The sequence below is a fragment of the Chryseobacterium sp. RLHN22 genome (genome assembly GCF_051011795.1).
Taxonomy (GTDB): Bacteria; Bacteroidota; Bacteroidia; order Flavobacteriales; family Weeksellaceae; genus Chryseobacterium; species Chryseobacterium zhengzhouense.
In genome coordinates this window covers 1-57671 of the sequence record NZ_JBPCHW010000009.1, presented here as the reverse complement: position 1 = coordinate 57671, position 57671 = coordinate 1, and the positions used below count along the sequence as shown (strand labels likewise).

Below are 57671 nucleotides of genomic sequence, written 5' to 3'. Positions count from 1 at the left end.
TTCCAGCCTTTCAAACTATATAAGTGTAAATGAAAAGAGAATGTCTAAATAATTTCTTCGGTCTTCTTAGTTCTATTAAAAATCCAGAAGATAATCGGGAAGATCAACAAGGTAAGAACAGTTGCCGTAATAAGTCCTCCGATAATTACGATTGCCAAAGGTTTTTGAGATTCGGAACCGATACCTGTAGAAAGTGCTGCAGGTAACAATCCGATGGATGCCATTAAAGCAGTCATGATGACAGGTCTTGTTCGGGATTTCACTCCGTTCAGAACAGCTTCATCCAGCGGCAATCCGTCTTTTGCGTTTTGATGAAATTCGGTAATCAAAATAACTCCGTTTTGAATACAGATTCCTAATAAGGCAATCATTCCGACTCCCGCAGAAATTCCAAAATTCATTCCTGTTAAGTGAAGCGCAATGATTCCTCCGATTAAAGCAAAAGGTACATTGGCTAAAACTAAGAATGAATCTTTCATGTTTCCAAAAAGGATAAATAACAGGAAAAATATCCCTAAAATGCTGATTGGTACTACTTCTGTTAATCTTTTGGTTGCTCTTTGCTGATTTTCAAACTGACCAGTCCATCCTACTTTATATCCTTCAGGAAGATCAATTTTTGCGACTTCTTTCTGCGCGTCGGAAATCGTTCCTCCTAAATCACGGTCACGAATGGAGAATTTAATTCCGATATAACGTTTGATGTCGTCACGATAAATAAATGCAGCTCCGTTATTTTTCTCAATTTTTCCTACTTCTTTCAAAGGAATCATTGTTCCATCCTGGGTTGGAATCATTAACGAGGCAATGTCATTTTCATCTTTTCTATACTCATGAGAATAGCGCAGACGAATCGGGAACTTTCTCTCACCGTCATACATTTCGGAAGCAGTTTTCCCACCAAAAGCCATTTCCAAGACAGTCTGTGCATCTTCAGGCATCACACCGTAAGCCGCCATTTTATTTCTGTCCCAAACCACATTTACTTCCGGCTGACCAATATTTTTTATAATTCCGGCATCTCGAACTCCATCCACATCTTTTATTGATTTTAAAACTTTTTCTGCCAGTTCATCCAAAGTCTGAAGATTGTCACCGTAAATTTTAATTCCATTTTCAGCTTTAAAACCGGCAACAGCTTCAGCAACGTTATCAGAAATCGGCTGCGAATAATTGAAGGTAATTCCCTGATAATTGCTCAGTTTTTTATCGATATCTTCAATTAATTGATCGTACGTAATTTTACGAGTCCATTCATCTTTAGGTTTAAGATTGACCGCAAACTGCACAAATCCGAATCCGTTCGGGTCTGTTCCATCGTTGCTTCTTCCGGTTTGAGCCAAAACATCGGTCACTTCAGGAACACTCATGATGTCTTTCTTTAAAATATCTGCAGTTTTTAAAGATTCTTTTAATGATGAACTCATCGGCATTTCTGCGGTAATCCAGAGAGAACCTTCATTTAATTGTGGTAAAAATTCTGTTCCTAAAAATTTTCCTGAAAACAAAGTCACCGCAACAATCGAAATGGAAACCAGTAAGCTTATTTTTTTATTTTTAAAGGTAAATCTGAAACCTTTCAAAACAATTCTGTCCCAGAAATTCACAAACGGATTATTTTTTTCTCTTACATTCTTATTTAAGAGCAAATGCGTTAGGACGGGAACCAAAGTCAACGTAAAAATCAAGGCTCCCATTAATGCAAAACCAAGTGTAAATGCCAAAGGTGAGAACATCTTTCCTTCGACTTTCTGAAAGGCAAAAATCGGAATCAAAGAAGTGATAATAATTAATTTTGAGAAGAAAATTGCTTTTCCTAAGCCTGTTCCTGTATGTTTTATCCAACCAGCTTTTGCCATTTTGTTGAATCTTTCATCACCGTATTTCTTGGCTTTATGGTCAAGCATTACGAAAATACCTTCCACCATAACGACGGCTCCGTCAATAATGATTCCGAAATCGACCGCTCCAAGAGACAATAAATTGGCACTCATTCCGCAAAGTTTTAGACATAAAAATGCAAAAAGCAATGACAGCGGAATAATAATGGAAACTGTAAGCGTTGTTCGCCAGTCTGCCATAAAAATCAAAACGATTACTGTTACAAGAATAATTCCTTCCAGCAAATTGTGCATTACTGTCTCAGTCGTGAAATCCATCAGATGATCACGGTCGTAAAAAGTAACCATCTTGACATCTTTTGGAAGTATTTTCTCGTTCAGTTCTGCAATTTTAGCTTTTACACCCACCAAAACCTCACGCGGATTTTCTCCTTTTCGCATCACGACAATCCCTTCCACAGTATCATCTTGGTTGTTTAATCCTGCCTGTCCTACTCTTGGTCTTGAACTTTCGTGAACCTCAGCAACATTCTTTACCAAAACCGGGTTTCCGTTATCATTGTGAATGGTAATATTGGCAATATCATCCGTAGATTGTACCAAACCGATTCCTCGAACAACGTAAGCTTGTCCGTTTTTTTCGATAACGTCTCCACCGACATTCAAATTACTTTTCGTCACTGCTTCGTAAACCTGAAGCGGCGTCAAATTGTATTTATCTAAAGCTCTTGGATCGATACTCAGTTCAAAAACTTTATCCTGACCGCCGAAAACATTGATATCTGCAACTCCGGGAACACCACGAAGCGCCCTGTCAATAACCCAGTTCTGAATTGTCAACAATTCACGGGAATCTTTTTTCTTGCTTTCTAAAGTATATCTGAAAATTTCTCCGGTTGGTCCGTAAGGTGGTTGAACTTCGGGATCAATTCCTTCGGGAAGGCTTACATTTCGAAGCTGATTGTTAACCATGTTTCTTGCAAACATATCATCGACTCCGTCATCAAAGAGAATTTTAACGATGGAAAGCCCGAACATCGTTGTACTTCTCACACTCGTTTTCTTCTGAACGGGGCTCATTGCCAACTCAATCGGCGTAGTAACAAAACGTTCAACTTCCTCGGCACTTCTACCGTCCCACTGCGTAATGATCACGATTTGCGTATTCGTAACATCGGGAAATGCCTCAATCGGCATATTTTTAAAACTGATAAATCCCGCCACTGCTAAAACAGCCACCCAAATAAAGGTAAACGCTTTGTTTTTCAGTGAAAATGAGATGATATTTTTTATGAATTTATTCATTTGAATAGATGTTAGATATTAGGTTTTAGATTTTAGTCTAATTACTAATGTTTAATTGTATCTAAAAGGTTTAAAACCATTAAGAAAATAATAACAGGTTGGTCTTAGTTGCTTATTTATTTCAAATCTTAATGGTTGAAATAAATTAATTGTTTAGCGAACGGTAAATCAACAATTGATTGTTGGTAATTACTTCTTCACCCTCTTTAAGACCTTCTGAAATGTAAGTGATTTCTCCAAGCTGTTTTAAAACCTGAATTTCTTTAACCTTTACATCTGTTCTTGATTTAAAAACCACTACATAACTTCTGTCATCATCAAAAATGACTGCTTTTGAAGGAATTGAAAGTGCCGTTTTGTCCTCAGATTTTGAAACTTTTATCGTCGCTTTACTATCCGGAATCAATAATCCGTTTGCATTATCCAAAACCACTCTTGCCTGCATTGCGTTGGTTTGCGGATCGATGATTTTAAATATTTTATCAATTTTTCCGTCAAAAACCTTATCGGGATAAGACAATGTGGAAACCTGAGCCGGCATTCCAAGACTTATTTTATCAATATCAGATTCGTTGATGTTCATAATTGCCCAAACATTGGTCGTATTGGCAACATCGAAAATATTTTCACTGCGGTCGCTTCGCAGCTGCATATCTTTATTGATGTCTTTATGTACAATATACCCGCTGATTGGGGCTAAAACACTATAGATATTTCCATTTTTCACATTATAAACCGTACTTACCGCACTCGCTCTGTGAAGCTGATCTTCTGCTTTCTGTAATTGACTTTTCGCTTCAAGAACATCTCTTTCAGTATTCAGTTTTCCTTCATACATCTCTCTGGCTACACGAAGATTATTTTTGGCAACCAGCAAATCTGTTTTCGCATCGCTTACATCTTTCTGAATTTCCGCTAATTCAGTACTTCTGATGGTAGCTAAAACCTGTCCTTTTTTCACGTAATCTCCAAGTTCTACATTTACACTCATCACATTTCCGCCGACCAAAGGATAGACATCAATATATGAATTGGCATCTGCAGCAATTTTACCGTAAAAACTGTAAGAATCTTCTATCAGTCTGTTTTCAACTTTTGCTGTGGAAATCGATTCAAGCATTGTATTGCTCAGTTCAAACCCTTTTGGCTCGGGTGATTTTGCAATTTCTGGTTTTGAGCACGACCATAAAAGGAAAGCTGAAAATAGAGGTATAATTATTTTTTTCATTTTAGAATTTTTTAAACGCAAAGCGCGCAAAGTTTTTTACTTTAATAGAAGATTTTAGTTTGTACCAATTGATTAAGCTGTTCGGCAGACTGCATCAGTTCGTTTTTCATATCATAAATCTGAAGCGCCGTTTGACGGTAACTTTCCATGAAATCGGTGAACTCAATTAAACTGATGTTTCCGTTTCTGAAGTTTTTCAGCATTCCGTTATAAACCAAATCGAGATTGTCTAAATCGGTAGATTTTATTTCAGCTAACTGTTCGTACTGACTTTTCCAGATTTGAAAAGCAGATTCTACTTTTGTTTCTAAATCGAGTTTCTGGAATTCTGCATTTTTCTGGTTTTGTTTGATGGCATGATTGGCTCTTTCAACATTTCCCTTATTGCTTTTCCACAGAGGAATCGGGATTCCGACTTTCAAATTGATTTCGTTATTAAAAGTTCCCGAAGCCTGATCGTATTCCATTCCGACATTCAAATCAGGAACGTTCAATGATTTTTGCCATTGCGCATATAATTTGGAATTTTCAATCAGTTTTAGAATGAATAAATAATCGGCATTGTTTTCAAGCGCTTTTCTTTTCAATTCGGCTTCATCTCCGAAAGGTTGCGCAGCCAAAATGTCTTTCGCTTCTTCCTCTGAAATCTGAGGTTCCACTCCTTCTGAAATTCCTGTCAAAACTTTTAAAGCCTGTTTAAATTCTAAGAGGTTCTTGTTGATCTGTACCTTATCATTATTCAACTGAATAACGATACTTTGAAGTCTCACTTCATCTTTCAATGAGACATTTCCTTTTGCAGACTGTACTTTATACGCCTTCAAAAGGTCATTCATATAACCTAACTGTTTATTAACATTTTCAAGCTTAAGCTTTTCGTAATAAAGATTGTAATAATTGTTGTGAAGTTGGGTTCTCAACTCAACGAGAAGCTGTGAAAACTGAAGTTGTGCCAGTTCTTTATTAGATTTTGCAAAAGCGATTTCGTTTTTCTTTTTACCACCCATGTAAATCAATTGGGTTACTTCGATTCCTTTTGCTCTTCCTGCATCCAAAAATCTTTTATCTTCGGGATTGTAACCGTTGATATAACCGCTCATCTGCGGAAGTTCCCAGATTTTGGCCTGTAAAATATCTGCATCTGCCATACTGATGTTGTATTGCTCGGCAAGAAGCTGAAGATTGTTTTGCTGAAAGGCATTTTCGCATTCCAAAAGCGACATTTGCTGCTGCGCTGAAATTACCGAAGAAATTACAACGAACAGTCCTGCAATTTTGTTCATTCTCTCAAATTTTGATGACAAAAATGCTGTTGTTCGATTAAAACGAACTTAAATGAGGCTTAAAAAAAAATTAAATTGTAAATTTTATCAATTAAAACTATGGAAATATCTGTAGAAAGGCTCTCGCTGATTTAGAAGATTACGCTGATTTTTTAATATCTGCAAAATCAGCTTAATCAGCGAGAAGTTGAATTAAAAATTCACTTATTAAAAATAATACTGAATTTATTTTGATTCTCAGCCGGCGAAGCGTAAGAAATTTCTGCACCGTGATATTCTAAGATTCTTTTGACGATTCTCAATCCCAAACCGGAGCCGGAAATATTCTGAGAATTGTTTCCGCGCATAAAAGCTTCGAAAAGCTTGGGCTGCTCTTCTTCAGAAATCGTTTTACCTTCAGAAAGTATATCAACAGAAAGATGATTTTCAGTTTCGGTGATTAAAATTTTTGCATTGGCATTGTCTGAATAAACCGCTGCATTTTTAAGTAAATTAATAAATACAATATCTAAAAGTGACTGAACTCCATTAATGGTAAGAAATGCATTTTCCTGAGTTTCCTCTGAAATACCAAAATCCATTTTCAGATAAGGATAACTTTTCTGTACTCTGTCGAAAGATTCAAAAATTACTTCATCGATTCGTACTTCTTCGTAAATAGTCTGAATATTTTCCTTGTCGAATTTTGTGAGAAGTAGAAGTGAATTTGTAAGATCAGATAACTGATAAACATCTTTCAACATCTGTTGCAATGCCGAAAGCGTATCAGGAGAGTGCTGCTCGAGTTTAATTAAGTTTTCAAGCTGAAAAGCCATCCTTGTAATCGGAGTTCTGATTTCGTGGGATGCACTGGCTGTAAAATCTTTTTGTGACTGGAAAACATCATTTAATCTTGAAATCATCGTATTGAATGAACTGGCTAAAATACTGATTTCGTCATTCGATTGCTCAACAGGAATCTGTGTTGTCAGTTTATGAGCAGTGACCTCGGAAATTTCTTTATTCAGATCTTCCAAAGGACGTAGAAATTTACCCATAAAATAATACGAAAAAAAACCAATCAATAAAGTACAGGTAATAAAAGCGGTAATTAAAAGATACTTCAGATAGGCTAACTTCGATTTTCCATTCGTATCGTAAGCACTTGTGAGAATATAATAGTTTTCTCCATTAATCGTTTTTAGCGAAGCATAAACTTCTGGAATTGACTTTTCCTTATAAATATCTTTTTCCTTATCTAATTCAATAAGAATATTTTTATCCCAGGTTACTTTTTGATCTTTTAAAGTGCTATAAATAAGCTCTTTTTGACCATTAAAAATTAAAATGGTTTCGTTTAAAAGAAAATTATCTGAGTTTTCATTAAAAAAGATAGGCGCTTCTTCCTCAAAATTTTTTGACTTTGAAATAAAATTAGTGGTAAATCCTAATCGTCTTATAAACCGGTCTTTGAATTCTTCACGTCGGAAATCATCAAACGAAATATAAATAATAATTAAAACAATCCCAAAAAGCAACGAAAATGAAACGCTCAAAGTCAGCGCAATTTTTCTTTTTAACGACATTCAAATAGTTTTTAGTTGTCCGTTATCAGTTGTTGGTTACTTTATAAAGGATTCAGATAATAACCAAAACCCGATCTTGTATGAATCAGTTTCACTTTATATTCTTTATCAATCTTTTTTCTTAGGAAATTGATGTACACTTCTACCGTATTGGTATTGGTATTAAAATTATGTTCCCAAACGTTTTCGGTAATCTGTTGTTTGGAAACCGTTCTTCCCTGCGCTTCTGCCAAATAAACCAAAAGCTGAAATTCCTTTAGCGTCAGAGCTATTTCATTTCCTGCACGGAAAACTTTTTGTTCGGTTTTATTGATAATTAAATCATCGATTCTGATAATATCTAAATCAACGCTTTCGGAAGGTGCTTTTCTTCTTAAAAGAGAATTCATTCTCAGCAATAATTCTTCAAACTGGAAAGGTTTTACCAGATAATCATCCGCCAATCTCGTAAATGCATCTTTTTTATCAGAAATATCGCCGTACGCCGAAATGATAATAATTGGTGTATTTTTATCAAACGAGCGAATGGTCTGGCAAACATCGAGGCCGCTAATCTTCGGCACGTTGATATCTAAGAGATACAAATCGTAAACATTATTCTTAATCTGACGGAGAAAAGTTTCGCCGTCATAGATTTTATCACAATTAAATTGATTTGACTCTAAGAATTTACTCAGTTCAGCAGACAGAATAAGGTCATCTTCCAATAAAAGAATATTCATACGGGAAATATTTATTACGAATTTAATGAAAATTCTAAAATTCTCTACTGCAATTATTCTAAGGAAGGTTTTGCTTTTTTTCTCCGGAACTTCTAAAGACTTATTATTAAAGTATTTTGAAGCGGATATTATGATTGATTAAAATAATATTAAACTTTAAGACGGTTTAGGTTGAGATTAAGTTTAAACCATGAAGTAAATTTGATTTTAAAAATATGACGTATTAATCTTTTATAAGGATTGTGTAAGTTTGCTAAGCTTTCAGAAATAAAAAAACTTACTGAAATCAGTAAGTTTATATAATAGATTTTGAGCCAACTACGGGACTTGAACCCGTGACCTCTTCCTTACCAAGGAAGCACTCTACCGCTGAGCTAAGTCGGCGTAAACAAGAAAATCACACTAAAGAGCGTGATTTCTGTTGAGCGGAAGACGGGGGTCGAACCCGCGACATTCAGCTTGGAAGGCTGACGCTCTACCAACTGAGCTACTTCCGCAATTTTGTTTCCAAAATTATTGGTAAACGCTGTGCAAACTTAAAGAAAATCCTTTATTTATGCAACTTTTTATTAATATAAAATGTGGGGAGAGCAGGATTCGAACCTACGAAGCCGAAGCAACTGAGTTACAGTCAGTCCCATTTAGCCACTCTGGAATCTCCCCAGACATAATATATTAAATTGAGCTTCCAGAGGGATTCGAACCCACGACCCCGAGATTACAAATCACGTGCTCTGGCCAACTGAGCTATGGAAGCAATTTAAATTTCTGAACTGAGGCTGAAAGAGAAAAGCTACTCTACGCTACATCAGTAATAAATAATATTGAGCGGAAGACGGGGGTCGAACCCGCGACATTCAGCTTGGAAGGCTGACGCTCTACCAACTGAGCTACTTCCGCAATTTTGTTTCCAAAATTATTGGTAAACGCTGTGCAAACTTAAAGAAAATCCTTTATTTATGCAACTTTTTATTAATATAAAATGTGGGGAGAGCAGGATTCGAACCTACGAAGCCGAAGCAACTGAGTTACAGTCAGTCCCATTTAGCCACTCTGGAATCTCCCCAGACATAATATATTAAATTGAGCTTCCAGAGGGATTCGAACCCACGACCCCGAGATTACAAATCACGTGCTCTGGCCAACTGAGCTATGGAAGCAATTTAAACAAAAAGAATTCAAAAGATCGCTGTTCCTTTTTTGCGTGTGCAAATATAGAACGGATTTTTTGAATTCTCAAACTTTTTAGAAAGTTTTTTTTGTTTTTTTATGAAGCTAATTCTTTTTTCTTGATTAACAGTTTCTTAGCAGTATCGACGCATTGGTCTAAACTTTCTTCAAAACTTGTGGTTGTTTTTTTCACTACGATATCGTCTCCCGGAACAACCAAAATAAGCTCGGTCGTTTTATTAGCTTTATCCGAATTGTTTTCTACTTTCAAAAAAACTTTGCACTCTTGAATTTTGTCATAAAACGTATCCAGCTTGTTTACTTTTTTGTCTACATGAGACTCTAATGGTTCGTGTGGAGTTAAGCCGATTGCTTGTACTGAAATCTTCATAATTCTTCTTTTTTAATTGCTCTTGGATGAGCCTGATTAAACACTTTTTTCAACTGTTCAATATTGGCATTGGTGTACACCTGTGTGCTTGCAAGACTTGAATGACCCAATATTTTTTTTACTTTCGATATCTCTGCCCCATTGTCTAAAACATGCGTCGCGAAGCTGTGTCTTAGAATATGAGGACTTCTTTTTTGTTTAGAAGTTACAAGACTAAGGTACTTATTAACTACTACATAGACAAATTTTTCTGTGAGTTTTTTTCCCTTTTTATTGACAAAAAAATACGCTTTAAAATCGTCTTGTGGTTTTCTTACCTTTATATAGTCTTTGAGCAGATTGCTCAGACTTTCGGAAATAGGAATATATCGTTCTTTATTGCCTTTACCTAAAATCTTCAGCTCATTTCCTTCTAAGTTTACACTTTCAAATATTAAGCCACAAAGCTCGGCTTTTCGGATTCCGGTTTGATACAGAGTTTCTACAATCGATTTTTCTAAAACATCTTCTACCCCATCAAAAACTTCAGTTTGCAAAACTCCCATCTCATCCTGAGAGATGGGAGTCTGCTTTTCAGGATAGAATTTTAATGAGGATATACTTTCCACAGGAGAAACTTTAATTTCACCCAGTTTTAAAAGAAACAGATAAAAACTGCGAAGCGTGGAGAGCTTCCGGTTGACGGTACGTTTTGAAATTCCGTTCTCGCTGAGTTCAATCACAAAGTTGCGGACTACTTTTTTATTGGCTTTAAACAAGTCTTCCGAACCTTCTGTCTTCCTATAGAAAGAATGAAAATCTTCCAAATCCCGGCGATAACTGGTAATTGTATGAGGCGAATATCTCTTTTCGAATTGTAAATAGTCTAAAAACTTGTCAACCATACTGTAAATATAAAACAAAAAACCACTTCTTAAATATAACTATTCAAGAAGTGGTTTAGTATGTGTTTAAGAAAATTTCTTAAGCTTGTTCTTCCTTGCTTAATCCTCTTTGCTTATAAGCCGCTTTCAATCTAGCTTGTCTAAGCGTTACAGAAGGCTTGATAAACTGCTGTCTAGCTCTAAGCTGACGAACTGTACCAGTTTTGTCAAATTTTCTTTTATATTTTTTTAATGCTCTGTCGATAGACTCTCCGTCTTTTACTGGAATTATTAACATATATTACATCTCATTTTGGATTGCAAAAGTAAATGTTTTTTATTAAACCACAAAAATATTTGCAATTAAATTTCAACATTTTACAATTTATGATTAGAATATTAATTTACTTTAAACAAAAAATTTTATCTTTGTATCACTATTCATGGGGTTGACTGGTTTCGACAGCAAGACCAATGGATAAGTAAGCATGCAGAGAACCGTAGCGCGATCTCTTAAATCCCTTGCTACAAAATTTTAACTGGCAACGAAGAGTTCGCTCTTGCAGCTTAATATCGAAGTATAGTAGATCAAGCGTTTCCCCGAAGACTTTAGTAAGGGAGCAAGATATCTCACAAATGCTCTGTTCTGCAGCGTTTGATCCTGGGATATAGGAATGCAGAAATAAGTCTCGTTTCTCTTCGCAACGAGATCGAAAACCTCAGAAGATAAGCTGGAAGTTGGGCGTCTGCTCTCTGCTTTCAGTCGAAAACCAATAGCAGAATAAGCATGTAGAAAGCTTATGTATTGCTTGTTTGGACGAGGGTTCGAATCCCTCCAACTCCACTTTTTAAGCTAAAGAGAATTTGTAAATTATTGAATTATAAATATTTACATTTTCTCTTTTTTGTTTTATCTACGAGATTGTTCCAAAATATTTTATAAAACAATTTTAATGTAGCGGTACGCCAACTACATTTCACAATATTAATTTATTTTAAACTCTACAATATTAGACCTTTAATCCAATTTTCTTCAGAGCAATTTTGGTCAAAAATATCTCATCAAAATGGATAAGAGATTCCACATTATTAAAACCCTGAAAAGCATTTTCCGTTTTATTGAAAGACAATTCCACACTATGATTATAGAAGGCAACAATCCTTATCACAGAGAAACCATTGTATGCAACATGAAAATCACCAAACAAACACTTCCCTTTTGCCTTTTGATAAATTTTATATTCATTTTGCTCTGCGTAATCAGCATCTTCATCAATAACCTGATTATGAGCAAGAGATTTCCAGCTTTCAAAGTTTTTAGGCTCTTTTAAAACATTCCCTGATCGGTCTACAGGAACAAACATATCTAAAGAAAGTGGCATCCTGAGAAATTTTGCATAATTATTCATGAGATTAAGTGTATGAAGATCTGCATATCCTTCATTTGAATAATATTCAATCACAAAATCTATCATGGGAACGAGCTTAAGAGCAGTGGTCGACATTATTTTAACCAATAAAAAATTTAATGCACAAATATATAAGTTTACTATTTTGCTTTCAGTAATGAATGCTATTTTAAAATCAATCAAAATAACCACAATACTCATTGGAGGCAATCATTTTATTCCTTTTTAATGTCACTTAAATTAGGAAAAAACAACAAACAAGGAAGCAAAAAAATATACAGATTATAAATCACTGATAACGAAATAAGTATCACAAAATACATCAAATAATAAATCCTCAGTCGACAAAAAAGAGTAAAAAAATGTTTTATCGTAAAGAATTTTATATATTTGCACCATCTAACAATTAAAAAAAATAATTTACTATGTCAGACATTGCATCAAGAGTAAAAGCTATCATCGCTGATAAGCTTGACGTTGAAGAAACAGAAGTAACTCCTGAGGCTAGCTTCACAAATGATTTAGGAGCAGACTCACTAGATACAGTTGAGTTAATCATGGAATTCGAAAAAGAATTTAACATTCAGATCCCTGATGACCAAGCTGAAAAAATTACTACTGTAGGACACGCTATCGCTTATATAGAAGAAGTAGTAAATAAATAATATTCTTCAACAAAGAAAATTTTAAAAGTTTATGGAATTAAAAAGAGTAGTTGTAACCGGGTTTGGCGCAATAACACCTGTCGGTAATAATGCGAATGAATACTGGGAAAGTCTTGTAAAAGGCAAGAGCGGAGCCGCTCCTATTACTCTTTTTGATGCCACAAACTTCAAGACCAAGTTTGCTTGCGAGGTGAAAAACTTCAATCCATTAGACCATTTCGATAAGAAGGAAGCTAAAAAAATGGATAGAAACACTCAATTAGGCTTGGTTGCTGCGAGAGAAGCAGTAAGTCATTCAAAAATCATGGAAGACAATGTTGACAAAAACAGAGTCGGAGTGATTTGGGGATCAGGAATTGGTGGTTTGGAGACTTTCGAAACCGAGGTTTTGGGCTGGGCAAATACAGACATCCCAAGATTTAATCCTTTCTTTATTCCTAAAATGATTGCGGACATTACACCAGGTCACATTTCTATCGAATATGGCTTCCACGGTCCCAATTATACTACAGTTTCTGCTTGTGCTTCATCAGCAAATGCCTTAATTGATTCCAAAATGCTCATTCAGCTTGGCAAAGCAGACGTAATCGTTTGTGGCGGGTCTGAAGCTGCCGTTACGGCAAGTGGTGTTGGAGGATTCAATGCAATGATGGCCCTTTCAACAAGAAATGATGATCCTACAACCGCATCAAGGCCTTTCGACAAAGACAGAGACGGATTTGTTTTAGGTGAAGGAGCAGGTTGTATCATCCTTGAAGAGTACGAACATGCTGTGAAGCGTGGTGCAACAATCTATGCAGAATTATTGGGCGGCGGTATGAGTGCAGATGCACATCACATGACAGCGCCACATCCTGAAGGTTTAGGAGCTTATCTGGTAATGAAAAATTGTTTGGAAGATGCAGGATTAACTACTGATGAAGTAGATCATATCAATATGCATGGTACTTCTACTCCATTAGGAGACATTGCAGAATCCAGCGCAATTTCAAAATTATTAGGCGAACACGCTTATGACATTCAGATTAATTCTACAAAATCAATGACGGGTCACCTTTTGGGAGCAGCCGGAGTTATTGAAGCTATTGCTGCTTTAGGAACTATTATTCATGGTATTGTTCCTCCTACCATCAACCATTTTACTGATGATGAGAACATCGACAGCAGACTGAATTTCACGTTCAATGAAGCTGTAAAAAAAGATGTGAAAGTAGCCATGAGTAATACCTTTGGATTTGGTGGGCACAATGCCTGCGTTCTGTTTAAGAAAATCTAATTATTACTGAATGGAGTTACAGAAATACTTTTCTAAATTCCTTCTCAAAAAAAGAAAAAGACAACTTACGGAAAGAGACTATTTTCTGACCACAGAACTAAATAAAATTTTAGGCACTGATGTTCAGAATATAAACTTTTACCGGGAAGCTTTTTCAATTAAAAATTCTTCTAAAAATCAGGAAAGTAATTACGAAAGGCTTGAATTTTTAGGAGATTCTGTTTTGGGTACAATTATTTCGTGCCATTTGTTTCAAACCTATCCTAAAGCGAATGAAGGATATATGACGCAGATGAAATCAAAGATTGTAAATAGGAAAAATCTTAATAAATTAGGAGAAGATTTAAAGCTTACCGATCTTTTACAAAAAAACAATCATGCTGTTGCCTTAGGCGAAAACATTTCAGGGAATCTCTTTGAAGCGTTAATTGGTGCAGTCTATTTAGATTTCCAATATGATACCTGCAAAAGAATTGTTTTGGAAAGATTGCTTACGCCGACAGAAATCAATAAGCTTGAAAACAAAATTGTAAGCTATAAAGGTCTTTTACTGGAATGGAGCCAGAAAAAGAAACTGAATATAAAATACGAAACCTGCGAAGAAATTCAGGTAAACAAATCAATCGTATTCCGCTGTCATGTATGGCTTGGGAATGAAAAGATTTCAAATGCCACAGAAACTTCGAAGAAAAAAGCTGAAGAAAAAGCCGCTCAAAGAGCATTTTATATTTTAAATAAAAAAGAAAATATACTTGGAAATCCAAAAACTTTATGATCTTGACGATATAGAATTTGATGATATTACCATCGCATTGGTAAGATTGGCAAAACATATTCCTGATCATGAGTTTTTTTTCAAAATCAATCAGCATAACGATCTCAAATTTTCAAGAATAAAAGATCTGGTTTTTCACGGGATTTACTACGATTTTTATTTCCCAAGGTTTGAAGCTTATCACAAGCATACCAAGACATGTTTTACTTTTATCTCCAACAAATCTTCAGAAAGTAATCAAAAAAAATTACAAACTGAACTCTTCGCAGAAGAAGAAAACATTAAATTTTTATTAAATAATCATCCAGAAGTAGAATATATTCTGCATAGTTCGGAACAGTTTCCTGATTTTTCCGTAATTTTGCTGGCTGAAAATCTTGCATTTCCAATTCAGGATTACACATTGAGTTCCGAAGAAGAACTTTATCAAATAATACAGTATTATGAATAAGTATTTAAAGAAGACAAAAATTATCGCAACACTTGGGCCTGCTTCATCTTCGAAGGAGGTTATGTTAGGATTGATGAGAGCGGGTGTTGACGTTTTTAGAATCAATTTTTCCCACGCAGATTACGACTTAGTTCGTTCAAATATCGAAATCATCAGAGACCTGAATAAGGAATATGGTTATTCAGTAAGTATTTTAGGAGATTTACAGGGTCCGAAATTAAGAGTTGGCGTTGTAAAAGAAGGTTCTTACCTTAATCCCGGAGATATTCTTACGTTTACTAATGAAAAAATCGAAGGAGATTCTACGAAAGTTTATATGACGTATCAGCAGTTTCCTCAGGATGTGAAAGTTGGGGAAAGAATCCTTATTGATGATGGTAAGCTTGTTCTTGAAGTTCTGGAAACAAACAATATAGATACCGTAAAAGCTAAAACGATTCAGGGTGGACCGCTGAGTTCTAAAAAAGGGGTAAACCTTCCGAACACAAACGTTTCTCTTCCTGCTTTAACGGAAAAAGATATTCAGGACGCTAACTTCATGATGGATATGGAAGTGGATTGGATTGCCCTTTCATTCGTACGTCACGCACAGGATATTATTGATTTGAAAGAATTAATTGCTAAACATCCAAACGGTAAGTTTAAAACTCCGATTATCGCTAAAATCGAAAAACCTGAAGGGGTAAAAAATATCGACGAAATCTTATTGGAATGTGATGGATTGATGGTTGCTCGTGGTGACCTTGGTGTAGAAGTTCCAATGGAGGAAGTTCCTGCGATTCAGAAAAATCTGGTGGAAAGAGCAAGATTCTTCTCAAAACCTGTTATCATTGCTACTCAGATGATGGAAACAATGATCAGCAGCTTAACGCCAACAAGAGCGGAAGTAAATGACGTTGCCAACTCTGTATTGGACGGAGCTGATGCGGTAATGCTTTCAGGAGAAACTTCAGTAGGTAGATATCCGGTTCAGGTGGTTGAAAATATGGCGAAAATTGTGAAGAATATTGAAATGACCAATTTCTATCAGCACAAAAACGAACCTATCGAAAAAGATTATAACTGTATTGACGAGCGTTTCATTACAAACAGAGTTTGTCTTGCAGCGGTAAGAATTGCAAAAAGTACAAATGTTGCTGCCATCGTTACGTTGACGAGCTCTGGGTACACTGCATTCCAGTTATCGGCTCACAGACCGAATTCTCACATCATTGTTTTCAGTGGAAATAAGAGAGTAATTACGATGCTGAATTTACTTTGGGGAGTTCGTGCTTATTATTATGACATGAATAAACCAACTGATGAAACGATCATTCAGGTAAATATGTTGACGCACAATCACGGTTATATCGAGACAGGTGATTTCGTTATCAACATTAATGCAACACCGTCTTACGAAGGTGGAAAAACAAATACATTGAGATTAACGACGATTTAATAGTTGTCTTTGATATAAATGAAAACTCCCGATTGAGTCGGGAGTTTTTTATGTTACTTTCCTAAAACCGTTTTAGCTGTCACAAACTCTTTTAAAGCCAATAAAGAAAGCTCAGTTCCATAACCGGAAGATTTTGTACCTCCAAATGGAAAACGTGGATCAGAACTCGTCATTCTGTTAATGTTTACCGTTCCGGATTCTAAATTATCAATAAAAAACTGCTGACGTTCTTTATTTTTAGTCCAGACTGAATTGGATAAACCAAAAGGAATATTGTTCGCAATTTCCAAAGCATCATCATCGTTTTCAGCAATCATAATCATCCCTAAAGGTCCAAATAACTCTTCCTGCAAAATAGGATTTTCTTCTTCCACTCTAATTAATCCTGGATTAAATTCATTAGCTGAAATTCTTTCCAATGGAATAATCGCTTCGGCTCCATGATCTAAAGCTTTCTGATATTGTTTCTCCAAATCATCCGCCAAATCAGGTCTTGCCATTCCGCCCAGTTTAGTCTCTTTTAGTTTAGGATTACCTGGAACATATTTTTTGTATTCTTCAATAAATTTCGGAAGAAAATCAAACTCAACATCTCTTTGGATAATAAATCTTTTAGCAGCCACACAGGTTTGTCCGCAATTTTGTAGTCTTGCTAAAGCTCCCACTTTTGCAGCTTCATTCAAATCGGCATCATCCAGAACGATGAAAGCATCGCTTCCCCCTAATTCAAGCAAAGATTTTTTAATATTTTTTCCGGCGGTTGCAGCAACTTCAGCTCCTGCTTTTTCGCTTCCGGTAAGACTTACTCCCTTGATGATTGTATGTTCTAATATTTCCTGAACTTCTTTATGTCCGATTTCAAGATTCTGAAAAACACCTTCAGGAAAACCTGCTTCAACGAAAACTTTTTCAATCGCATTTCCGCTTCCGAAACAAATGGAAGCATGTTTTAAAACAACTGTATTTCCAGCCAGAATTGCAGGAGTTGCAAATCTTAAAACCTGCCAAAAAGGAAAATTCCAAGGCATTACCCCAAGAATTACGCCTTTCGGAACATAATGAATTTCTGAAATTTGATATTCTGATTCTATTTTTTCGGGACTTAAAATATTTTCTGCTTCGGCATAATAATTCATCATTAAAGCACATTTCTCAACTTCAGAAACAGCCTGAGAAATGGGTTTATTCATTTCATCGGTAATGATTTCGCCAAAGGTTTCAGATTGAGATTTAAAAATTTCTGCAGCTTTTGCAATGAGTTTCTGCTTTTCTTCAAACGGAACTTTCTTCCATTCCTGAAAAGCCTGGTCAGCTTTTAACAGCTTGTTTTCTATTAAATTTTCCATGTTAAATTTTCCATTTTTAAAGATTCAGAACAAATCTTCTGCTTTTGGATAAAGCATTTTTAAGGCAACAAATACTGTTCCTTATACCGTATATGATTACTGATAAATTCTATGAATTTTATTTATTATAGCTAAAAGAAGTTTACATTTATTGGAAAAACGCAAAGGCGCAATATTTGATAAAATTCTCTGTTTTTAAGACGCAAGGAGAAAATCAAAGATTTTCTTTTATAATGCTGATGATTAATTTTATCGAAGATAAAATCCTTGCGCCTTAAAACCTACTATAATTAAATAATTTTGCGCCTTTGCGAAAAACTAATCATAAAATTCATACTTATTAATTTTTAAACAGGTTCTTAATCAAAAAAATATTTCTCGGAGATTAAGCTGATTGAGCAGATTTTCAATTCAATAAATCTGCATAATCTGTTCAATCAGCGAGAGACAAATTCTTACTAAATCATAAACCATTCATTCGCCAAACTCGCCGCCAATCTCGCCGTATGATCCTGAATATCAAAATGCGGATTGACTTCTGCTATATCTAAAGCAACCAGTTTTTCGTTTTTAAGAATATGTCTGTATAAATGCATAAAAGCAGCGTCCGCAAAAATCCCGTTATAAGCTGAAGCCGAAACTCCAGGAGCAATCGAAGCATTGAAAACATCCATACAAATTGTCATATAAAGAACGTCAACCGAATCTGCCAATTCGTTTACTCGCTCATAAACCGACGGAAGGTTTTCAAAAAACAATTCATCGGCAAGAATATATTTCATTCCAAACTGATGTGCGGTATCAAAAAGTTTCAACGTATTAGAGTTTCTCTGAATTCCGATATGCAACGAATTGATTTCTCCTTCCTGAGCAATCTGCCAAAAACCTGTCCCAGAGCTTGCTCCTACTCCATTTTCGGGCTGTCTGTTATCAAAATGAGCATCAAAATTAATAATTCCAATTTTCAGTTCAGGAAAAGCTGTTCTTACTCCACGGTAATGACCAAATGTGACTTCATGGCCACCGCCAAGAACCAAAGACTTTCCGCCTTTCAATAAAACTTTGGAAACATTTTTTGCCAATTCATTCTGCGTATTTTCAAGATTTGCATCTTCACAAATAATATTTCCAAAATCAAGAAGAGAAAAATCGGGACGAATTACAGGGAAATTCGACATATTTTTTCGGATCATATCCGGAGCATCTTTTGCACCTTGTCTTCCTTTATTTCTGCGAACCCCTTCATCAACGGCAAATCCGTGTAAAACGAAATCGTTCGTTGAAATCGCATCGTAATTTTTTTCTTCTTTTACCCTCTGAAATATTCTGTGATAAAGTAATTCTTCACCATCCAATCTTCCTTGCCAAATCATTTTAATTAATTTTGGTTTACATTATAGCGTTCAAAACTTTGCCAATATTTATCTTTATAAATCTCAAGAGACATTTTATATTCCGGATAATCTTTAATTATTTTCTGTAAAACTTTTGAAGGTTTTCTAAAGTCCTTGCTTGCAAAATAGATTTCTCTGATGTTATCTGCGCTTTCTCTTCCAATGTAGACACTTCCGCCTTCATTTTTAAGATTTTCATAGGCTTTATCTTCTATCTTAGCTAATTTTTCGTAGTCTTTATTCTCTGGAAGTCCGTTGTTTTCGTTTCCGTCATATTCAATCTTTAGTACTGAAATCCAGGGATAAGAAGCTTTAGCATCAAAATTTAGTGCCGTGGTATTGACCGTGGCAATTAAAGGCAATCCATTATTTAGAACGGCTTCCAAAACCGTATAAGCATCCTCATCACCAAATTCCTTTACATTTTTATATTTCTCAATAAATTCTCTTTCTCTCCATGACAGAAAATCTTTCAGCTTAGAAATGGGAACAAGCTCTTTTTCAGCATCATCTTTACCAATTACGTTAAAAGTATCGATTTGCGTAGCAAAATTAAGTTCGCCTAAAAAATTATCAAGGAAAACACAAACGCCGGTCACACAATTACTTTTATTTTCCTCATTTAAGCCATCATAAACGAAAGTAATATCAATTTCATCGGGATAACCGTCAATTTCATTCGAATAAAAAGAAATATTGTTCTTCGAAAAATCTCGGTCATCCATTTTTATTCCATGGTCGATATTCATTTCCGGCTTTAGCGCAGTAAACTTCCATCGGTCAAGCTTCGGAGCTTCTGCGATAAGTTCTTCTGCAAAAACAATATTTTTAATATCCCCATCTGCTGTAATAATCAATTCAGCAACTGAATCAGTACTCATTCCGCAAAGAAAATAATATCCATCATTCAGCTGTTTAAGTTTCGGAGCTAATACATCAAAGAAATCAGTTTCGATAGTATCGTGGCTTTTTATTACATTAAAAAAGTCTTTCTCCTTCGTTAAAAACCAATCCCAAAAATCATTGTAGGTTTTGATTTCTGTTTCCTTGCTTTCTTCTTTCTTGCCAAAAACTTTATCGAAAATTCCCATATTATTTTATTTTGTTTCCATCAATATACACATTTTCGGCTTTCATACTACCCTGATTATAAAGAACATTCTGGAAATTATTCGTTTTAAAGCTAACAAAATCTGCTTTTAATCCTTCAGCTAGTCTTCCTCTGTCTTCCAAACCAAGTGCAAAGGCTGAACGGAAAGTCATTCCCGCTAAAACTTCTGCTGTTGTCAGTTTTTCAAATGTTGCTAAAATTGAAGCTTGTGTGATTAAATTTCCCATCGGTGCAGATCCCGGATTCCAATCGCTTGCAATGGCTACAATAGCTCCTGCGTCTAATAATTTTCTTGCCGGAGTAAATTTTTCACCCAATCCTAAGCTTGCGCCTGGTAAAGCCGTTGCTACTGTATCCGATTTTGCTAGAAACTCAATATCTTCATCAATCGTAGCTTCTAAATGGTCAGCAGATTTTGCGCCCACCTCAACGGCAATTCTTGAACTTCCCGGTGTAAATTGATCTGCATGAACCGTAATTTCAAAACCTAAATCTTTAGTTTTAAGTAAAAATTTTTTACTTTCTTCAGGCTGAAATGCGGATTTTTCAATGAAAATATCAACTCGATTTGCCAGGCTTTCTTCCTTTACTTTTGGTAAAATTTCAGTTAAAATATATTGTAAATATTCTTCATTGCTTCCTTCAAAATCTCTAGGCTTCAAATGCGCAGAAAGACAGGTCGGAACCAAAGTCGCTTTTGTCTGTTCCTGAGCTTTTTTGATGATTCGAAGCATTTTCAATTCATTTTCCACATCTAATCCGTAGCCGCTTTTTACTTCAATTGTTGTAATTCCTAAAGAAATTAAAAAATCAATTCTTTCTAATAAAGTTTTCAACAATTCATCCTCCGAAGCATTTCTTGTATGCTGAACCGTACTCCAAATCCCTCCTCCACTTTCTGCAATTTCAAGATAAGTTTTTCCTGCATTACGCATCGCAAAATCATTCGCACGGTTTCCACCAAAACAAATATGCGTGTGAGAATCCACGAAAGCAGGGAGAACAATTTGTTCGCCTTCAACAGCTTCGATTTCTATATTTTGATTTTCGGATTTTAATGTTTCATAGTTTCCGACTTTTTGAATTTTATTATCATTGATTAAAATTCCGCCGTCAACAATAATTTCAAGTTGCTCATCAGAAAGCTTTCCTCTTAACGGAAGATTGGCAAGGGTTACGACCTGCTTGAAAGGACCTATAAGTTTCATTTATTTAGTTTGAAGCTGAAGTTTAGATATAAATAATATTATAGCTTTTTTAAAATTTCACTTTGCCCAGATTCCTGCGGAATGACAAACTACAAATTCTTTTTGTTATTCCGTAGGAATCTCTACATCGTTATAAGCTGAACAATTTTTATCTTTAAAATTTTCTCTCTCAAAAATACTTAAAATATCCGTTGTTCTCAAATCTTAATTTTTCATCAAATCAACCTTACTCTTAACCTCAATTTTCCTATCTTTACCGTAAATGAAATTGAATTAATGCCCGATTTTTTACATCCAGACAAAGACAATTATTCCCGTGAAGAGCTTGCGCAGGAAGAACAAATTCGTCCGCAGAGCTTTAAAGATTTTGCGGGACAAAGGAAAACGTTGGAAAATCTTGAGGTTTTTGTAACGGCTGCCAAAAGACGTGGCGGCGCTCTTGATCATGTTCTTTTACACGGTCCTCCGGGTCTTGGAAAAACAACTTTAGCCAATATCATTGCGAATGAATTAGGGGTTAACTGCAAAATTACTTCAGGTCCTGTATTGGACAAACCCGGAAGTTTAGCTGGTTTATTAACCAATCTTGAGGAAAACGACGTTCTTTTCATTGATGAAATTCACAGACTTTCGCCTGTTGTGGAAGAATATCTGTATTCTGCAATGGAAGATTATAAAATCGATATCATGCTGGAAACCGGTCCGAATGCAAGAAGTGTTCAGATTGGTTTGAATCCATTTACATTAGTTGGCGCAACCACAAGAAGCGGAATGTTAACCAAACCGATGCTGGCAAGATTCGGAATTCAGAGCAGATTGGAATATTATACGATTGAATTGTTGTCGATGATTATTATCCGAAGCGCAAGAGTTTTGGGTGTGAAAATCTATGAAGACGCAGCGATTGAAATTGCAAGAAGAAGCCGTGGAACGCCAAGAATTGCGAATGCGCTTTTGAGAAGAGTTCGTGATTTTGCTGAGATCAAAGGAAATGGCGAAATTGAAATCAACATTACAAAATACGCACTTGATTCATTAAATGTAGACGAATTTGGTTTGGACGAAATGGACAACAAGATCATGCGAGTAATGATTGAAAACTTTAAAGGAAAACCAGTCGGAATTTCTGCTTTGGCAACATCGATTGCAGAAAATCCTGAAACATTGGAAGAAGTGTATGAACCGTTTTTGATTCAGGAAGGGTTTATCATCAGAACACCTAGAGGACGTGAAGTAACAGAAAAAGCGTATAAACATTTGAATATTGCTATTCCTAGAAATCCGGGAGAACTATTTTAGTTTAGGGTTTTTATGTTGATGTTTAAAGTTTTTTAACCGCAAAAGTCACAAAAGATTTTAACACTTTATAGTTCTTTAAGTTTAAATAAAAGTGAATAAAAGAACACACAAGTTTTGAAAATCTTTGATTTTCGTTTTTGTGAACTTTCTATTTTAAGATTTTAAGCTAAATTGATCTTTTGTGACTTTTGTGGTAAAATAAAACGTAAAAAATTTATGTTTATACCTAAATTATATAAAAGTGAAGATTATCATCTGATGAAAGAAATCATCCGGGAGAATTCTTTTGCTTTATTAATTTCTTCTGTGGATAAAATTCGGGCGACGCATTCTATGATGATGCTGAATGAAGATGATCCGGAAAATGTTTATATTGAAACTCATATTTCAAGAGCCAATCCGCAAGCGAATATCTTGAAATATGGGGATGAAGTTCTTTGTGATTTTTTAGGAGCGCACACCTATATTTCCAGCAGTTGGTACGATCACATCAATGTTTCAACATGGAATTATGAAGCTGTTCAGATCTACGGAAAAGTTGAGTTGATGAATGATGATGAATTGTACAATCATTTAGATAAATTAACTTCGAAATACGAAAACTTTCAACAATGTCCGATGATGGTGAAAGATATGGGAAAGGAATTTGTGGAAAAAGAAATGAAAGGTGCTTTTGGACTGAAAATTATTCCGACTGAGATTTTTATTAAACAGAAATTATCTCAAAACAGAAAGGAGAATGATTTTCAAAACATTATTTCAAATCTTGAAAATGGCGATGAAAACGGAAAACGAATTGCTGAAAAAATGAAACTATTGAAAAAATAGTATTATTTTTTACCACAAAAGTTACAAAAGATGTTAGTTTTGAAAAACCAGTTCTTCAAAAAGTCATAAAAGCAAATTTTATTTTAAAATTCTCTTGCCTCGTGTCTTTTAACATTAAGAAATTAAGATTTAAAGTTCTATACTTAAAAAAACTTATTAAAATCAATTTATTGATTCTTAAATTCAAACAATAAAAAAATCTTAAATCCTTAATGTTTAAAATAAAGAATAAACTTTGTTTATTTAGATTAAGAAAATTAATAACAAATAAATACATTATAAAAACTTACTATTATATGAAATTATATCCAATACAATGTGGAAAATTTAAACTGGATGGCGGCGCCATGTTCGGAGTCGTCCCAAAGAGTCTGTGGGAAAAAACCAATCCTGCAGACGAAAAAAATCTAATTGAACTGGGAACACGCTCCCTTCTTGTGGAGGACGGAAAAAAATTAATCCTGATTGATTGCGGTCTTGGAAACAAACAGGATGATAAATTTTTCGGTCACTACTCGCTTTGGGGAGACGATAATTTAGACAAAAACTTAAAAAAATACGGTTTTGTAAGAGAAGATATCACTGATGTTTTCTTAACGCACCTTCACTTCGATCACTGCGGTGGCGCAATTGAATGGAATGATGACAAAACAGGTTACAGACCGGCATTCAAAAATGCACAGTTCTGGACAAATGAAAACCACTGGCAATGGGCAACAGAGCCAAACGCAAGAGAAAAAGCAAGTTTCTTAAAGGAAAATATTTTTCCTATTGAGGAAAGCGGACAATTAAACTTTTTGCCACTCCCGACAACTGGAAATTATGGTTTTGCTCCGGATCTGAAAATGGATGTCATTTTCGTTGACGGGCACACCGAAAAACAGATGCTTCCGGTCATTCAATATCAGGAAAAAACAATTGTTTTTGCAGCCGATTTGATTCCGACAGTCGGACATATTCCTCAGGTTTATGTAATGGGGTATGATACCCGACCGCTTTTAACGCTGGAAGAAAAAGGAAAATTTTTGAAGCAATGTGTGGATAACGAATATTTACTGTTCTTTGAGCATGATGCTCACAACGAACTGGCAAGTCTTAAAATGACCGAAAAAGGAGTGAGACTGGATGAGACGTTTAGCTTTAATGATGTTTTTGGATATTAATTTTTAACTATGGAAGAATTACATTCAGAAACTCAGAAATTAGAACCTGACCCATTATCTGGTCCTAAAATTATTGGTTTAACAGGCGGAATCGGTTCCGGAAAAAGTACTGTTGCTAAATTTATCGAAGAATTCGGATTTCCGGTTTATTATTCGGATGACAGAGCAAAGGATATTGTAAATGACAACGATGATTTAAAGCTAAAAATCAAAGAACTTTTAGGCGACGAGGCTTATGATGAAAATGGACTTTACAACAGAAAATTCGTAGCTGAAAAGGTTTTTAACAACAAAGATCTATTGCAAAGCCTAAATGAAATTATTCATCCTGCTGTCCGGATTGATTTTGAAGATTGGGTGAAAAGACAAACAAAGTATCTCGTTTTTAAAGAAACGGCTTTGTTGTTTGAATTAAAACTAAATCTCCAATGTTATCGTTCAGTTTTGGTTACTGCAGAAGATAATTTCAGAATTAAAAGAGTAATGGATCGCGACGGGAAAACTTACAGAGAAGTACAGGCCGTTATGGCAAAGCAAATGCCGGAAAAAGAAAAAATAAAACTTGCAGACTGCGTCATCTATAACAATACTAATTTTGAAGACCTAAAAGAGCAGACCGAAAAAATCATCTTTGATATAGAATAGTAAAAACTCCCGTTGAATAAATCAACGGGAGTTTTTGATGGCATTCTAAAAATAACCTAAAAAAATAAGCTCTCATTTCTGAGAGCTTATCTTATTATCTGATTATTCTTTGATGAATTTCTTTTGGGCAGCACCCTGAACATCATCAATATCTATTACATATACTCCATTGATTAATCTACTAACGTCAATCTTATTATTCAAGATCACTCCGCTTGAGATCAATTGCCCTGCAGCACTGTAAATTTTATAATTCGCTTTCTTGCTAATATTCTTAACATTCAGCACTGATTTAACCGGGTTAGGATAAATCAGAATTTCATCCTGATTAACCGCATTTGCTGCTGGCAGTTTAGAGATTCTTACCGTATAATCTTCAACTTCACCATTATCAAAATTGGTACAGTTTACAGGAATACCATCTTTTGCCATTGCTACTCTCATCACGATATATTTGTCTGTAGAGCCTACATAAGCATTAGCAGGAACCTCAAATGTAGCACTTGCAGTTGTATTCGTATTTGGACCATCAGCTAAGATTCTTTCATTAAGATCAAAAGTTCCGCTTCTGTCGAAATCAATCCATACCGCAACTCCTGCTTTGCCCCCTGAAGACATATTCTTATCAACAATAATCTGGTTACCTACAGAACCCTGAATCATATCAATGAATTTCAATGGATTTGCGGTAAAATCAGAATAAGGATTTCCTGTAGATTCGTTTACCATCTGTGGTTTACCTGTTGGCTTAGCTGTAACTTTTGAAATGTATTCAGTAGCCGAACTTGTTGACTGCATCTGACAGTATACAACTGTAGGTGTAGTGAAGTAATACAATGGTGTGAAGTTACCAGGAGTTCCACTACATAGGTTTGCAACCTGCATTTCATATTTAGTTAATTCTAATAATCCTATCAAAGTATGGGTATTAGTGTTAACATTCACTGTAGTCCAGCTTGGAATTCCTACTTTTCTGTATCTTAATATATACGTATTTGTGGCTCCCGGACCAGTATAAGCATCCCAAACAACTTCAGCCGTTGTAGGAGTCAACTGAGTAATCGTTAATCCTGGAGGCGGAATTTCACAAACTCTCACTGTAGTAAATACCTGAGAAGTAGACCATGGATTAGGAGTACCAGATCCAATACATGTATTTCTCACTTGTACCTCATACGTTTTGTAAGAAGTTAGACCCGGGATAACAACGCTATTTGCTGGTGGTGCCGGAACTGTTACAGGAATCCATACTCCTGATCCAACTTCTCTATATTGCAATTCATATGTAGCACCAGCAGCCAGTGGATTCCACGTAACTAAAGCTGATGTAGGAGTAATGTTACTAATCGTGATATTTGGAGGAGTAGGATCACATTTTGTTGTAAACTCATTATGCGAGTAAGCTCCAACATTTGTAGTGTTACAAACTGCAGCAACCTCCACTTCGTAAAGTGTATAAGATAACAATCCTTGCAATGTGTAAGGACCATTTGCGACAGCAATTGGACCTGTCGTAGGTAACCATTGAGTAGAACCTACCGGTCTGTATCTGATTCGGTAAGAAGCACCTCCCGGATCCTGTGGCCAAGTAATTGTTGCAGAGTTGTGTGTAATAGATGCCGGTGTTACTGTAACAACAGGGGTATCTGTACTACAAACTCTTAATACAATGTTATCCACCGCTGCAGGTGGTTGTGTACCTGCACTACTATCATTTCTCCATTCAAATACCAAACGCATTACACTTCCTGCAAAACCAGTAATATTCAAACTTGTAGTAGAGAAATTCTGCCAAGTACCCTGAAGGTTAAATTGACCAACTTGGACTCTACCTGTTCCAGCTGCAATCTGAGTTCCTGGAGATGGTAAAAAGTCAGAAGGTACTAACCACACTCTAAGATAATCATACGGAGTACTACTTCCTTCACCCTCAGCCTTCCAATCGAAAGAGAAGTTTGCGAGGGTTGTTCCTGCTGGAATGAAAATATCTCTATACGCCTGTGTTACTGATGTAGTACCTGTTGTATATGTGTTTGCTGTTCCGTTGTTGTTGGAAATATAAATTGAATTACCCGTATTACCCGTGGCAGAACCATAAGCCCATTTATTTACCTGAGCTCCATTAAGGAAACCAAAATCGTTCCCTCCAGTAAATGGCTGAATATATGGTAAAGTTGCCGGAATCTGTGTTGTCATAAAGTTAGGCCCTTGTGACAAGTAGCTATTATCTGTTGGAGAACATATTGCTCTCAACCACCAGTAATAAACAGTACTCGGAGCAAGGGTTGCCGGTAAAGTAAACGTTGTTGCAGTACTCGGAATCGTTCCGTTTGCTGGACCTGTTGGTGTAGCTGGAGATGTTGAAACCCAATATTCATAACCTCCGGCTGGTGCTGTTGCAGGAGCATTCCAGTTTAAAGTGGCAGAGTTTCCTGTAATTCCAGTAACTGTTAATCCTGTTGGAGGTAAACATGTAGGAGGAGCAACTACTGCCAAAGTAAAGTCAACATAATTTCCATAAGCTGCTGGCCCACAAGAAGTATTGGCACCGCTCCAAGATGAAGATGTACGCACTCTATAATTTCCTAATGCCTGACCTGCAGGAACATTGATTGTTGCCGTTCCCGTAGCAGAATAAGATGTCGTTGCTAAAATAGTTTCTCCAGGATCATTAAAATCAGCATCACTATTCCAGTCAATCCAAACATAATAGTAATATGTAGAAGTACCTGTTGTAGCTAAGTTGATACCAACACTATTTCCCGGAGAAGTTAATACAGACATATTGGTGTTAACATATCCAGTAAAAGAGTTGGCTGTATAGTTAAGGTTCGTCCATCCCCCTGTTGTCGTAATATTGTTAAGATAGTAAGTCGTCCCACTCGTTCCTCCGGTAGGAGTACAATAACATTGTGAAACAGGATTTTGCCCTACAGATACAATATTTGAAGTCGCAGACTGTGAACTGTTTGTACACGCTACAACACATCGGTAATCTGTAGGTACAGCCTGACCGTTCACGGTATAAGTAGGAGATGTAGCACCAGCAATTGCAGTAAAAGTACCCGCACCAGCCGGACTGCTGTACCATTGGTAAGTAATACCTCCACCATATGTATAACCTGTAAGTGTTAAATTAAATGATGAGCTGATACACGCATTTGTCACTGTCGCTGCAGCAGTACCTGAAACAGGTGTACCTGTACAAGGAGCTAATGGCAATACATTAACATAATAATCATGTGCTTCGCCATATCCCGCTGAACCACAAGCGTCAAAATTAGAACCGTTATATACCACACGCACACGCATTCTGTGAATACCAGCAGGTGCAGTAAGCGGTATTGCAATATTAGCCGTCGCAAATGCCGGGCTTTGATCCAATGTAAGATCTGTTAATAACTTTTCAGATGCATCAAATGTACCATTGTCATTAAAATCAATCCAGATACTCGCTTTTTCATAAGCTGGTGAAGTATATGTCGTATTAATCTTCACAGGATAAGATTGACCAGGCAAAAGATCAACAGGAGCAAATGCAGCTGTTCTGTCATAATATCCTGCTCCATTACATCCAGTATTCAAATCACTGATTACTGAGGTACCAGCACCTGTGATCACAAAGCTATTCAAGTCATCATTATCACTACAACCAGTAGTATAAACAGGGGTACAATAGTTTAAACATTGAATACCTGTAGTCTGCCCCACCGAAACTACATTAGACGTTTGGGTACTACCTCCATTGGTACAGGTTACCACACAACGATAATCTGTAGCAGCTGTCTGATTTGCCACAGAATAAGACATTGTGGTGGCTCCTGTTATATTGCTAAAGGTATTGACTCCGGCAGGTGATGATTGCCATTGATAAGTAATACCAGAACCTGATGTTGCACCTGTAAGTACAAGATTAAAAGGTGTATTTGCACAAACTGTTGAAGCAGTTGCAGAAGCAGTTCCCGCAGTTACAGTACCTGAGCAAGCAGTTCCAAAAGAATATCCAATTTGTAAAAAAGGTCTTCTATCATTAATAGTACTTATCGAATTGGTAGTTGACGAAAGAGTTCCCGCTCCTGCTAAAGTTGTATCCCCGGTACCATATATACGATCTGTAACTGTACTCCATAGCCATTCAAAAGTTCCAGTGGTTGGATTTCCTGATACTTGAGTAATATCCCACTCAACAGAAATTTCTAAGGAACCTCCTGTATATGTAAAGGGTGTGTTTAGTGAAAAATCAATATAATTTGGCGCTTGGGTTGCAGGAATTGTCTGATTTAAATTCTGATAAACCAATGTAGTTCCTGCATTAAGGTTAGTCCACGTTTCACTTGCATTAGAATAGGCAGTAGCAGTAGAATTTTTCATATAAATTCTAAAAATTCCGCCGCCTGTAGTTGTTGCATTATTATTTTTTACCCAGCCTAAAGTATTGATAATAGCTCCCGATGTAATACCAGCGGCTGCTAACTCACTTGAAGTATACAGATAAGAATACCTGCTCGCATCATAAGAACTGGATGCACTTGATCGATAAATGGGTCCTGCATTATAAGCCGCCGTTCCTGCCGTTCCTGTAGTTATCTGAACCACATTTTGTGCATTAATGAACAGACTGATAAGTAGACCCCAAATCAGTAAAATCTTTTTCATATTATAAAATATTTAAATCCATTGGGATTTTTGAATTATACATAAATTCATTAGATAATTGTTATTAAAAAACGTTTTAAACTGTCATTGCTTAAAATTTTCAGTCGTAATTGAAGAGTAAAATGTAAAGAATTTTGTCATAGGCAGTATTATTTTATATTAGTACAAATCTAATATTTTTTTATTATTAATTCACAGATTTAAAGTTTTTTTTTTAATTACTTCATTAAAACTCAACTTATAATTAATTATGAAAAAAATCCCCAGACAATTCTGAGGATTCATAAGTATTAAAAAAAGGATTTTATTTTTTGATAAACTTAACACTTTCGTTTTTTGAACCATCTTTAATGGTAATGATGTAAGTTCCTTTCACTAATTCAGAAACTCTCACCTGATTGTTATTAATATCACCAGTTTTTACAAGCTGTCCGACAGCGTTGTGAATTTCAAATTTAGTTTTGTTTGAAATTTTAGTAAAGTTCAAAACATCTGTTGCTGGATTTGGGTACATTCCAAATTTATCTTTAACATTTTCAGAGGTACTTAGTGTTTGAATTTTAAATGCTTTATTCTGTACAGATCCGTACGTAGAACTTGACGCTACTGTTGTACCATTTTGGGTTTTAATGTTATAATACGCTCCTAAGCCGTGGATAATTCCATCACCATACGAATCATTAATAGTAAAAGTATAACAGTCATTCGAGTTTAATACCCAATTTTGAGTAATTAATGCTGGAAGAGGAGTATTCTGATTAGGGTTAGGTATGCTAGGATACGAACCTCCAGAGTACACTGTTGTTCCTGCACTATTTTTCAAATTCCAACTTACTTCTGCACCCCAATAATCTAATTGCAAATTAAATACGTAATTCAAATCAGCAAGTGTTACAATTCCATTATTAAATGTACCAGTTGCTGAATTATTTGTAGCTCTTTGATCTGCCGTTCCATTTACTGCTGTAACACTCACTACCAATGGACCATTAGTAGCCGTTGATGGAGCAGGAAGTCCAAGAATTTGCGATTTATTTGTAGCTAAATTACCCGTCCAATTTAAATTTTGAATAGTACCATTTATACTTAACGATATAGTTGCACTTGTTAAATTAGCTGTACCTCTATTGGTCAAAGCAACTCTGATTGTAGAGCCGTTAGCGCAAGTCACGTTAGGAGCACAACCTCTCTCCAATTTAATTTCAGCATCATTAGCAAACAGAGGTATAGCTGCATCTTTTGTTGAACTTTTAAGTTGCATTCTACGAGGAGAATTATTCATAACCGTTCTCATTCTAGTCTTCTGGTCATTTGTAAAAACATTTAAACAGCTATCATATGAGTAATCCATATAATTTTCAAACATCTCATCTGCAGTACCACATAGATTTGCTTTAGGGTGTGTTGGGCATCCAGAATTAGCTGTATAATGAACAGGTGTATCCGCACAATAGTCAGTTCCACATGCTTGATCTCCCCAAATATGTCTCAATCCTAAAAAATGCCCAACTTCGTGAGTCATTGTTCTCCCTTTATCGAAATTATTAGCTAATAAAAAAGTATTAGTAGTATCATAATCGCTGCTTCCAAATACACTGTAGTTTGCGACAACACCATCACTATCAGCAGTACCTGTAGGTGTAGGAACTCCTACCAAGCCAGAAGAAGTTGGGAATTGTGCATATCCCAATAAAGTAGAATCGCTAAACCTAACACTCCACATATTCATATATTGATTGGGATCCCAAATAGTCTGCGGTTTAACATACGCATCAATTGACGTCATATCCCAGCTAGACTCACAAAGATTTACCCTATCTATTCCATTTGTAGGATTACCATTAGGATCAACTTTTGCTAATGCAAATTGAATTTCTATATCAGCACTTACAGGATTTGTATTGTATCCTGGAGTTCCAAATAATCTTCTAAAATCATTATTCATTACTTCAATTTGAGACATAACTTGCTCGTCTACAATATTTGGAGCCACACCTACTGCTTGTCCGTTATGAATAACATGAACAACAACAGGTATTGTGATAACATTTCCATTTTGTGACTTATTAGCCTGTGCCTTTTCAATAAGAGGAGCCAGCCAAGCTTCAAACTCTGAAGTACTTAACCTCTCAGGAAAGTGTCTCTTTAAAAAAGCTTCATACTCTACCGTAGAACATCTTTCAATACCATTGCCAAGTAAGTTCAACTTTTTTTCTCCAAAAACAGTTTCTTTTGTAAAAACTTCGTCCTTCTTTTGAGCATTTACAGACACAAAAAAAGAAAGAAAAGCCAATACAAGAAATCTTAAACTTGTAATTTTACTCATTATCTTTAAATTATTTTTTACAAATATACCATAAATTATATAATTTATTAATTTTATATTAAATAATTGAAAAATAAATTGTATATTGTATAGATTTAATCATTAACATTAATCATGATGATAATAAAAACAAAATCATTTTTTTTCACTATTCTTTTATCAACACTTCTTTTTAGTGCATGCAAAAATTCAATGAGCAGAGAGTCAAATTCACTTTATAAAGTATTGCTTTCTGAGCGTACAAGAGGTACAAATAGATTATTTACCATAACCTCAAAAGAAATACAAACGTCATTAAATGGAAATTCAATCAAATCAGAAATCACTAAAAACCAGTATCTTGAAATTAAAAAGCTTGTAGAAAACATCAGCCTTGAAGCAATCTCAAAACTAGAATCACCATCTACCAAAAGATTTAGTGACGGAGCACTTTCTACAACCATTACAATCATTAAGAATGATAAAGAATATAAATCTTCAGACTTCGATTCAGGAAATCCACCGGCAGAATTAAAAAGTTTGTACGACGAGATTCAGAAATTGACAGCAACAAAAAAGAGCAAGTAAAACATGCTCTTTTTTATTTTTAAAATTTATATGCGATATTCCACGCAAAGCCCATATTGAATTTATTGGAACTCTTACCAAAACCGGGTACAATCATCGGAACAACATCATCCTGCTTTGAGGTTACCATTAAATAACGTGGCTGCATGCTTACATCAATGTAAAAATTCGATTCAAACAACTGTACTCTTCCGCCTAAAGTTCCTTCTAACCAGAAAGATGACTGTGATGAGGACGGCATCGACACAGTTGAACTGCTCCCACCAAAACCCCTTACCGGAATTGCCATATATTCCTGTTTATAGAATGAACCCGCGATTTTTCCACCTCCATAAAATCCGTTAAAATCATTCTCACGGTCTCTTGCCAACATATAAAAAGCTCCGATCTTTGCAAAAGGACCACTTGCTTTTGCATCGTAGCCATTATTCTGATACACATTTTTATCAAAGCCTGCTTCAATAATGCCGTGAAGATTATCTTTTACTTTAGAAGAAATAAATCCCTGAAACAATTGTCTGTCTGAGAAAAAAGAAACTCCCGCATTCAAGACATCAACGCCAACAATAAAATTGGGCTCATATTTCCATTTTGGTTTTTCAACTTCTTCTTTTTCCTGCGCAGAAAAATTCAACAAGTTTAAAACACTAAAAATTAAAGAATAAATTAGTTTTTTCTTCATTGTCTATAAAATTTTGTCCCTGCTCAAGACTTTTTAAGGAATTTGGAGCTGATAATACCGAATTTACATTTTCATAATTTTTTTTTACACCACATCCCGGAGAAACGTAGATTGACTTTGTTGTGTAGCTTACCCTTACTCTTGTAGAATCTTCCTGAGTAGACGTTTTTACATATAAATCCGTAAATGGAGAATCGTCTACACGCAAAGGAACAAACACAGAATCAACTTTGAGTTTCCATCCCAAGTCAACAATATTAGTTCCAAGGTTAGCGTAAATTTTTACTGAATCCATGTCTGCGATTTTACCGTTTTTCTTAAACATGATTTTCATTCTCGGTGTACCTTCACCGCTTTCACAAATATCATCATCACTTCCACACGAAATGACCGATGATAATGCAAAAATGAATAAGATGAATTTAAAATATTTCATACTTTTTTATTTTGGATCTAAAGCTTTCTCAATGCGGAAAACCAAGTCTTCATAATGATACTTATTAACCAAATCATTAGAAGCCGTTTTTGCCGCGAGATCTTTTTTAATGGTATTTAAATTTCCTCTTACAATCGCTGAAACGTCAGATTTATCGGAGTTTTTCGTATCTATTAATTTAATTAAAATATCGACATAGTTTCTCTGAAGATTTCTACCGTAAATATCTACGTTGTCTTTCTTAATAATTGAATTGTTTAAATCTGAAAAATACTCAATCAGAGAATATGAATTCTGATCAACCGCTTCCGACTGATATAAACTCTGAAGAACCATCGGACTTAATATTCTTCCCAAAACTCCATTCTGCATTTCTTCAACCGTTTTTACCGGAGCTTTTCCTGTTTTTTCAAAAATATCTTTTTTCAGCAACCATTGTGGTGTTGTGAAAATATTTTCATTTAAAAACTGTAATGCTTCTTGCTGGTCTTTTTTGGCAACAACTTCATAAACCGAACCAGACTGTTCCACTGTTTTCGGAGTTTCCATTTGTCCACCGATATATTTTGAAACATGACCTAAATATCTTCTGAATTGTGTGGTCACCTGATCATACATCATTTCAAGATTTTTATAATCTTCGTTAGGAGTCTTCGTCCAGTCATCCAAATTATCTACAATTCTTTTCAGATTTTTAATTCCATAAGTGCTTGCAATCATAGCGTTGTCTCCGACCTGTTCACTCTGAGATCTCGGATCTAATGGATTTGTTTCTGTTCCGAACCAAAGTCTTTCGTTTTTAAGATTTTTGATCACCCATTTATTCAGATATTCTTTTTCTGCATCCGGACTTTTAAATTGATTAAATCTTTTATATCCCCACTCGATTGCCCAATTATCATAGTCACCGATTCTTGGAAAAATTCCTGAATCTCCTATATTATCTTCCGGCTGTGCAACATAATTAAATCTTGCATAATCCATAATTGAAGGAGTGTGACCGTTCTTTTCCAGCCATTTTTTATCTCTCAATTTTTCAACCGGAACCGTTGAACTTGAACCGTAGTTATGTCTTAATCCTAAAGTATGACCAACTTCGTGTGAAGAAACAAAACGGATCAATTCACCCATCAGTTTTTCGTCAAACTTCATTTTTCTGGCTCTTGGATCATTCGGAGAAGCCTGTACAAAATACCAGTTTCTCAACAATAACATGACATTGTGATACCAATTGATGTGGCTTTCTAAAATCTCCCCCGTTCTCGGATCGGCAATTGAAGGTCCTGAAGCATTCGGCACATCTGAAGGTTTATAAACAATCGCTGAAAATCTTGCATCTTCCAAACTCCATTCTGTATCAACTTTGGGATCCGGAACTTTTGCAACAATAGCATTTTTAAATCCGGCCTTTTCAAATGCTTTCTGCCAATCGTTAACTCCCTGAATTAAATAAGGAACCCATTTTTTCGGAGTTGCAGGATCGATGTAGAACACAATAGGTTTAGCAGGTTCTACCAATTCTCCTTTATTGTATTTTTCTACATCCTGTGGTTTTGGCTCAAGACGCCATCTTTTTACCAAAGAAACTTTTTTTACTCCTTGAGGATCCAAATCGAAATCTGTATAACCTACTGTGAAATAACCTACTCTCGGATCAAAATATCTTGCCTGCATTTTGTTTTCAGGAAGAAGAACAAAAGAAGAATTGATTTCTACGGTATAATTTCCACTGATTTTTGGAGCAGGTCTTCCCGGAACAGCCGGAGTTGCAGGCGTACCTAAAGTTCTTGCGAAAGTTTTGGTAGTATTAATTTCAATATTGGTCGGGAACGATTTCACAAAATTCACGAAAGACATATCTTTCTGGAATGTTCCCACACGGTAAGAATCTTTAGCCCAAACCGAGAAGGAAGTCAGTTCGTTATCCGAATTCAAAACATCGGTAACTTCAATGACTGAAGAATTTTTCTTTAGTCCGTAAGCTTTTACATCAAATGATTTGATAATAGACTGCACATTATTTCTCGTCACCGAATTATACATCTGCGACGTAGAATCTTTGGCATAATCAACGTGAGAAATAGAGCGCAATAGGATTTTATCTTTAGGACCTTTTTCAAAAGCAATAACTTGCTGACCAATCTGATCTCCCGCATAACCGGAAGTTCCGGAACGCATACCTGCGGCAGCTTTCGTTAATCTTGTTACTAGAAGAAATTCCTTTTTCAACATTGCGTCAGGAATTTCAAAATAATATTTGTCGTCTACTTTGTGAACCGTAAAAACCCCCTGGTCAGAAACCGCTTTATCGGTAATGATTTCTTTAAATGATTTGATCGGACTTTTCTTTTTATCGTCTTTCTTGACAACCGCCGTATCTTTTTTTACAGCTGTAGCAGAATCTTTATTTTTTTCCTGAGAAAATAAATTTTGTTGGGTAAAAAATAAGACTCCAACTAAGAAAAAAGCTTTACAGTTCTTTATCATATTCATTAAACTTTATTAAACCAAATCTACGTAATTATTTCTTGATAAGCAGCGCAATATTCTCTACGTGGTGGGTTTGCGGGAACATATCTACCGGTAAAATTTTCACCAAAGTATAATACTCTTTCATTAAAGCCAAATCTCTCGCCTGTGTTGCAGAATTACAGCTTACGTATACTACTTTTTCAGGCGCTAATTTTAAAATCTGTTCTACCACTTTCTGGTGCATTCCATCTCTTGGCGGATCAGTAATCAAAACATCTGCTTTGGGATGATTGGCTAAAAACTCTTCCGTGAAAACATCTTTCATGTCACCACAATAGAATGTCGTATTCGTTAAACCGTTCAATTCGGCGTGCTCAATTGCTGCGTCAATAGCTTCCTGAACCGATTCAATTCCGATTACTTGCTTTGCATTTCTTGCAACATACTGAGCAATCGTTCCGGTTCCTGTATATAGATCATATACCACTTCATCACCTTTTAAATCAGCAAACTCAAGTGTTTTTCTGTATAATTCCAAAGCTTGTTTGTAATTGGTCTGGAAGAATGATTTCGGACCGATTTTAAATTTCAGGCCATCCATTTCTTCCATTAAAAATCCTTCCCCGAAATAGACATTGATATCTAAATCGTAAATTGAGTCGTTTTGCTTAGGATTGATTGCGTACACCAAAGTTTTGATCTGAGGAAAATTTTCAAGCAAATAAGTAAACAGTTTTTCTCTGTTCTCTTTTTCTTCTCTGTACAGCTGGAATAAAACCATCCATTCTCCTTTGGAATTTTGTCTCATCATCAAAGTTCTTAAGAAACCTTCCTGATTTTTAACATCAAAAAAGTCTAACCCTTGATTGACTCCATAATTCTTCACTGCCAAACGAATAGCGTTGGAAGGGTCTTCCTGAAGGAAACATTCTTTCAAGTCTAAAATCTTGCTCCACATTCCCGGAATATGGAAACCAAGCGCATCTCTGCTTCCGAAATTTTCTTCAGAACTGATTTCGTACTGAGTCAGCCATCTTGCATTGGAGAAAGAAAACTCCATTTTGTTTCTGTAGAAGTACTGCTCTTCAGAACCTAAAATAGGAACGGTAACGAAATCATCAATTCCGCCGATTCTTTTAATATTGTTATAAACTTCTTCCTGTTTAAAATCAAGCTGCTTTTCGTAGCTCATATTCTGCCATTTGCAGCCACCACAAGTTCCGAAGTGAATGCATTTTGGTTCAACTCTGTAAGGTGATCTTTCGATAACTTCCACAGCTTCACCTTCAAAATATTTTGACTTGGCTTTCTTTACTTTCACGTTAACAATATCCCCGGGAATTGCTCCGGAAACCATCACAGCTTTTCCTTCTTCAGTTCTTCCAATAGCAACACCTTTTGCTCCCGCAGAAATTAATTTTATATTTTCAAGAATTAAATTTTTCTTATTACTCTTCCTACCCATTCTAATTTTTCTATTTTTCTAATTGAAACTTAAACAGTTTCGGTCTGCAAAAATACAATAAAAAAAACCTTATCCGAAGACAAGGTTTCTTTTATACTTTTTAAACTTAATTATTTAGTTGGAGCCGGAGCCGGAGTCTCTTGTGTTTTAGGAGCTTCCTCTACTCCAGGAGCCTGTTGGAAAGCCGAAGGATCAAGTTGTAATTGCGCTTGAGGGCTTACCTGTGGCGCTTTAAGACCTGTCTGTTTTTCCAATACTGTAATCAAGTCTTGATCACCAAGGTTATTGAAAGGTCTGCTGGCAATTTTACCGTTTTTATCTACAACAATGAAACTTGGTAGTTTAAATCCGTAAATTCCATATTTCTTAGCAATATCAGAATTAAGACCTCCATCTCCGTAAACATTAGTTCCGGTAATTCCGCTGAGCATTGCTTTGCTTGTTTTTCCAAACTGTTCTTTGGTATCATCAAGATTTACAAATACAAAGTTCATTTTAGATTTGTAGAAATTCACGACTTCTTTCAAAACAGGAACAGTTCCTTCCTTAATGTAAGGATTCCAAGATGCATAGAATACGATCATATAGGGTTTACCTTTGTTTTCAGTTAACTTATATGCAGAACCATCTTCCTTTACCAACGAAGCTTCAGGTGCATCGTCACCAACTTTAAATCCGTTGATCGCAAACTGCATTTTTTTAAGATCTGCCTTAATGGTAGCATCTTTGATATCTTCTTCGATAATTTTCTTGATTTTATCTGCTGTAGCGGCAGGAGTCTGCGGATGAATATCTGACTGAGCCATAACGAAAGCCAATAAATAATCTTTCTCTGTCTGAGAAATTTCTTTTTTACCTTTTAAAAACTCATTAAACAGTTCTGAAGTCGTAACATCCGTTTTTCCTTGAGTTTTTGCCTGAGCAAACTTCTGGAAATCCTGACTCATCTTCGTTAAAAGATACTGTCTGTAGAACGGGCTCGTTTTGATCATTGTATCTTTATTTTCCTGAAGTTTGTTTTCGTAGTCTGTGAAAACTTTTGCCAATTTAAATGAAGGATTACCACCCATCTTTTTAGACATTTCATAATTTACCAATAAATTAAGAATTGCAGTTTTAGCATCCGTTTTTTTCCATTCAACTACTTCTTTACCAGGATTGTATTTTTTTACATTTTCATCAATATTTTTATTGATGTCTGCCTCGATTTTCTGCATTGCCTTTACATACTTGCTTTCGTCACCTGCAGCCAATTCCTGGATATTAAGCCCCTGACCGTAGCTCATTAAGAATTTCTGGCAAGCCTGGAAGAAATCGTTATCATTTTTAGCATCACCCGTTACAACATATTCATTAGGGAACGTAACAGAATTACCAGAGATATTCAACTTCTGGCCACCTTTTAGGAAAATCAGATTTTGTTTTCCGGCATAGTTGATCACATACATTCCGTTTTTGGGAGCTTCGAAAGTTCCTGTAAAGTTTCCGTCTTTATCAATACCGAAATTGGCAAGCGGAAGGGTTGCTACGCCTGAAGCTTCAACAAACTCGATTCTTTCAAGAGGTGAGCTTCCTGCGATTTTTCCTTTTACTTCAACTTTTTTTGAACAAGACATTGCAAATATTGCAATAACAAACAATAAAAGATATTTTTTAATCATTATCGTACTATAATTTTTTTTGAATGATTGAATCTTCGATTTCATTTTTGTTTTAAATAATTTAGCAAAAATAGGTTTTATAATTAAACTGAATACAATTATTAAAGCTAATTTATGAAAGATTTAACTAAAAAATCGCCTTCCTAAGAGAAGACGATTTTATAATGTATTTTAAAAAAAGATTATCCTCTGTCAACAAAAGCTGACATATACTCTCTGTTCATTCTCGCAATGTTTTCAAGAGAAATTCCTTTCGGACATTCTACTTCACAAGCACCGGTATTTGAACAGTTTCCGAATCCTTCCTCGTCCATAGCTTTCACCATGTTCAGAACTCTTCTCTTCGCTTCTACTCTACCTTGTGGTAAAAGAGCGTACTGAGAAACTTTAGCGCCAACGAATAGCATTGCAGAACCGTTTTTACAAGTCGCCACGCAAGCTCCACATCCGATACAAGCTGCAGCATCCATTGCTTTGTCTGCATCTTCTTTAGGAACCGGAATTGCATTGGCATCCAAAGTATTACCTGAAGTGTTCACCGAAATGAAACCACCTGCAGCCATTACTCTGTCGAATGCGCTTCTGTCTACCATCAAATCTTTGATTACTGGGAACGCTGCACTTCTCCAAGGTTCGATAACGATGGTTTCACCGTCTTTGAACATTCTCATGTGAAGCTGACACGTTGTAATTCCTGTATCCGGACCGTGCGCTCTACCGTTGATGTAAAGAGAACACATACCACAGATTCCTTCACGACAGTCGTGGTCGAAAGCGATGGGCTCTTTTCCTTCGTTAATAAGATTTTCGTTCAGAATATCCAACATCTCCAGGAATGAAGAGTCTGTAGAAACATCTGATATTTTATAGGTCTCAAACTGACCTTTAGTTTTGCTATTTTTTTGTCTCCAAATTTTCAGGGTAAGATGAAGGCCTTTTTTTGCACTCATAATTATTTATTTATAGGTTGGAGATTATTTGTAACTTCTTGCTTTAACTTCAATATTTTCGTAGATCAGATCTTCTTTGTGCAGAACCTCAGTAGTAATATCATCGTTTTGATATTCCCATGCTGCAACATACTTGAAGTTCACATCATCTCTTTCTGCTTCACCTTCAGGGGTCGCATGATCTTCTCTGAAGTGTCCTCCACAAGATTCGTTTCTGTGTAAAGCATCAATCGCCATCAGTTGTCCAAGCTCGATGAAATCTGCCACTCTGAAAGCTTTTTCAAGCTCAGTGTTCATTCCGTCAGCATCACCGGGAACTTTTACATCTGCCCAGAATTCTTTTTTCACCTGAGCGATTTCAGCGATAGCTTCTTTTAAACCTTCAGGAGTTCTTCCCATTCCTACCTTATTCCACATAATGTGTCCTAATTTTTTATGGAAATAATCTACTGAATGCGTTCCTTTATTATTTAAGAAAAATTGTATTTTATCTTTAATGTCTTTCTCAGCCTGATCAAACTCACCAGAATTTGTAGGAATTGCTCCCGTTCTGATATCTGCTGATAGGTAATCTGCAATTGTATAAGGAAGTACGAAATATCCGTCTGCCAAACCTTGCATCAAAGCAGAAGCTCCTAAACGGTTAGCTCCGTGATCTGAGAAGTTAGCTTCACCAATTACAAAACATCCAGGGATTGTAGACTGTAAGTTATAATCAACCCAAACACCACCCATTGTGTAGTGTACTGCAGGATAGATCTTCATTGGAGTTTTGTAAGGATCATCAGCCGTAATTTTTTCGTACATTACAAATAAGTTACCGTATTTCTCCTCAACCCAGGCTTTTCCTAAATCATAGATTTGCTGCTCTGTAGGATTGTGAATATGTTTTTCGATAGCGGCTTCTTTACCTTTTTTCATGATCTCTGTAGAGAAATCCAGGTAAACACCTTCTTTAGTATCATTATTTTCGATTCCGTAACCGGCATCACATCTTTCTTTACCCGCTCTAGACGCAACGTCTCTAGGCACTAAGTTTCCGAATGCAGGATATCTTCTCTCTAAATAATAATCTCTGTCTTCTTCTTTAATATTTTCAGGTCTCAATTTACCTTCTCTGATTGCTACTGAATCTTCAATTTTCTTAGGAACCCAGATTCTTCCTGAGTTTCTTAATGATTCAGACATCAAAGTCAGTTTAGACTGCTGAGTTCCGTGAACCGGAATACAAGTCGGGTGAATCTGTACGTAGCAAGGGTTTGCGAAATATGCTCCTTTTTTATGGATTTTCCAAGCTGCAGAAACGTTTGACCCCATTGCGTTGGTAGAAAGGAAATATACGTTTCCGTAACCTCCTGAAGCAATTACAACCGCGTGAGCAGAATGTCTTTCGATTTCACCTGTTACCAGGTTTCTTGCGATGATCCCTCTTGCTTTTCCATCTACAATGACCAATTCCATCATTTCGTGACGGTTGTACATTTTAATTCTACCTTTACCGATCTGACGGCTCATTGCAGAATAGGCACCTAATAATAACTGCTGACCGGTTTGTCCTTTTGCGTAGAAAGTTCTCTTTACCTGAACCCCACCAAATGAACGGTTATCCAGCTGACCTCCGTACTCACGTCCGAAAGGAACTCCCTGAGCAACACATTGGTCGATAATATTTGCAGAAACTTCTGCTAAACGGTAAACGTTTGCCTCCCTAGCTCTGTAGTCACCACCTTTGATGGTATCGTAGAACAATCTGTACGTAGAGTCACCGTCTCCCTGATAATTTTTAGCTGCGTTAATCCCCCCTTGAGCAGCAATCGAGTGTGCTCTTCTTGGAGAATCTTGGTAGCAGAATGCCTTTACATTATATCCTTGCTCAGCCAAAGTAGCCGCAGCAGAACCACCTGCTAAACCTGTACCTACAACAATAATATCAATCTTATCTCTGTTGTTGGGTGCAACAAGGTTCATATGGTCTTTATGATGTTTCCATTTATCCTTTAACGGACCAGCAGGAATTTTTGAATCTAATTTACTCATATTAGTATATTGATATTATTGAGTTACGAAGTGAAAAATTGCAATAAAAATAAAGCCTAGTGGAATAAGGATTGAGTACCAGTTTCCAATAGCTCTCACAACCGGAGTATATTTTGGGTGTCTTGCTCCAACAGACTGAAATGAAGACTGGAAACCGTGCGCCAGGTGAAGACCCAATAACACGAAAGAGATTACATAAAGCGCTACCCTCCAAACATCAGCAAATTTCCCGTGAAGATCACCCCAGAAACGAGATTCCTCAATCGGTAATCCGTCTACATATTTGTAATTCATCTCATGAAACCAGAAGTCATACATGTGAAGGAAAATAAATGCTAAAATCACAGCTCCTGAAATCAACATATTTCTGGACATCCAGGTAGAATTTGCCGCACCATTGTTGGTATCATATCCTATAGGACGTGCTTTTTTATTTTTAATTTCCAAAACAAATCCCATCACAAAATGGAAAATCACCGCAAACATCAACACCGGCTGCATTACAAACTGAATAAGAGGATTGTACCCCATAAATTGCGAAGCATTATTGTAAGCATCCTGCCCGAAAACCGACAATAGATTTACAGAAAGGTGCATCACCAAAAATATCAGCAAAAACATTGCTGACAATGCCATAGCATATTTTCTACCAATTGTAGAACTTGTTAAACCTGCCATATTAAGTTTAAATTTGAATTTCCACAAAATTAGGAAATGTTAACAATACGTGAAACTGAGAAATCTCACTATTAGACAGTTTGTAATGTTTCTAAATAAGAGTTAAAACAATAATAAAACCACGAAAACTTTCAATTATTGACACTAATTTAAGTAATAAATTTTGTTTTTGAATTTTACCATTTTTGCAGAAGCCGGAAAACTTTTCATTTCAACTTTCTTAATTCTGCGATTTGACGTATAGGGATTAATAATATACTGTTGAATTTTACTTTTTTCTTTTTCAGAATTCATCCAAAATATAACTTGATTTCCTTTTTTAACTGAAATAACAGTTTCCTTTTTATAATGATGAACCAAAAATTCATCTTTTTGATTTTCAATCACATTCAAAGAAATCCGAATAATAGTAAACATCAAAACACTTAAAACTACATTGGAAATATTTTTAAAATTAAATTTTTCAAGCATAAATTTCAGAAAGTAAATTATTCCGAACAAAGCAAAAACCTCAACTAGATTTAAAGGAATATTTTCAAAAAATACAGAATCAAAACCGGCAAACCAATGAATGGTTTTCAATAAAATCTGAATAGTAAAATCATAAATAACAGAAATAAATTCAAAATCCATATTAAAACCAATCAGAGCAGTCACTATAAAAGAAAAAACAATAATCAATTCAGAAAAAGGAACAATGAAAAAATTCGCAACAATAGAAATCAAAGAAAATTGATGAAAATAATATAAAACCAATGGCAAAGTCACCAATTGTGCCGCAATGGAAATAGAAATCGTATTGTAGATGATTTTCTTGAAATAATGATCCTGTCTCGGAAGATATTTTAAAATAGGTTGGTTCAACCAATAAATCCCAAAAACCGCCAGAAAACTTAACTGAAAACCAACATCAAAAATCTGCTGCGTATCAATCATTAAAATTATAAAAGCAGAAAGCGCCATCGAATGCAGTAAATCTGGTTTTCTTTGGAGCAAAACATAAATAAAATACACAGAAATCATAATACAGGAGCGCACCACAGAGTTTCCAAATCCGATGAAGATAGCAAAAATCCAGATAAAAATTAAGCTGATAACAATCGCATATTTTTTAAAACCAACCGGAGAAAACCTCATCATCAGAAAATAAAACATCCCGAAAATTACGACGATATGCGTTCCCGAAATTGCCAGAAAATGCACCAGACCCGAACGATTAAAATCCTGAACGGTTTCAGTATCGATTTCTGTTCGGTCTGCGAGAATAATTCCCTTTAAAAATTCTCGGCTGCGAAAATTCATTTCAGAATGATCGATTTTCTGTAAAGTTTCTAACCGTTTTTGTTTAATTTTTTCAGAAAAACTCAAATCATTTCTTTTTGCAGAAGATATTTCTCCATTGACAAAAAATTGATAATGAATATTTTTTCGCTTTAAATATTTTGAATAATCAAACTGAAAATGATGTTCGGGAGATTTAGGCTGAACAATATAGGCTTTTGCTTTGTAATAATGATTGAAATCTAATTCTTTTTGGTCATTTTCAACATTAGCAATTGCTTCAAAAGATCGATTTCCAAACTCAGCTACAACTTCATATTTTTTATACTTTTCGTTTGAATTTAATTTTTTTGAAACTTTAAAAACAATCGTTTCATTGGTTTTTAAATTAAATCTTTCTTCATTTAAATGATTATAAAAGTGGAAAGAAATTCCCAATCCGAAAAATAAAACCACGAGAAGAATATTTCTGATTTTAAATAGAAATTGATTTTTCAGAAAAAACAATCCGAAAATCAGAATAGAAAACAGCACTATGAGAAAAATAGAATTTTGCTCAAAAGAAAATTTATCCTGAAGGAAAATTCCAAGGATAAAAGAAATGACAAGAATCAAGATTGGCTGTCTGTTCAAAATCATCTGTGTTTGAACAAACTAAGTTAGAAAATTTTAGAATACGAAAATTAAATTTTTCTAATTTTTTAGGCTTAAAATAACATCCGCAGCATTTTCACTCGCACCTTTTCCGCCTAATTTTTCTCTCAGTAATTTAAAATCATGAAGCATTTTGCTTCTTTTGTCGCCTTCAAGAATGAAATTCAGTTCTTTGACAAGGTTTTGAGTATTGAGTTCGTTCTGAATTAATTCCTTTACCACTTCCCTATCCATAATCAAATTGACCAAAGAAATATACTTGATATTTTTTACCAGTCGTTTAGCGATAGCATATGAAATTTTACTTCCACGATAGCAAACCACTTCCGGAATATTCAGCAAAGCAGTTTCCAAAGTTGCCGTTCCCGAAGTGACCAAGGCAGCTTTCGAACACCTCAACAAATCGTAGGTTCTATTGGAAACAAAATGTACATTTTCATCTACATATCTTTGGTAAAATTCTTTCTCCAGACTTGGCGCACCTGCAATTACAAACTGATAATTTTCAAAATGCGGACGAACAGAAAGCATCATTTCCAGCATTTTTTCAACTTCCTGTTTTCTCGAACCCGGCAATAGTGCAATAATTTCTTTTTCGTTTAAACCGTTTTCAGATTTAAAATTTTCAACATTTATTTCCTGAAGCGAAGAAATGGCATCTAATAAAGGATGACCTACAAAATGAGATTTCACGCCGTGTTTATGATAAAAATCTTCCTCGAAAGGTAAGATCACCATCATTTCATCCACATATTTTTTGATGATTTCCACACGGCCTTCTTTCCAAGCCCAAAGCTGCGGAGAAATATAATAGATCACTTTTATGCCTAATTCTTTGGCAAATTTTGCGATACGGAGATTAAATCCCGGGTAATCAACCAAAATCAAAACATCCGGTTTATTATTTCTGATATCTTCCTTACAGAATTTAATATTATTTAAAATCGTCCTCAGATTCATTGCTACTTCCAGAAAACCCATAAAAGCCAGATCACGGTAATGTTTCACCAAAGTTCCTCCTTGTTTCTGCATCAGATCTCCGCCCCAAAACCTGAATTCTGCGCTGGAATCTTTTTCTTTTAAAGCTTTCATTAAATTGCTCCCGTGCAAATCTCCGGAAGCTTCCCCTGCAATGATATAATATTTCATAAATGATGAATAATGGGCGACGATTGATTTTCTGAATCTCAAATATCAAACCTCAAATTTCAAATTAGAAATGAGTAATTTTGCTTCAAAGATAATGATAAAAATGTCAGAAGAATTTGAAATAAAGAATAAAGTTGCAGCGAGCGGATTAATCAATTTCGATTTATCTACCCTGCTTCCAAAAGGTGAAAGAAAAGGTATTGATCTGAAAGATTTCCTTTTTATGGAGATGGTTTTGAAGGAGAAAGATTTTCGTGAAAAAGTGGCAGCTATTAATTTAGAAGAATACAAAGATACTTACGTTTACATTTACAATTCTGCAGATGCGATTGTTCCGCTTTGGGCGTATTTTCTGATTACGGCAAAACTTACCGAAGTTGCCAAAAAAATAGTTTATGGAAGTGCAGAAAATTTAGAAATAATTTTGATGCATGAAGCAGTAAAAAATTATGATTTTTCTGAAATGGATGGTAAAAGAGTTTTGGTAAAAGGGTGTTCAGACAAATCTATTCCTGAAAATGCATATGTGGAATTGGTAGAAAAACTAAGCCCGATGGTAAAATCTTTAATGTTCGGTGAAGCCTGCTCCAATGTGCCAATCTTGAAAAATTGAGTTTTAGCTGTAAAATTTTAGCTGTAAAAATTACCGTATCTCGTTTTTTTTGATAACTTTGAGTTGATTAACAATAAAAATATAAACACAAAATGAGTTTAATTGACCTACTTACAGGAAACACAGGAAATCAGGTTGCAGAACAGGCTGAAAACAAATTCGGAATCAGCAAAAATCAAATCATTGCACTTTTGGCAGTTGCTACACCACTTATCATTTCTTACCTAAGAAACAAATCTCAGGATGCAAAAGAAGCTGAAGCTCTGAACAATGCACTCGACAAGGATCATGATGGAAGTATCTTGAATGACACTTCACAACTGGAAGCAAGACAAAACGAAGGTGGCTCGATTCTTTCTCATATTTTCGGAAGCGAAAAAAATACTGTTGAAAATCAGCTATCACAAAATACCGGAATTTCTATTGATAAAATAGGCCCGATTTTAGCGATGCTTGCGCCTTTGATTATGGGATATATCGGTAAAGAAAAGCAGCAGAACAATGTTGGAGCAGGAGGACTTGGTGATCTTTTAGGCGGAATTTTGGGCGGAGCTCAAAACCAGGCTCAGCAACAGCAATCTAATCCTTTAAACGATATTCTTGGAAGTGTTTTAGGAGGTGGACAATCACAATCTTCCGGAAATCCTCTAAATGATATTTTAGGAAGCGTTTTGGGAGGCGGACAACAAAAACAACAAGGCGGTGGAGGTTTAGGAGACCTTCTTGGTGGACTTTTCGGAGGAAAATAGGAAAATTTTTACAACGATAGAAAAAGACCAGAGAAATATTCTCTGGTCTTTTTATTTGTTAGTTTTTGGCTTCAGATGCTACAGACTTAGACTTTTTACGTAGTCTTCTTTTTCCGTAGCTTCCGTTGTTAATTTTACCTCTTTTAGATTTTTTGTCTCCTTTTCCCATAGCAATATATTTTAGTTGATATACGAATTTAAAAAAACTGATGGTAAAAATCAAAGATTAAAGCTGTTAAAATTTTTATAAATATTTTTGCTTTACATGCAGTTTCCAGATCCATTCAACCTTCTACACTTTCACTGTTTTCCATTTTCCATTTTTAAATAGAATAAAAGCAACGATTGTTATCAAAGTTTCCGCTGCGGGAATAGAAATAAAAACACCTTTCGGCCCCATTTCAAAATATTTTGAAAGAAAATAAGCCAGAGGAATCTGAAACAGCCAGAATCCGAAAAGATTTACCCAGGTTGGCGTCCAGGTATCTCCGGCTCCGTTAAAGGCATTGATCATCACCATTCCGATTCCGTAGAAAATAAATCCAACAGCCATTATATGTAATGCGTTGATCGCAATATTTTTAATTTCAGTTTCGTTTGTGAAAAATCCGACTAAAAAATCACCAAGAAAAAAGAAAATCACACTCACTGTCACCATAAAAATCACATTATATTTTATGGTTTTCATGACAGATTGTTCTGCTCTTTGCATTTCATTGGCTCCCATATTCTGACCAACTAAAGTTGAGGCTGCATTACTCAGTCCCCAAGCCGGAAGCATGAAAAACATCATCAACCGTAAAGCTGTCTGATAACCGGCTGAAGCATTCTCACCTCCTGTTGTAGCCACTAAATTGGCTAAAAAAATCCAGCTGCAGGAAGCAATGACAAACTGAAAAATTCCGGGAGTCGCAATTTTCACTACAGATTTTATCACATCAAATTTTGGTTTGAAATAATTGAGGTAAATTCTGATCTGAGTATCTGCAATTAAAAGATGATACAATTGATAGGCTACCCCGATACTTCTTCCGATTGTTGTAGCTAAAGCAGCTCCCGTCAATCCCATAGCCGGAACTGGCCCGAAACCTTTAATTAAAACCGGACATAAAATAATATTGGCAATATTGGCAATCCATAAAGACTTCATGGCAATGGCAGCATTTCCTGCTCCTCTGAAAATACCGTTAATTAAGAATAAAAGCATAATGATCACACTGCTTCCCATCATAATTCTTGTAAAATCTTTTCCATAAGCTGCAGCTTCCGGTTTTGAACCCATAAGAATTAAAATTTCTTCAGCATAAATAACCCCAAACAAACTTAAAACAAAAGTTACCACGAAGGAAACCAACAACACCTGTGCTGCACTTCGGGAAGCCTGCTCAGGATTTTTCTCACCAATTCTTCGCGCCACCAATGCCGTTGCAGCCATACTCATTCCAATCGCAATGGAATACATTATGGAAAGTACAGATTCTGTTAAACCTACCGTCTGAATAGCATACCCGCTTTCTTTCAGATGACCTACAAAATAGAGATCTACCAATGCAAAGACAGATTCCATTGCCATTTCGAGCATCATCGGAATTGCCAACAGAAGAACTGCGCTTCTTATGGAGACTTTGGTATAATCGACTTCTTTGCCGCTTAATGCTTTTTTTAGAAAAGCGATGTATTTAGACATGATCAAATTGTTTCGACAAAAATATCAATTCGAAAAGCAACACAACTTCGCATATGGAAAGTTTTTAATTAGCCCAACATATCTTTTTATAAATTTTTGCTTGTTAAATCACTATTCATCTGAAGTATTTAATTATTGAGAATTTCATGTTTATTTAATTAACATGATATAAAAACCAACGAAATGAATTAATAATTAACAACATGTATCAAAAAATTATTTAGATTTGTATATTATTTAGATAAAATTAGATTATGAAAAAAATAATTACTACAACTTTACTTGTTGGATTTGTTGCTCTTACAAATTCAATTTATGCGCAGCAGGCAACAAAAGTTCAGCGTCAAGCCATACAGACAGACAATATTGAAACATTTAAAAAAGCATTTACAAAAGCTGAATATGATAAATGTATTGATATCAAAGAAAATTCATATACAATGTTGTCATATAGTATCAGACATAACAGACAGAACCTTATAAATTTTTTACTTGAAAATAATTCTGATGTTAATAAAGCTTGTAAAGGACTCACTCCTTTAATGGTTGCAGCAACGTACGGAGAAACTGAGGCAGCAAAATTACTTCTAAAAAAAGGGGCTAATAAAAACGCAAAAGATCTTAACGGGAAAACGGCAAAAGATTACGCTACAGAAAATAAACAGACAGCAACCGCTGCAATTCTTTAAGAAATTCTAAAATAATATTTAAAACTTCCTTCGGGGAGTTTTTTTGTTTCTAAAACCTTCAAAAATCTTATCTTTGCCAACGGAAATTATCAAAGGTTCAAAACCTTGAACCATAAACTTTAAACTTTAAATAATAATGTTTCGATCGCACACAAACGGAGAATTATCTCTTAAAAATCTTAATGAAGAAGTTACACTTTCAGGATGGGTACAGACTATCCGTGATAAAGGATTTATGATTTGGATAGATCTTCGAGATCGTTACGGAATTACTCAGTTGGTTTTCGACCAGGACCGTTCTACAGCGGAACTGATGGAAAATGCAAAAAAATTGGGACGTGAATTTGTGATTCAGGTGACTGGAAAAGTTATCGAAAGAGTAAGCAAAAACCCGAATATTCCAACTGGAGAAATTGAAATTTTAGTTGAAAAATTAACGGTTCTTAATGAATCTCAGCTTCCGCCTTTCACCATTGAAGACGAAACAGACGGTGGCGAAGAATTGAGAATGAAATACCGTTACTTGGATATCAGAAGAAATCCTGTGAAAGATAAATTGATCTTCCGTCACAAAATGGCGCAGAAGGTGAGAAATTACCTTTCAGACAATGGATTTATCGAGGTTGAAACTCCGGTTTTAATCAAATCTACTCCGGAAGGAGCGAGAGATTTCGTGGTTCCAAGCAGAATGAATCCTGGGCAGTTTTATGCATTGCCACAGTCTCCACAGACTTTCAAACAATTATTGATGGTTGGCGGAATGGATAAATATTTCCAGATTGTAAAATGTTTCCGTGATGAGGATTTAAGAGCCGACAGACAGCCCGAATTTACACAAATCGACTGTGAAATGGCTTTCGTAGAGCAGGAAGACGTAATGAACGTTTTTGAAGGAATGACGAAAACTTTGCTGAAAGACATTACAGGTCAGGAATTCGGAGATTTCCCCCGAATGACGTTTGCCGATGCGATGCAGAAATATGGAAACGACAAACCGGATATCCGTTTCGGAATGGAGTTCGTGGAACTGAACGATTTAGTAAAAGGAAAAGATTTCAAAATATTTGATGAAGCAGAATTGGTTGTCGGAATCAATGTGGAAGGTTGTGCAGACTATACAAGAAAACAAATCGACGAGCTTGTTGATTGGGTGAAAAGACCACAGATCGGAGCTTCAGGAATGGTTTGGGTGAAATTCCAGAATGACGGTGTGAAAACTTCTTCGGTAAATAAATTCTATAACGAGGAAGATTTAGCAAAAATCATCGAAAAATTCGGAGCTAAGGAAGGTGACTTAATGTTAATTCTTTCCGGAAACGAGCACAAAGTAAGAACTCAGCTTTCGGCATTAAGAATGGAGCTTGGAAACCGTTTAGGATTAAGAAAAGGAGACGTTTTCGCACCACTTTGGGTAGTTGACTTCCCACTATTGGAATTTGATGAAGAAAGCGGACGTTACCACGCCATGCACCACCCTTTTACGTCTCCAAAACCTGAAGATATTCATTTATTGGAAACAGATCCCGGAAAAGCAAGAGCAAACGCTTATGACATGGTGTTGAACGGAAACGAAATAGGCGGTGGTTCTATCAGAATTTTCGATAAAGATCTTCAGTCTAAAATGTTTGATTTGTTAGGATTCTCAAAAGAAGAAGCAGAAGCACAGTTTGGATTCTTAATGAACGCTTTCAAATACGGAGCTCCGCCTCACGGTGGTTTGGCTTTCGGATTCGACCGTTTGGTAGCGATTCTTGACGGAAACGAAGTAATCAGAGATTATATTGCATTCCCTAAAAATAATTCAGGACGTGATGTGATGATCGATGCGCCTGCAGCTATTGCAAACGAACAGCTCGATGAACTGGAATTACAATTGAATTTAAAAGCATAATTGCTCAAAAAATAATTAAATTAGAAGCGGAGAATTTTTCTCCGCTTTTTTATTTAAAACTAAACCATGAACGAAGAAATTCTTACTTTCAATACACCATGTTCAGAAGAAACCTTAAGACAAATTAATCAATATGAATTTAAAAGACTTTGGGAAAGTAATCTTACCAAAAACAATAAAAATCTTTTAGGCGGAATTATCACCTTAGCAGTTGCAATAGTTTTTTTTCTTACTGAAGATTATGGATTCGCTGGATTATTTGCTGGGTTTAGCATTGCAACATGCATTAATTATGTTTCATATTATTCATTGTACAGAAAAAATAAGAAAAAACTCAAAGAAATCATAGAAAAAGAAGTTGCAAATATTAAAACCAATTCTAAAGATGTTATTTGGGAATTTACTCCGTCTCATTTCTCTTTTAAAAATTACAAATCTGAATATAAATTTATCTGGAAAGAAATTACATATTGTATTTTAGATGATCAGTATCTCTATATCACAGCTTCATCGTTTATGAATTTTATTTTGGACAAAGCTAATATTGATGGAGAAAATCTGAATAAAACTCTCCAACATCTTGAAAAATATTCAAGTTTTAAAGAAATTTAATTCATACCACATTTAGTAAATAATTTTCGCTCGGCACAATCATTGTTCTTTTTATTTAAAATATAAGACAATGAAAGCAATCTGGAACGGCGCCATTGGCTTTGGTTTAGTCAATATTCCTGTAAAAATTTACTCCGCTACCGAAACCACAAAACTGGATTTGGATATGCTCGATAAGTCTGATTTCTCGAATATTCGGTTTAAAAGAGTCAACGAAAATACAGGCAAAGAAGTGAAATGGGAAAATATTGTGAAAGGTTATCTCATGGACGACAAATACATCATTCTTGATGAAGAAGATTATGAAGCGGCAAGTCCTGAAAAATCCAAAATACTTTCTATTGATCAGTTTGTGAAGGAAAGCGAAGTAGATTCCGTTTACTTCGAAAATCCATATTACCTCGAACCTCAGAAAAATGGGGAAAATGCCTATCGGCTGTTGCTGAAGGCTTTGGCTAAAACAGAAATGGTCGGTGTCGGAACTTTTGTCCTGCGCGAAAGTGAAGCCATCGGAATGATTCGTCCTTACAATGACGAAGTTTTGGTCTTAAACCGGTTAAGATTTGCCCAAGAAATAAGAGATTACGGCGATCTGAAAATTCCGGCTGCAAAGGCTCCTAAACCTGCAGAACTGAAAATGGCCATTAATCTTATTGAACAGCTTTCACAGGAATTCGATCCTGAAATGTACAAAGACACCTATTCTGAAGCTTTAATGAAGATCATTAAGCAAAAAGCAAAAGGTAAAAATATAAAAGCTAAAAAAGCAGAACCTGCAAAAGAAGGTAAAGTGATTGATCTGATGGCTCAGCTGAAAGCCAGTCTACAGAATACCAAATCTAAAAACGCATCATAATGGCTCTAAAAGATTACAACGAAAAGCGGAAATTCGACGAAACCACCGAACCTAAAGGCAAAGCGAAAAAAAGTAAGGGCAAGCTGATTTTTGTGATTCAAAGACATGCGGCTTCGAGATTGCATTATGATTTCCGTCTCGAAATGGACGGTGTTCTCAAAAGCTGGGCGGTTCCGAAAGGTCCGTCATTGGATCCCAAAGACAAACGTCTTGCGATGATGGTGGAAGATCACCCTTACGATTATAAAGATTTTGAAGGAAATATTCCTGAAGGAAATTACGGAGCCGGACAGGTTGAAATTTGGGACAGCGGAACGTATGAACCGTTAGACAACGATTCAAAGCTTTCTGACGAAAAAGAATTGTTAAAAGAGCTTCATGCAGGCTCTTTAAAGTTTATCTTACACGGCAAAAAGCTGAAAGGTGAATTTGCTTTGGTTAAAATGAAAAATACAGAAGAAAATTCATGGCTTCTGATTAAACATAAAGATGATTTTGCCGAAAGCGATTATAATGCAGAAGAAAATACCGCCAAAAATTCTCAGGTCACAAAATTTTTAGAGGAAAAAAAAAGCCTAAAAAGCAGCAAAAAAAAGTCATAACCTCAGAAACAAAGCCAAGATTTCAGCGTTTTAATTCTTTGGTTGACGAGAAGAAAATCGACAATTACATTAAGCCCATGCTTGCCAAATTATCAGGCGAAGCATTCGATGATCCGGACTGGGTTTTCGAAATAAAATGGGACGGTTACCGCGCCGTAGCCGATCTCAGCAATGAACAGCCTCTCTTCTATTCCAGAAACGGGATTTCTTTTTTATCTAAATTTGAAAAAGTTTCGCGTGATTTCGACAATCAGGTTCATAAAATGATTCTGGACGGGGAAATTGTAGCGTATGACGAAACCGGAAGACCCAATTTTCAATTATTACAGCAGATCGGGGACAATCCCGATTTAGCCTTAGTTTATCAGGTTTTTGATATTTTATGGCTGAATGGTCATTCTACGGAAGAACTGCCTTTAATTCAACGGAAAGAACTGTTAAAAGAGGCTTTAGTTGAAACCGAGGTTATCAAATACTGTGATCATATTCCTGAAAAAGGAATCGACTTCTTCAATCAGATGAAAAAAATGAAGCTTGAAGGCATGATCGCCAAAAAAGCAGACAGTCCTTACGTAGAAAACCACCGTACTTCCGATTGGCTGAAAATAAAATTTACCAATACCGAAGAAGCCATCATTTGTGGATTTACGGAGCCGCGAGGTTCAAGGGAAGGTTTCGGCGCATTGATTTTAGGAAAATATATCGACGGAAAGCTTACCTACAGCGGACATACCGGAACAGGATTTAATCAGGAATTAATTCGGGAAGTTCTTGAAAGATTACAAAAAATCATCATTAAAAGTTCACCTTTCGAACATAAGCCAAAAACAAATATGCCTGTAACATGGACAAAACCTGAGTTGGTCTGCGAAATAAAATATTCCGAAATCACAAAAGACGGAATTTTCAGACACCCCGTTTTTGTTGCCATCCGTGAAGATAAAGAACCTGAAGAAGTAAGAAATTCATCGAACGAAATCATTAATACATCAAAATCAAAAAATATGAAAACGTCTGCAACAGCCAAAAAGACAAAAGCTTCTGAAAATGAGAAGGAAATTACTCTGAATAAACATACGGTAAAACTGACCAATCAGGACAAAATTTATTTCCCGAAAGATAATATTACCAAAGGTGATGTGATTGAATATTATCAGTCGGTTGCCAGCTATATTTTACCCCATCTTAAAAACCGCCCGCTTTCTCTGAACCGTTTTCCAAACGGAATTGAGGAGCAGAATTTTTATCAGAAAGACGCCAGTGACCATATTCCGGATTGGGTAAAAACGACACAGGTCTATTCGGAATCGAATGATAAAGACATCGATTATATTTACTGTAATGATAAGGCAACGCTGGCTTATCTCAATAATTTGGGCTGTATCGACATGAATCCGTGGAATTCTTCACTTCCCGATCTTGACCATCCTGATTTCCTTGTTTTAGACCTTGACCCTTCTAAGAAAAATACGTTTGATGAGGTTATTGAAACGGCATTGCAGGTAAATGAAGTGTTGAAATCGATTAAAATTGAAGGTTACTGCAAAACTTCAGGAAGCACGGGAATTCATGTATACATTCCGATGGGCGGAAAATATGATTTTGACCAGGTAAAAGATTTTGCCCATATTCTGATGAAGCAGGTTCATGAACAGCTTCCGAAAATCACCACTTTAGAAAGAAGCCTACAGAAGCGTGACGATAAAAAAATCTACCTTGATTATCTTCAAAACAGAACCGGACAGACTTTGGCAAGCGCTTACAGCCTAAGACCCAAACAGGGCGCTTCAGTTTCCATGCCTTTGGAATGGAATGAATTGAAACCCGGCTTAAAACCAACTGATTTTAATATTCATAATGCTTTAGACAGAATTAAGGAAAAAGGAGATTTGTTTAAATCTGTTTTGGGAAAGGGAATTGATATGATGAAGGCGTTGGAATTATTGCAGAGAGAGTAATTTTTGATATGTTTGTATTCTTGGAATATCAATATAACTAATACCAATGGATGACAACATAATAATTGAATTTCCTTTCGATGAAAGAATAGAAAGGGGAAACCAAAATTTCTATTTTAAATATGTTTGGAAAAAAGCGTTTAAAGGCTGGAGAAAATTGATTATTATTACATTGCTATTTTTATTCTTAGGTTTTTATCCCATAGAAAACTTCGATAGAAGTCTTTTCTATTATATCCTGAAGTATACCGGTATTTTTCTTTGTGGTTATTGTTTTATTTTAATATACCAATATTTTAATTCTAAAAAGAAGTTTAAAATAGAAATTGAGAAAATCATACAAGAATTACAACAGAAGAATGATCCGTCCTATCTTAGATTTTCGATAGAAGAATTAGAAATTTCAAACCCCATGTATACTGTAAAATGTATTTGGGATAAAATTTCGTATAGCTTCATTGAAGATTATCTGATAATTCATACCATCTCTAATTTAAATTATGTCTTTAATAAAGCTGAATTTAAAAACGATGATTTCGAAACTGTTATAAGCTATCTTGAAAGATTTTCTAAGGCAAAATAACTAAGGTAACTTTGCTACCAAACTTTCCGGCAACATTTTCAAAATAAAATAAATCATTTTCCATTTGAAATTCGGCACAATGGTAAAAGAATTGCGTGCATTTACAATGAATTTTGCCACATAATCCGGTTCCATAATCAAAGATTCATTCAATTGTAACCCCTCATTGATTTTTGTACGGATATAACCAATCACCAAAGCGTTGACCTGGATGTTTCTTGAAGTCAATTCCTGTCGTAAACCGGCTAAATACGTTGTAAAAGCAGCCTTTGTGCTTCCATATACGAAATTACTTTTTCTTCCACGGACGCCTGAAAGCGAAGATAAACCGATAATTCTTTCCAAATTTTTATTGCTTTCATCTGTGGCAATAATATTTAAAATGGACACCGCGCCCATATAATTGACTAACATCATTTGCTGAGTTCCTTTAAAATCACTTAATGCTTTTTCATTATCCACTAAAAAACCTGCGGCATAAACTACAATATGAGGTTTTACAGAAAGTTCATTATAAAATTTTTGATGAGAATCAAAATCAACCGAATCAAAAGATAAAACCGTAACCTTTGAATGAAGACTATTTTTCTGAATAAATTCTTCCAAAGATTTTATATTTCGGGAAGCAGCAATAACGGAAAAACCTTTTTGAACGTATTGCCTGATCGCTTGTTTCGCAACATCTGAATTTGCACCTAGAATGAGAACTGTTTTATCTGTGTTTTGATTCATGAGGCAAAGATATTTTTTTTAATTCTTAAATACGAACTTCACAAATATTTTTCCATAGCACAAAAAATTGATGGAAATATTGTTATTTCAACGAAGGGGAGATCTATTAACAATTTTAAAAATGAACCATTAAGTTTTCATTAAGAAGTTAAGATTGTTAAGTAGATTCTTCACTCCACTGCGTTTCATTCAGAATGACAGCTTTGCGTTATAGTAATACTCAAGATTCCTGCAGAATGACAATTTACATAAATACGTAAAAAAGAATCGGGGGGGGGGGGGTTTTTTTCCCCCCCCTAAACAAATACC

The 57671-nt window shown here is 35.5% G+C and carries 47 protein-coding genes, 7 tRNA genes and 1 other RNA gene; 20 read left to right on the top strand and 35 right to left on the bottom strand.

Annotated elements, in window-relative coordinates; all coding sequences use genetic code 11:
- Positions 1-44: 44 nt before the first annotated feature.
- The 15 genes from ACR1PN_RS10990 to rpsU all read right to left on the bottom strand — a co-directional run bounded on the left by ACR1PN_RS10990 (position 45) and on the right by rpsU (position 10666).
- Positions 45-3146, bottom strand: a complete 3102-nt coding sequence (locus ACR1PN_RS10990) for an efflux RND transporter permease subunit (RefSeq protein ID WP_433980070.1) — start codon at positions 3144-3146, stop codon at positions 45-47.
- Between the two features lie 145 nt (positions 3147-3291).
- The gene (locus tag ACR1PN_RS10985; RefSeq protein ID WP_433980069.1) at positions 3292-4374 is read right to left on the bottom strand and encodes an efflux RND transporter periplasmic adaptor subunit; all 1083 of its coding nucleotides are present in this window, start codon (positions 4372-4374) and stop codon (positions 3292-3294) included.
- Positions 4375-4415: 41 nt separating this feature from the next.
- Positions 4416-5657, bottom strand: a complete 1242-nt coding sequence (locus ACR1PN_RS10980; RefSeq protein ID WP_433980068.1) for a TolC family protein — start codon at positions 5655-5657, stop codon at positions 4416-4418.
- A gap of 200 nt (positions 5658-5857) precedes the next feature.
- Positions 5858-7222 (bottom strand): ATP-binding protein, encoded by a 1365-nt coding sequence (locus ACR1PN_RS10975; protein ID WP_433980067.1) that lies wholly within the window; start codon positions 7220-7222, stop codon positions 5858-5860.
- 41 nt (positions 7223-7263) lie between these two features.
- Positions 7264-7944, bottom strand: a complete 681-nt coding sequence (locus ACR1PN_RS10970; protein WP_433980066.1) for a response regulator transcription factor — start codon at positions 7942-7944, stop codon at positions 7264-7266.
- 312 nt (positions 7945-8256) lie between these two features.
- Positions 8257-8328: transfer RNA gene (locus ACR1PN_RS10965), tRNA-Thr, on the bottom strand.
- 40 nt (positions 8329-8368) lie between these two features.
- Positions 8369-8441: transfer RNA gene (locus ACR1PN_RS10960), tRNA-Gly, on the bottom strand.
- An 85-nt stretch (positions 8442-8526) separates the two neighbouring features.
- Positions 8527-8607, bottom strand: a tRNA-Tyr gene (locus tag ACR1PN_RS10955).
- Positions 8608-8627: 20 nt separating this feature from the next.
- Positions 8628-8701, bottom strand: a tRNA-Thr gene (locus ACR1PN_RS10950).
- Between the two features lie 70 nt (positions 8702-8771).
- Positions 8772-8844: transfer RNA gene (locus ACR1PN_RS10945), tRNA-Gly, on the bottom strand.
- 85 nt (positions 8845-8929) lie between these two features.
- Positions 8930-9010 (bottom strand) — tRNA-Tyr (locus ACR1PN_RS10940).
- A gap of 20 nt (positions 9011-9030) precedes the next feature.
- A tRNA-Thr gene (locus ACR1PN_RS10935) sits at positions 9031-9104 on the bottom strand.
- A gap of 107 nt (positions 9105-9211) precedes the next feature.
- Entirely contained in the window at positions 9212-9505 is a 294-nt protein-coding gene (locus ACR1PN_RS10930) for an HPF/RaiA family ribosome-associated protein (RefSeq protein ID WP_378180864.1), read from the bottom strand.
- Positions 9502-10389 (bottom strand): tyrosine-type recombinase/integrase, encoded by an 888-nt coding sequence (locus tag ACR1PN_RS10925; protein ID WP_433980065.1) that lies wholly within the window; start codon positions 10387-10389, stop codon positions 9502-9504. Before ACR1PN_RS10925 ends, ACR1PN_RS10930 begins: the two co-directional genes overlap by 4 nt.
- A gap of 79 nt (positions 10390-10468) precedes the next feature.
- Positions 10469-10666, bottom strand: a complete 198-nt coding sequence (rpsU, locus tag ACR1PN_RS10920; RefSeq protein WP_034679125.1) for a 30S ribosomal protein S21 — start codon at positions 10664-10666, stop codon at positions 10469-10471.
- Between the two features lie 147 nt (positions 10667-10813).
- Between rpsU and ssrA the strand changes: the two genes are divergently transcribed.
- Positions 10814-11215, top strand: a transfer-messenger RNA (tmRNA) gene (ssrA, locus tag ACR1PN_RS10915).
- A 163-nt stretch (positions 11216-11378) separates the two neighbouring features.
- On the opposite strand, the gene ACR1PN_RS10910 is transcribed toward ssrA, so the two are convergent.
- Entirely contained in the window at positions 11379-11873 is a 495-nt protein-coding gene (locus tag ACR1PN_RS10910) for a hypothetical protein (protein ID WP_433980064.1), read from the bottom strand.
- Positions 11874-12202: 329 nt separating this feature from the next.
- Here ACR1PN_RS10910 and ACR1PN_RS10905 point away from each other — a divergent pair, with 329 nt between their 5' ends.
- The 5 genes from ACR1PN_RS10905 to pyk are packed head-to-tail and all read left to right on the top strand — an operon-like array spanning position 12203 to position 16382.
- Positions 12203-12442, top strand: a complete 240-nt coding sequence (locus ACR1PN_RS10905; protein ID WP_002976354.1) for an acyl carrier protein — start codon at positions 12203-12205, stop codon at positions 12440-12442.
- A 31-nt stretch (positions 12443-12473) separates the two neighbouring features.
- A complete protein-coding gene (gene fabF, locus ACR1PN_RS10900; protein WP_378180873.1) occupies positions 12474-13718 on the top strand; it encodes a beta-ketoacyl-ACP synthase II in 1245 nt (414 codons plus the stop codon).
- 10 nt (positions 13719-13728) lie between these two features.
- Entirely contained in the window at positions 13729-14493 is a 765-nt protein-coding gene (gene rnc / locus ACR1PN_RS10895; RefSeq protein ID WP_378180876.1) for a ribonuclease III, read from the top strand.
- A complete protein-coding gene (locus tag ACR1PN_RS10890) occupies positions 14471-14944 on the top strand; it encodes an IPExxxVDY family protein (RefSeq protein ID WP_378180879.1) in 474 nt (157 codons plus the stop codon). The genes rnc and ACR1PN_RS10890 overlap by 23 nt, the downstream gene beginning before the upstream one ends.
- The gene (gene pyk, locus ACR1PN_RS10885; RefSeq protein ID WP_378180882.1) at positions 14937-16382 is read left to right on the top strand and encodes a pyruvate kinase; all 1446 of its coding nucleotides are present in this window, start codon (positions 14937-14939) and stop codon (positions 16380-16382) included. Before ACR1PN_RS10890 ends, pyk begins: the two co-directional genes overlap by 8 nt.
- Positions 16383-16435: 53 nt before the next feature.
- On the opposite strand, the gene ACR1PN_RS10880 is transcribed toward pyk, so the two are convergent.
- From ACR1PN_RS10880 to hutI, 4 genes are all read right to left on the bottom strand, one after another.
- The gene (locus tag ACR1PN_RS10880) at positions 16436-17728 is read right to left on the bottom strand and encodes an aldehyde dehydrogenase family protein (protein WP_433980063.1); all 1293 of its coding nucleotides are present in this window, start codon (positions 17726-17728) and stop codon (positions 16436-16438) included.
- A 458-nt stretch (positions 17729-18186) separates the two neighbouring features.
- On the bottom strand, positions 18187-19107 hold the full coding sequence (hutG, locus tag ACR1PN_RS10875; RefSeq protein WP_433980136.1) for a formimidoylglutamase: 921 nt from the start codon (positions 19105-19107) through the stop codon (positions 18187-18189).
- Positions 19107-20213 carry a DUF695 domain-containing protein gene (locus ACR1PN_RS10870; RefSeq protein WP_433980062.1) on the bottom strand — a complete coding sequence of 369 codons (1107 nt, stop codon included), beginning with the start codon at positions 20211-20213 and terminating at the stop codon, positions 19107-19109. Before ACR1PN_RS10870 ends, hutG begins: the two co-directional genes overlap by 1 nt.
- A 1-nt stretch (position 20214) precedes the next feature.
- Positions 20215-21441, bottom strand: coding sequence for an imidazolonepropionase (gene hutI / locus ACR1PN_RS10865; RefSeq protein WP_433980061.1), 1227 nt, complete (start codon positions 21439-21441; stop codon positions 20215-20217).
- Between the two features lie 276 nt (positions 21442-21717).
- Here hutI and ruvB point away from each other — a divergent pair, with 276 nt between their 5' ends.
- The 4 genes from ruvB (at position 21718) to coaE (ending at position 25376) form a co-directional block, all read left to right on the top strand.
- Positions 21718-22740 carry a Holliday junction branch migration DNA helicase RuvB gene (gene ruvB, locus ACR1PN_RS10860; protein ID WP_072955631.1) on the top strand — a complete coding sequence of 341 codons (1023 nt, stop codon included), beginning with the start codon at positions 21718-21720 and terminating at the stop codon, positions 22738-22740.
- A 216-nt stretch (positions 22741-22956) separates the two neighbouring features.
- Entirely contained in the window at positions 22957-23568 is a 612-nt protein-coding gene (locus tag ACR1PN_RS10855) for an FMN-binding negative transcriptional regulator (RefSeq protein WP_433980060.1), read from the top strand.
- A gap of 296 nt (positions 23569-23864) precedes the next feature.
- Positions 23865-24731, top strand: a complete 867-nt coding sequence (locus ACR1PN_RS10850; RefSeq protein ID WP_433980059.1) for an MBL fold metallo-hydrolase — start codon at positions 23865-23867, stop codon at positions 24729-24731.
- A gap of 9 nt (positions 24732-24740) precedes the next feature.
- Complete coding sequence (gene coaE / locus ACR1PN_RS10845; RefSeq protein WP_378180926.1) at positions 24741-25376, top strand: dephospho-CoA kinase; 636 nt, start codon at positions 24741-24743, stop codon at positions 25374-25376.
- A gap of 102 nt (positions 25377-25478) precedes the next feature.
- Here coaE and ACR1PN_RS10840 read toward each other — a convergent pair whose 3' ends face one another.
- Positions 25479-30032 carry a GEVED domain-containing protein gene (locus ACR1PN_RS10840; protein WP_433980058.1) on the bottom strand — a complete coding sequence of 1518 codons (4554 nt, stop codon included), beginning with the start codon at positions 30030-30032 and terminating at the stop codon, positions 25479-25481.
- A 304-nt stretch (positions 30033-30336) separates the two neighbouring features.
- Entirely contained in the window at positions 30337-32358 is a 2022-nt protein-coding gene (locus tag ACR1PN_RS10835; protein ID WP_433980057.1) for a M43 family zinc metalloprotease, read from the bottom strand.
- Between the two features lie 192 nt (positions 32359-32550).
- Between ACR1PN_RS10835 and ACR1PN_RS10830 the strand changes: the two genes are divergently transcribed.
- Positions 32551-32925 (top strand): hypothetical protein, encoded by a 375-nt coding sequence (locus ACR1PN_RS10830; protein ID WP_433980056.1) that lies wholly within the window; start codon positions 32551-32553, stop codon positions 32923-32925.
- 19 nt (positions 32926-32944) lie between these two features.
- Here the strand turns inward: ACR1PN_RS10830 and ACR1PN_RS10825 are convergent, their stop codons facing one another.
- The 10 genes from ACR1PN_RS10825 to lpxB form a co-directional block, all read right to left on the bottom strand.
- Positions 32945-33607, bottom strand: a complete 663-nt coding sequence (locus ACR1PN_RS10825; RefSeq protein WP_378180937.1) for a DUF6048 family protein — start codon at positions 33605-33607, stop codon at positions 32945-32947.
- Positions 33573-34043 carry a DUF6452 family protein gene (locus tag ACR1PN_RS10820; RefSeq protein ID WP_433980055.1) on the bottom strand — a complete coding sequence of 157 codons (471 nt, stop codon included), beginning with the start codon at positions 34041-34043 and terminating at the stop codon, positions 33573-33575. Before ACR1PN_RS10820 ends, ACR1PN_RS10825 begins: the two co-directional genes overlap by 35 nt.
- Positions 34044-34049: 6 nt before the next feature.
- Entirely contained in the window at positions 34050-36530 is a 2481-nt protein-coding gene (locus tag ACR1PN_RS10815; RefSeq protein ID WP_433980054.1) for a zinc-dependent metalloprotease, read from the bottom strand.
- 34 nt (positions 36531-36564) lie between these two features.
- Positions 36565-37980: a 23S rRNA (uracil(1939)-C(5))-methyltransferase RlmD gene (rlmD, locus tag ACR1PN_RS10810; protein WP_433980053.1), complete on the bottom strand. Its 1416-nt coding sequence runs from the start codon at positions 37978-37980 to the stop codon at positions 36565-36567.
- A gap of 110 nt (positions 37981-38090) precedes the next feature.
- Positions 38091-39596 (bottom strand): TlpA family protein disulfide reductase, encoded by a 1506-nt coding sequence (locus tag ACR1PN_RS10805; RefSeq protein ID WP_433980052.1) that lies wholly within the window; start codon positions 39594-39596, stop codon positions 38091-38093.
- A gap of 227 nt (positions 39597-39823) precedes the next feature.
- A complete protein-coding gene (locus tag ACR1PN_RS10800; RefSeq protein ID WP_433980051.1) occupies positions 39824-40591 on the bottom strand; it encodes a succinate dehydrogenase/fumarate reductase iron-sulfur subunit in 768 nt (255 codons plus the stop codon).
- Between the two features lie 24 nt (positions 40592-40615).
- A complete protein-coding gene (locus ACR1PN_RS10795; protein ID WP_433980050.1) occupies positions 40616-42628 on the bottom strand; it encodes a fumarate reductase/succinate dehydrogenase flavoprotein subunit in 2013 nt (670 codons plus the stop codon).
- 15 nt (positions 42629-42643) lie between these two features.
- Positions 42644-43306 (bottom strand): succinate dehydrogenase cytochrome b subunit, encoded by a 663-nt coding sequence (locus ACR1PN_RS10790; protein ID WP_378180959.1) that lies wholly within the window; start codon positions 43304-43306, stop codon positions 42644-42646.
- 144 nt (positions 43307-43450) lie between these two features.
- Positions 43451-45226, bottom strand: a complete 1776-nt coding sequence (locus ACR1PN_RS10785) for a ComEC/Rec2 family competence protein (protein WP_433980049.1) — start codon at positions 45224-45226, stop codon at positions 43451-43453.
- A gap of 54 nt (positions 45227-45280) precedes the next feature.
- Positions 45281-46390, bottom strand: coding sequence for a lipid-A-disaccharide synthase (lpxB, locus tag ACR1PN_RS10780; RefSeq protein WP_433980048.1), 1110 nt, complete (start codon positions 46388-46390; stop codon positions 45281-45283).
- A 103-nt stretch (positions 46391-46493) separates the two neighbouring features.
- On the opposite strand from lpxB, the gene ACR1PN_RS10775 reads away from it, so the two are divergent.
- Together ACR1PN_RS10775 and ACR1PN_RS10770 are read left to right on the top strand one after the other, a co-directional pair.
- A complete protein-coding gene (locus tag ACR1PN_RS10775) occupies positions 46494-47003 on the top strand; it encodes a DUF2480 family protein (protein WP_433980047.1) in 510 nt (169 codons plus the stop codon).
- Between the two features lie 92 nt (positions 47004-47095).
- Positions 47096-47752 carry a DUF937 domain-containing protein gene (locus ACR1PN_RS10770; RefSeq protein WP_378180971.1) on the top strand — a complete coding sequence of 219 codons (657 nt, stop codon included), beginning with the start codon at positions 47096-47098 and terminating at the stop codon, positions 47750-47752.
- A 58-nt stretch (positions 47753-47810) separates the two neighbouring features.
- On the opposite strand, the gene ACR1PN_RS10765 is transcribed toward ACR1PN_RS10770, so the two are convergent.
- Together ACR1PN_RS10765 and ACR1PN_RS10760 are read right to left on the bottom strand one after the other, a co-directional pair.
- Positions 47811-47921 carry a 30S ribosomal protein THX gene (locus tag ACR1PN_RS10765; RefSeq protein ID WP_378180974.1) on the bottom strand — a complete coding sequence of 37 codons (111 nt, stop codon included), beginning with the start codon at positions 47919-47921 and terminating at the stop codon, positions 47811-47813.
- Between the two features lie 123 nt (positions 47922-48044).
- Positions 48045-49439, bottom strand: coding sequence for an MATE family efflux transporter (locus ACR1PN_RS10760; RefSeq protein ID WP_433980046.1), 1395 nt, complete (start codon positions 49437-49439; stop codon positions 48045-48047).
- A gap of 254 nt (positions 49440-49693) precedes the next feature.
- Between ACR1PN_RS10760 and ACR1PN_RS10755 the strand changes: the two genes are divergently transcribed.
- The 7 genes from ACR1PN_RS10755 (at position 49694) to ACR1PN_RS10725 (ending at position 56630) form a co-directional block, all read left to right on the top strand.
- Complete coding sequence (locus tag ACR1PN_RS10755; RefSeq protein ID WP_433980045.1) at positions 49694-50128, top strand: ankyrin repeat domain-containing protein; 435 nt, start codon at positions 49694-49696, stop codon at positions 50126-50128.
- A 136-nt stretch (positions 50129-50264) separates the two neighbouring features.
- On the top strand, positions 50265-52019 hold the full coding sequence (aspS, locus tag ACR1PN_RS10750) for an aspartate--tRNA ligase (RefSeq protein WP_433980044.1): 1755 nt from the start codon (positions 50265-50267) through the stop codon (positions 52017-52019).
- Positions 52020-52085: 66 nt separating this feature from the next.
- Positions 52086-52631: a hypothetical protein gene (locus tag ACR1PN_RS10745; RefSeq protein WP_433980043.1), complete on the top strand. Its 546-nt coding sequence runs from the start codon at positions 52086-52088 to the stop codon at positions 52629-52631.
- Positions 52632-52701: 70 nt separating this feature from the next.
- Positions 52702-53487 (top strand): Ku protein, encoded by a 786-nt coding sequence (locus tag ACR1PN_RS10740; RefSeq protein WP_072955713.1) that lies wholly within the window; start codon positions 52702-52704, stop codon positions 53485-53487.
- Positions 53487-54089, top strand: a complete 603-nt coding sequence (locus ACR1PN_RS10735) for a DNA polymerase ligase N-terminal domain-containing protein (RefSeq protein ID WP_433980042.1) — start codon at positions 53487-53489, stop codon at positions 54087-54089. The genes ACR1PN_RS10740 and ACR1PN_RS10735 overlap by 1 nt, the downstream gene beginning before the upstream one ends.
- Before the next feature lie 77 nt (positions 54090-54166).
- Complete coding sequence (ligD, locus tag ACR1PN_RS10730; protein ID WP_433980041.1) at positions 54167-56047, top strand: DNA ligase D; 1881 nt, start codon at positions 54167-54169, stop codon at positions 56045-56047.
- 46 nt (positions 56048-56093) lie between these two features.
- Positions 56094-56630, top strand: coding sequence for a hypothetical protein (locus ACR1PN_RS10725; RefSeq protein WP_433980040.1), 537 nt, complete (start codon positions 56094-56096; stop codon positions 56628-56630).
- Here the strand turns inward: ACR1PN_RS10725 and ACR1PN_RS10720 are convergent, their stop codons facing one another.
- Positions 56631-57362 carry an SDR family NAD(P)-dependent oxidoreductase gene (locus ACR1PN_RS10720; RefSeq protein ID WP_433980039.1) on the bottom strand — a complete coding sequence of 244 codons (732 nt, stop codon included), beginning with the start codon at positions 57360-57362 and terminating at the stop codon, positions 56631-56633.
- Positions 57363-57671 lie beyond the last annotated feature (309 nt).

Excerpts from the sequence above, each read along its gene's own strand:
- ACR1PN_RS10840 (WP_433980058.1), bottom strand. The coding sequence starts at position 30,032 with ATGAAAAAGATTTTACTGATTTGGGGTCTACTTATCAGTCTGTTCATT.
- ACR1PN_RS10785 (WP_433980049.1), bottom strand. The coding sequence starts at position 45,226 with ATGATTTTGAACAGACAGCCAATCTTGATTCTTGTCATTTCTTTTATC.
- rpsU (WP_034679125.1), bottom strand. The coding sequence starts at position 10,666 with ATGTTAATAATTCCAGTAAAAGACGGAGAGTCTATCGACAGAGCATTA.
- ACR1PN_RS10850 (WP_433980059.1), top strand. The coding sequence starts at position 23,865 with ATGAAATTATATCCAATACAATGTGGAAAATTTAAACTGGATGGCGGC.
- ACR1PN_RS10800 (WP_433980051.1), bottom strand. The coding sequence starts at position 40,591 with ATGAGTGCAAAAAAAGGCCTTCATCTTACCCTGAAAATTTGGAGACAA.
- ACR1PN_RS10930 (WP_378180864.1), bottom strand. The coding sequence starts at position 9,505 with ATGAAGATTTCAGTACAAGCAATCGGCTTAACTCCACACGAACCATTA.
- aspS (WP_433980044.1), top strand. The coding sequence starts at position 50,265 with ATGTTTCGATCGCACACAAACGGAGAATTATCTCTTAAAAATCTTAAT.
- ACR1PN_RS10815 (WP_433980054.1), bottom strand. The coding sequence starts at position 36,530 with ATGATAAAGAACTGTAAAGCTTTTTTCTTAGTTGGAGTCTTATTTTTT.
- ligD (WP_433980041.1), top strand. The coding sequence starts at position 54,167 with ATGCTTGCCAAATTATCAGGCGAAGCATTCGATGATCCGGACTGGGTT.
- ACR1PN_RS10910 (WP_433980064.1), bottom strand. The coding sequence starts at position 11,873 with ATGTCGACCACTGCTCTTAAGCTCGTTCCCATGATAGATTTTGTGATT.
- ACR1PN_RS10740 (WP_072955713.1), top strand. The coding sequence starts at position 52,702 with ATGAAAGCAATCTGGAACGGCGCCATTGGCTTTGGTTTAGTCAATATT.
- ACR1PN_RS10970 (WP_433980066.1), bottom strand. The coding sequence starts at position 7,944 with ATGAATATTCTTTTATTGGAAGATGACCTTATTCTGTCTGCTGAACTG.
- ACR1PN_RS10855 (WP_433980060.1), top strand. The coding sequence starts at position 22,957 with ATGTTTATACCTAAATTATATAAAAGTGAAGATTATCATCTGATGAAA.
- ACR1PN_RS10755 (WP_433980045.1), top strand. The coding sequence starts at position 49,694 with ATGAAAAAAATAATTACTACAACTTTACTTGTTGGATTTGTTGCTCTT.
- pyk (WP_378180882.1), top strand. The coding sequence starts at position 14,937 with ATGAATAAGTATTTAAAGAAGACAAAAATTATCGCAACACTTGGGCCT.
- lpxB (WP_433980048.1), bottom strand. The coding sequence starts at position 46,390 with ATGAAATATTATATCATTGCAGGGGAAGCTTCCGGAGATTTGCACGGG.
- ACR1PN_RS10795 (WP_433980050.1), bottom strand. The coding sequence starts at position 42,628 with ATGAGTAAATTAGATTCAAAAATTCCTGCTGGTCCGTTAAAGGATAAA.
- hutI (WP_433980061.1), bottom strand. The coding sequence starts at position 21,441 with ATGAAACTTATAGGTCCTTTCAAGCAGGTCGTAACCCTTGCCAATCTT.
- ACR1PN_RS10790 (WP_378180959.1), bottom strand. The coding sequence starts at position 43,306 with ATGGCAGGTTTAACAAGTTCTACAATTGGTAGAAAATATGCTATGGCA.
- ACR1PN_RS10775 (WP_433980047.1), top strand. The coding sequence starts at position 46,494 with ATGTCAGAAGAATTTGAAATAAAGAATAAAGTTGCAGCGAGCGGATTA.
- ACR1PN_RS10745 (WP_433980043.1), top strand. The coding sequence starts at position 52,086 with ATGAACGAAGAAATTCTTACTTTCAATACACCATGTTCAGAAGAAACC.
- ACR1PN_RS10765 (WP_378180974.1), bottom strand. The coding sequence starts at position 47,921 with ATGGGAAAAGGAGACAAAAAATCTAAAAGAGGTAAAATTAACAACGGA.
- ACR1PN_RS10720 (WP_433980039.1), bottom strand. The coding sequence starts at position 57,362 with ATGAATCAAAACACAGATAAAACAGTTCTCATTCTAGGTGCAAATTCA.
- coaE (WP_378180926.1), top strand. The coding sequence starts at position 24,741 with ATGGAAGAATTACATTCAGAAACTCAGAAATTAGAACCTGACCCATTA.
- ACR1PN_RS10835 (WP_433980057.1), bottom strand. The coding sequence starts at position 32,358 with ATGAGTAAAATTACAAGTTTAAGATTTCTTGTATTGGCTTTTCTTTCT.
- ACR1PN_RS10905 (WP_002976354.1), top strand. The coding sequence starts at position 12,203 with ATGTCAGACATTGCATCAAGAGTAAAAGCTATCATCGCTGATAAGCTT.
- ACR1PN_RS10985 (WP_433980069.1), bottom strand. The coding sequence starts at position 4,374 with ATGAAAAAAATAATTATACCTCTATTTTCAGCTTTCCTTTTATGGTCG.
- fabF (WP_378180873.1), top strand. The coding sequence starts at position 12,474 with ATGGAATTAAAAAGAGTAGTTGTAACCGGGTTTGGCGCAATAACACCT.
- ACR1PN_RS10975 (WP_433980067.1), bottom strand. The coding sequence starts at position 7,222 with ATGTCGTTAAAAAGAAAAATTGCGCTGACTTTGAGCGTTTCATTTTCG.
- ACR1PN_RS10880 (WP_433980063.1), bottom strand. The coding sequence starts at position 17,728 with ATGGAAAATTTAATAGAAAACAAGCTGTTAAAAGCTGACCAGGCTTTT.
- ACR1PN_RS10980 (WP_433980068.1), bottom strand. The coding sequence starts at position 5,657 with ATGAACAAAATTGCAGGACTGTTCGTTGTAATTTCTTCGGTAATTTCA.
- ACR1PN_RS10725 (WP_433980040.1), top strand. The coding sequence starts at position 56,094 with ATGGATGACAACATAATAATTGAATTTCCTTTCGATGAAAGAATAGAA.
- ACR1PN_RS10770 (WP_378180971.1), top strand. The coding sequence starts at position 47,096 with ATGAGTTTAATTGACCTACTTACAGGAAACACAGGAAATCAGGTTGCA.
- ACR1PN_RS10830 (WP_433980056.1), top strand. The coding sequence starts at position 32,551 with ATGAGCAGAGAGTCAAATTCACTTTATAAAGTATTGCTTTCTGAGCGT.
- ACR1PN_RS10820 (WP_433980055.1), bottom strand. The coding sequence starts at position 34,043 with ATGAAATATTTTAAATTCATCTTATTCATTTTTGCATTATCATCGGTC.
- ACR1PN_RS10760 (WP_433980046.1), bottom strand. The coding sequence starts at position 49,439 with ATGTCTAAATACATCGCTTTTCTAAAAAAAGCATTAAGCGGCAAAGAA.
- ACR1PN_RS10825 (WP_378180937.1), bottom strand. The coding sequence starts at position 33,607 with ATGAAGAAAAAACTAATTTATTCTTTAATTTTTAGTGTTTTAAACTTG.
- ACR1PN_RS10735 (WP_433980042.1), top strand. The coding sequence starts at position 53,487 with ATGGCTCTAAAAGATTACAACGAAAAGCGGAAATTCGACGAAACCACC.
- ACR1PN_RS10990 (WP_433980070.1), bottom strand. The coding sequence starts at position 3,146 with ATGAATAAATTCATAAAAAATATCATCTCATTTTCACTGAAAAACAAA.
- rlmD (WP_433980053.1), bottom strand. The coding sequence starts at position 37,980 with ATGGGTAGGAAGAGTAATAAGAAAAATTTAATTCTTGAAAATATAAAA.
- ACR1PN_RS10870 (WP_433980062.1), bottom strand. The coding sequence starts at position 20,213 with ATGGGAATTTTCGATAAAGTTTTTGGCAAGAAAGAAGAAAGCAAGGAA.
- ACR1PN_RS10805 (WP_433980052.1), bottom strand. The coding sequence starts at position 39,596 with ATGTCTTGTTCAAAAAAAGTTGAAGTAAAAGGAAAAATCGCAGGAAGC.
- ruvB (WP_072955631.1), top strand. The coding sequence starts at position 21,718 with ATGCCCGATTTTTTACATCCAGACAAAGACAATTATTCCCGTGAAGAG.
- ACR1PN_RS10925 (WP_433980065.1), bottom strand. The coding sequence starts at position 10,389 with ATGGTTGACAAGTTTTTAGACTATTTACAATTCGAAAAGAGATATTCG.
- rnc (WP_378180876.1), top strand. The coding sequence starts at position 13,729 with ATGGAGTTACAGAAATACTTTTCTAAATTCCTTCTCAAAAAAAGAAAA.